Source organism: Candidatus Arsenophonus triatominarum, assembly GCF_001640365.1.
In the GTDB taxonomy this organism is placed as follows: domain Bacteria; phylum Pseudomonadota; class Gammaproteobacteria; order Enterobacterales; family Enterobacteriaceae; genus Arsenophonus; species Arsenophonus triatominarum.
Genome location: NZ_LWMI01000006.1, coordinates 229130 through 286800, shown reverse-complemented (window position 1 = coordinate 286800; position 57671 = coordinate 229130). Strand labels below are relative to the sequence as shown.

Genomic DNA, 57671 nt, shown 5'->3' with positions numbered 1-57671 from the left:
TTTAAGACTTTGCCAAGGATCTGTTTTATGGCCATAAAGCATCCGTTCTGTAAGATAGTAAAGGGGATAGTTTACAGATAATCCTATAATGCTTATATTCATTACTAACGTAATCAAATATAATTCACCAAAAACGAATAACGTAGTAATATTAGCAACTAGCGCACCAATACCAACTGATAAAAAACAAAGTAATAATGATTGAAGAGAACGAAAAACAATCAATATTAGTGCCCCCATTCCTAGTACGGCAATAGTGCCAAAAATAAAAATATCCTGTTCTATCTGCTGGTTCTTATAATCACTATACAGCATAGTACCACGTGATAAAATTTGTACCTGTGGATAATCAACCGTAAATTGTTTCGCTCGGGCTTCTAAATTCGTTACTAACTGATCAATCTTATGCATACTAAAAGATGAATCTATCAGCTCTCCATAAATCAGATACCAATATTGCCCGTGATAATCTTGTATTATAATCCAGCCATTTTGTAGACATAACTGACTAGTATTTTGTGCTAACTTTTGCCACGTATTAGGCATAAGTATTGGGGGATCAATAATAGAATTTTTGTTATTATCAGAAAAAACGTCATAAATTTGAGAAATTATCCACTGAGCATGCGCATTATTATGATTTTTTAATACTGGTTCCCCAGGAAGTTGTTCACCTTCACGACAATCCGAAAGAACGCTTTCTTCTAATTGTTTCCGCCGTTGAATATCAATTGGGCCTTTAACATAACTAATACCGGGTTCAAGGCGCAGCAATGCTAACCAATGTTCTGCAGCAGATGGATCTGGCTGTTTTCCCGGACTTATCAACCACATTAAATGTCGCTCGAACGGCTGCATAAAATCATTGTCAAGCGAGGCTGTCAAATCGTTTAATTTTTTTTGCGGTAACCATGTTAAAATATTGTCGCTAAATCGTACATTAGGTAGCAATGCTAATAATGCTATTAACAACAAACAAATAAAAAGCCATATCACTGCACCACAGTGCAAAAATTTATTAGGCAGAAATGGGTTATTCATCATTAATCAGTGTAAAAAGCATTCATCGATATTACCCAACAGCAGTATTAATCTGATAATTTTGTTTATCATCTAAAAGAAAAGCATTTAGATAAAATAAATTTTCAAAATAATTAACCTGGATGACATTATTTAATAATTTATTTATCAAGAAAAAATATAATAAAAATTTAAGTTCAAATATCGATAAACAAGTTTTCATTACGATGAGAAAACAGCAAAAAACTCTCACAAAATCACTCCCTGACGCTAAAACAAAAATATTCTTGCTATGCTTTCCATTAACCCTACTTTAATTTACCAGCGTAAAGCTACTTGTCCCCGCTTGAGTAAAAAACGTGCAATCATATAACTACTCCATCCTATAGAAGTAAGTAAAATTACCCTATCAAAAATCTATTAATAGTGTAAAGAAATATACACTCCATAAATGAATAGTTGGTTTTTTATTCTGAAATATTGTATTTTTAATATATAAAATAATATTCTATATTTTTATGAGAAAATGTTTTTTATAATTAATTAAATAAAAAGGGATTACTTCTCACTCACCAATAGTAAAAAAGAATTAGCATATCTTTTGTGCTTAATAAAAATTTGTCGTTTATATTTATTAGTTATACTTATGATTTAATAGTGACGACAATGTTGATTACAACAATTACCCTTCAGCTACCTTACTCAGGTTAACGTTGGCGATTATGTTTTAGTAAGGATCACCAAAATCAATAATAAACATTAATCATTTAATACTGTTATATTTACCCAACTTCTAAATACCTCACAATAAATTTTCATAGTAATATTAATTGCTATTTGTTCAGTAACAATCAGGATTTTCTTTCATCTAATACTTGTAAGATTATCTTGCTGCTGCGTATTAAACTAAGGCTGTTGCCGCGAATTAAAAACATAGCGCGTCAGGTATTCTTTTATGCTAAATTTTGACTTACAAGTAATGAACGTGTGGATCATGTTTACTATCATCAAAAAACTAATGAGAAAAAAACTCATAATCATAGCCGTTAGCCTAACTATCGCAACGCCACTACACTATTAACCTTGGCTAAAGAGCCAAAAAACTTCATTTATACCAGTGCAGGTGATTTCGAATCGGTATCAGCTATCTTAACCTGAGTTCGGGATAAGAAATAAAGTGAAAGTCTTGCTATTCAAATACACGAGTTTCGCTCCAATAAAAAAACGCTCTATTTTTAAGTTTAATTCAGCATAATACATAAATAGACAAAATCTTATAAATTAAAAGCAACTTATTGTAAGTTAAACAAATTTATACGTTTTAGTAACTTGCAAATTAACCATTGCTTTTAAGCCATTTCTGGAATTTTATATGCCTGTGCGAAACTCGTGTTGTAATGAATGGCATCGAGCCAGACAAAAAGATAGAGCGCCTCCAGAGTGCGTTGTTTCCAGGCTTTTAATTCAGGGAGTAATTTGTCAGTAATATGCGTAATAGCTCCATCTGATATTTCCAGTCCATATAATTCTGCAACATGTTTTTGAATATCACGATAACTCATGTCCTAATGCAAATAACCATAGGATTTTGTTATAGCTAGGCGACTTAATTTTGATTACAGCATATGTATTAAAAACAGGTCATCGATAGTGCATCCTGTTTCCATCTTTTTACGTTTAGCTTGAGACCATTTATGTTCTATAGGATTTAAATCTGGTGAATACACAGGCAAATATTCTATCTGGTGTCCTGCGTTTATAATTGCCTGTTCAATATTCTTACCTTTGTGAAAGCTAGCGTTGTCCATAAAAATAACAGAATTTTCAGGAAGTTCTGGGAGCAATATTTTTGTGATCCAAACATAAAAAACATCACGGTTAATATTGCAATCAAATAATCCGATAGCAAAAAGGGTTGTTCCCAATAAAGCGCCAATATAGCTAGGCGACTTAATTTTGATTACAAGGTGTGTTATGAGTTATACAATTGATTTTCGACGTAAAGTAATATCTGTAAGGAAAGCCGAAGGTTTAACAATTCGAGAAACTGCGAAACAATTCCGTATTGGAAAAGCGTCTTTAGTACGTTGGCTTAAACGACCAGAGCCAAAAAATTCAACGCCACGTAAGAGGAAGCTCGATAAAAATGCTTTAGCAAAAGATGTGGAACAGTATCCAGATGCTTACCAAAAGGAACGGGCAGAGCGATTCGGTGTTTGTAAAAAGACTATTTGGCAATCCCTTAAAAAGCTGGGATTAACCTATAAAAAAAAACTCTATTCCATCCAAAAACCAACGAAAGCGACAGGCTGGCACATCAGCAAAAAAGACAACAGTATGAAAAAAAAGATAAATCTGTTGTTTTTATTGATGAAAGTGGTTTTTCACATGACACTCCACGAACTCACGGCTATTCCCCAAAAGGTCACCGTTGTTTTGGCCTGAAAAACTGGGGTGCTAAGGGAAGAACAAATGTTATTGGCGCTTTATTGGGAACAACCCTTTTTGCTATCGGATTATTTGATTGCAATATTAACCGTGATGTTTTTTATGTTTGGATCACAAAAATATTGCTCCCAGAACTTCCTGAAAATTCTGTTATTTTTATGGACAACGCTAGCTTTCACAAAGGTAAGAATATTGAACAGGCAATTATAAACGCAGGACACCAGATAGAATATTTGCCTGTGTATTCACCAGATTTAAATCCTATAGAACATAAATGGTCTCAAGCTAAACGTAAAAAGATGGAAACAGGATGCACTATCGATGACCTGTTTTTAATACATATGCTGTAATCAAAATTAAGTCGCCTAGCTATATAGCGATATAAGACCTCACTGGTATAACGGTGGATTAACGCCAAACGAATCAGAGCGACTGTTCCGTGAACAGTCAGGTAGGGTGGCCAATTTTAGTTGACCACTACACAAGTTCCTGGTAGCGATAAAACGTATCTCGGGATACCCCCATAATCTTACAGGCTTTTGAGACGTTATTAAGCTCTTCAGCGAGGTTAAGTAACCCGACTTTATATTTATAGAATTACCTTTTATTTAATTATCTAATGATGTTAATTAAAACCGGTAACGCTCTTTTTTAAATCAGAATTGTCAGATTAAGTTAAGACTAATACATATTATCACCCGCAGAAGAGTTGGTATTATAGGAAAATGATGAACGTCTGGCCGTTACTAACTGATCTTGAAGAAGGTAAAAAGTTGGCCAAAGAGGAAATGGCTTATGTTGATGGTAAATTGGATCGCATTGATACTTTGCTGAAAATAGTTGGTATTGAGCTTGATGACGAAGAAGATGATGATAAACTGGATGCTATTATGCGGCTTTTGAAAGGGAAGTAAGCATTGTTTTTCATGACTATGTAATAGTAAAAATGGGTGTTATTGCCTAATAAAATAGTAATATTTATTACTGATCTTAAATAGTTTGGTTAATTGGATTATTATTCCATTTACATCATCTTAAGATAATCTCTCATAAGTTAAGATAGTAGCAACAAATACAGTAATGTGAGTCTGGCTATAAGATAGCAGATGTTATTATTAAAGGATAAAAATATGTCAGAGCAGGGTATTATTTGGGATCTTTCTCTTATTCAAAAATATAACTATGCTGGGCCCAGATATACATCTTATCCTACTGCGTTAGAATTTAATCAACACTATAGTGATAGTAATTTTGCTATTGCTGCCAGTCGCTATCCTGACAGGCCCCTGTCTCTCTATGTACACATTCCGTTTTGTTATAAGCTGTGTTATTTCTGTGGCTGTAATAAGTTGGTGACTCGGCATAAACATAAAGTAGATAACTATCTGCTGGTTTTAGCAAAAGAGATCATAGAACAAGCGAAATTATTTACTAATCGAACTGTTACCCAAATGCACTGGGGCGGTGGGACACCAACCTATTTGAGTAAATCCCAGATCAGTCAACTATTGGCAATGTTGAAATCACATTTTCATTTTGCCACCGATGCCGAAATATCAATTGAAATTGATCCGCGAGAAATAGAATTGGATGTTATTGATCACTTGCGCTACGAGGGTTTTAACCGCTTGAGTATGGGCGTACAGGATTTTAATAAACAGGTACAGCATTTAGTTAACCGTCAGCAGGATGAAGATTTTATTTTCGCTTTGATTCAACGTGCCAGAGACACGGGGTTTACTACCAGTATCGATTTGATTTATGGTTTACCGAAACAGACAGCGGAAACTTTTGCTTTTACTTTGGAGCGAGTATTAACCCTTTCGCCTGATCGTTTAAGTGTGTTTAATTATGCCCATTTACCGGCTCTCTTTGCTGCACAACGCAAAATAAAACCGCAAGATTTACCGACAGCGGAACAAAAACTGGCTATTTTGCAGCAAACGATTTTTACCTTGACACAAAATGGTTACCAATTTATTGGTATGGATCATTTTGCTAAACCTAACGACGAACTGGCTATTGCACAACGTAATGGGGTTTTACATCGTAATTTTCAGGGCTATACCACTCAGCAAAACTGTGATCTACTCGGACTTGGCGTGTCAGCAATTAGCATGTTAGGAGATCATTATGCACAAAATCAAAAAGATTTAAGCGCCTACTATCAGGCCATTGAAAATCATCAACATGCATTATGGAAAGGTTTATCTTTGACACAAGATGACTGTATTCGGCGTGATGTCATCAAAACTTTAATCTGCAATTTTCATTTAGATTATGGTCAAATTGAAGATTGCTATCAGATTGATTTTAAAAATTATTTTTCTGCAGATTTACAGTTATTACAACCGATGATAGCAGATAGTTTGGTGATTGTTGGTCAAAGACAGCTACAAATTACCCCTAAAGGCCGATTATTAATCCGTAATATATGTATGTGTTTTGATATTTATTTGCGCAACCAAATGCGTCAACGTCAATTTTCACGTGTAATTTAGCTGGTTACAGAGGATAGTCTAGCCGTACATTTCAGCTCTTTTTTACTACTCGATACTGTAGTGGCCAATTTTAGTTGACCACTACAAATCGGCAACCGACAGACCCGTGCACTTTCCCTTAATTGACTCAAACACTGCCGTTAAAGCTAAGCACTGCGCGGAAGTAACTCTACGCAGCGTGAATATGATGGCAAGTTAGGAAATTCCTTTCTGAGAAATAAACGGACATGATAGAGATAAAATACCTTGATGTATAAGAAATTAATACCCGAAATGGTTACTCATTAACCTGCGCCATGATGAAATCCTTTTTATTTTCTTCTAAATTTTGCCAAAATTATGTTGAAGGTTGAGATAAGGAACGGAATAGATGGTTAATTTGCAAGTTACTAAAACGTATAAATTTGTTTAAATTACAATAAGTTGCTTTTAATTTATAAGATTTTGTCTATTTATATATTATGCTGAATTAAACTTAAAAATAGAGCGTTTTTTTATTGGTGCGAAACTCGTTACATAATTAAAGTCTGGCAGCTCCCTACTCTCACATGGGGAGACCCCACACTACCATCGGCGCTACGGCATTTCACTTCTGAGTTCGACATGGGGTCAGGTGGGACCACCGCGCTATTGCCGCCAGACAAATTCTTTTTTATTTATCCCGTCTCATTTCGCTGCCTTTCAGCCTGCTCACCTACCTCAGTACGCGACCAAGTCTCTGCCATCAGCAAAATTCGACCAGATTCAATCTCTGAACAAGCTAAAATTCTCTCTCTCAAAAACACCTTCGGTGTTGTTAGGTTAAGCCTCTCGGGTCATTAGTACTGGTTAGCTCAACGTATCGCTACGCTTACACACCCAGCCTATCTACGTCCTCGTCTCGAACACCCCTTATAGGACATTACTGTCAGGGAAGACTCATCTTGAGGCAAGTTTCCCGCTTAGATGCTTTCAGCGGTTATCTCTTCCACACTTAGCTACCAGGCGATGCCATTGGCATGACAACCTGTACACCAGTGGTGCGTCCACTCCGGTCCTCTCGTACTAGGAGCAGCCCCCCTCAATCTTCCTTCGCCCACGACAGATAGGGACCGAACTGTCTCACGACGTTCTAAACCCAGCTCGCGTACCACTTTAAATGGCGAACAGCCATACCCTTGGGACCTACTTCAGCCCCAGGATGTGATGAGCCGACATCGAGGTGCCAAACACCGCCGTCGATATGAACTCTTGGGCGGTATCAGCCTGTTATCCCCGGAGTACCTTTTATCCGTTGAGCGATGGCCCTTCCATTCAGAACCACCGGATCACTAAGACCTACTTTCGTACCTGCTCGCGCTGTCACGCTCGCAGTCAAGCTGGCTTATGCCTTTGCACTAACCTCACGATGTCCGACCGTGATTAGCCAACCTTCGTGCTCCTCCGTTACGCTTTGGGAGGAGACCGCCCCAGTCAAACTACCCACCAGACACTGTCCTCAGCCCGGGTTACGGGCCTAAGTTAGAACATCAAACATTAAAGGGTGGTATTTCAACGTCGGCTCCATGCAGACTGGCGTCCACACTTCAAAGCCTCCCACCTATCCTACACATCAAGGCTCAATGTTCAGTGTCAAGCTATAGTAAAGGTTCACGGGGTCTTTCCGTCTTGCCGCGGGTACACTGCATCTTCACAGCGAGTTCAATTTCACTGAGTCTCGGGTGGAGACAGCCTGGCCATCATTACGCCATTCGTGCAGGTCGGAACTTACCCGACAAGGAATTTCGCTACCTTAGGACCGTTATAGTTACGGCCGCCGTTTACTGGGGCTTCGATCAAGAGCTTCGCCTTACGGCTTACCCCATCAATTAACCTTCCAGCACCGGGCAGGCGTCACACCGTATACGTCCACTTTCGTGTTTGCACAGTGCTGTGTTTTTAATAAACAGTTGCAGCCAGCTGGTATCTTCGACTGGCTTCCGCTCCGGATGCAAGACCCTTCACCTAATGCCAGCGTGCCTTCTCCCGAAGTTACGGCACCATTTTGCCTAGTTCCTTCACCCGAGTTCTCTCAAGCGCCTGAGTATTCTCTACCTAACCACCTGTGTCGGTTTGGGGTACGATTAATGATTACCTATCGCTTAGAGGCTTTTCCTGGAAGCTGGGCATCAACTACTTCACCACCTTAGTGGCTCGTCATCACGTCTCAGTGTTGTAGCAGTGCGGATTTGCCTGCACTACCCACCTACTCGCTTAAACCGGGACAACCGTCGCCCGGATAGCCTAGCCTTCTCCGTCCCCCCTTCGCAGTAACCCTTAGTACGGGAATATTAACCCGTTTCCCATCGACTACGCTTTTCAGCCTCGCCTTAGGGGTCGACTTACCCTGCCCCGATTAACGTTGGACAGGAACCCTTGGTCTTTCGGCGAGCGGGTTTTTCACCCGCTTTATCGTTACTTATGTCAGCATTCGCACTTCTGATACCTCCAGCAGACCTCTCAGTCCACCTTCTACAGCTTACAGAACGCTCCCCTACCCAACAACACCTAAGTGTCGCTGCCGCAGCTTCGGTGCATGGTTTAGCCCCGTTACATCTTCCGCGCAGGCCGACTCGACCAGTGAGCTATTACGCTTTCTTTAAATGATGGCTGCTTCTAAGCCAACATCCTGGCTGTCTAAGCCTTCCCACTTCGTTTCCCACTTAACCATGACTTTGGGACCTTAGCTGGCGGTCTGGGTTGTTTCCCTCTTCACGACGGACGTTAGCACCCGCCGTGTGTCTCCCGTGATAACATTCTTCGGTATTCGTAGTTTGCATCGGGTTGGTAAGTCGGGATGACCCCCTAGCCGAAACAGTGCTCTACCCCCGAAGATGAATTCACGAGGCGCTACCTAAATAGCTTTCGGGGAGAACCAGCTATCTCCCGGTTTGATTGGCCTTTCACCCCCAGCCACAAGTCATCCGCTAATTTTTCAACATTAGTCGGTTCGGTCCTCCAGTTAGTGTTACCCAACCTTCAACCTGCCCATGGCTAGATCACCGGGTTTCGGGTCTATACCCTGCAACTTAACGCCCAGTTAAGACTCGGTTTCCCTACGGCTCCCCTATGCGGTTAACCTTGCTACAGAATATAAGTCGCTGACCCATTATACAAAAGGTACGCAGTCACACCCTTTCGGATGCTCCTACTGCTTGTACGTACACGGTTTCAGGTTCTATTTCACTCCCCTCACCGGGGTTCTTTTCGCCTTTCCCTCACGGTACTGGTTCACTATCGGTCAGTCAGGAGTATTTAGCCTTGGAGGATGGTCCCCCCATATTCAGACAGGATAACACGTGTCCCGCCCTACTCTTCGAGCTCACAACACTTACCGCTTCAGATACGGGGCTATCACCCTTTATTGCGGGCCTTTCCAGACCCTTCTCCTGCGGTAAATTTTGATGTTGACTCTGGGCTGCTCCCCGTTCGCTCGCCGCTACTGGGGGAATCTCGGTTGATTTCTTTTCCTCGGGGTACTGAGATGTTTCAGTTCCCCCGGTTCGCCTCATTTGACTATGGATTCATCAAACGATAGTGCATCAATGCACTGGGTTTCCCCATTCGGACATCGCCGGCTAGTACGCTTCATATCAGCTTACCGACGCTTTTCGCAGATTAGCACGTCCTTCATCGCCTCTGACTGCCTAGGCATCCACCGTGTACGCTTAATTCGCTTAACCTCACAACCCGAAGGTGTCTTACGCTGCCTTTTTGCTAGGTTATGGGCACCTCTCCACCCATTCTTTATTGGGCAGTGCTCGCTGTGCGCTGGCCGTCTCGAATGGCTGACTGCTCGCTCATAACGCTTTCATCATGACAACAAAAACCCAACTGATTGGAGTTTTGAGAGTTCTCCACACTATTTTTCAATAATGTGTGTTTCAATTTTCAGCTTGTTCCAGATTGTTAAAGAGCATTATTATTCGCAGCATACTGTTGCCAGCCTGCTCTGAATAACTTTTTATCTATATTTTATCTTGCAATATGGTGGAGCTAAGCGGGATCGAACCGCTGACCTCCTGCGTGCAAAGCAGGCGCTCTCCCAGCTGAGCTATAGCCCCATTAAGATTGTCGTATCATTACACCTTCCTGCTAACCTTACCTTTCAGCCACATCCATCAGCAATGTTGGTAGGCCTGAGTGGACTTGAACCACCGACCTCACCCTTATCAGGGGTGCGCTCTAACCACCTGAGCTACAAGCCTAATGATACCTTCTGCTCAATCTTCATCAGACAATCTGTGTGAACACTCACATTCCATCTATCTAGGTAAGGAGGTGATCCAACCGCAGGTTCCCCTACGGTTACCTTGTTACGACTTCACCCCAGTCATGAATCACAAAGTGGTAAGCGCCATCCAAAAGGTTAAGCTACCTACTTCTTTTGCAACCCACTCCCATGGTGTGACGGGCGGTGTGTACAAGGCCCGGGAACGTATTCACCGCGACATGCTGATCCGCGATTACTAGCGATTCCGACTTCATGGAGTCGAGTTGCAGACTCCAATCCGGACTTTGACGTACTTTCTGAGTTCCGCTTCCCCTCGCAGGCTCGCCTCTCTCTGTATACGCCATTGTAGCACGTGTGTAGCCCTACTCGTAAGGGCCATGATGACTTGACGTCATCCCCACCTTCCTCCGGTTTATCACCGGCAGTCTCCTTTGAGTTCCCGACCGAATCGCTGGCAACAAAGGATAAGGGTTGCGCTCGTTGCGGGACTTAACCCAACATTTCACAACACGAGCTGACGACAGCCATGCAGCACCTGTCTCAGCGCTCCCGAAGGCACACCTCTATCTCTAAAGGCTTCGCTGGATGTCAAGAGTAGGTAAGGTTCTTCGCGTTGCATCGAATTAAACCACATGCTCCACCGCTTGTGCGGGCCCCCGTCAATTCATTTGAGTTTTAACCTTGCGGCCGTACTCCCCAGGCGGTCGATTTAACGCGTTAGCTCCGGAGGCCACAGTTCTAGACCACAACCTCCAAATCGACATCGTTTACAGCGTGGACTACCAGGGTATCTAATCCTGTTTGCTCCCCACGCTTTCGCACATGAGCGTCAGTCTTTGTCCAGGGAGCCGCCTTCGCCACCGGTATTCCTCCACATCTCTACGCATTTCACCGCTACACATGGAATTCTACCCCCCTCTACAAGACTCTAGCTAACCAGTCTTGAATGCCATTCCCAGGTTAAGCCCGGGGATTTCACATCCAACTTAATTAACCGCCTGCGTGCCCTTTACGCCCAGTAATTTCGATTAACGCTCGCACCCTCCGTATTACCGCGGCTGCTGGCACGGAGTTAGCCGGTGCTTCTTCTGTCGCTAACGTCAATTGCTAAGGCTATTAACCTTAACACCTTCCTCACGACTGAAAGTACTTTACAACCCGAAGGCCTTCTTCATACACGCGGCATGGCTGCATCAGGCTTGCGCCCATTGTGCAATATTCCCCACTGCTGCCTCCCGTAGGAGTCTGGGCCGTGTCTCAGTCCCAGTGTGGCTGATCATCCTCTCAGACCAGCTAGAGATCGTCGCCTAGGTGAGCCTTTACCCCACCTACTAGCTAATCTCATATGGGTTCATCCGAAGGTGTGAGGCCATAATGGTCCCCCACTTTGCTCCTTAGAGATTATGCGGTATTAGCCACCGTTTCCAGTGGTTATCCCCCGCCTTCGGCCAGATCCCCATACCTTACTCACCCGTCCGCCGCTCGCCGGCAAGGAAGCAAGCTTCCTTCCGCTGCCGCTCGACTTGCATGTGTTAGGCCTGCCGCCAGCGTTCAATCTGAGCCATGATCAAACTCTTCAATTAAAAGCTTGATGCTCAAAGAATGCTTTACTGACCGTAACGCGCTTTTGTTCAACTCGCTTTGCCGATGTTTTACCACCTTCGCCGTTGCCTACCAAAATAACGTTACTGCATATTAGTTCATATATGAATTAACTGTTTTGTCACTCTTCAAGACTTTAAAATCAAATATTTTTTGATGATGTCTTGCGAGTGCCCACACAGATTGTCTGATTAATTGTTAAAGAGCGTGCGACCTAGACCGCGAGGTGGCGTATATTACGCTTTTCACCTGTAAAGTCAAGTACACGAGTTTCGCACCAATAAAAAAACGCTCTATTTTTAAGTTTAATTCAGCATAATATATAAATAGACAAAATCTTATAAATTAAAAGCAACTTATTGTAATTTAAACAAATTTATACGTTTTAGTAACTTGCAAATTAACCATTGCTTTTAAGCCATTTCTGGAATTTTATATGCCTGTGCGAAACTCGTGAAGTAGTTATTTCTACTTTCTTTTCACTTCACTGACTAAAAATCTAATTATTTACTCTCAACCAGTAGGAGCGCATTATAGGCGCTTTTAAGCCGCTGGCAACCGTTATTTAAAAAATTTGTCTAATTGGTTTATATTTCAACAAATCGGCTTAAATAGAAATTTTTTCTAACCGATTAAAACCTTCATTTATCAGTACAAGAATAAGCTTTTCAGCTTCAACATCCATTTTAGTGCAATAGGCGATATTTTTACTTTTTGTCAAAATCAAATTTTGATGGTTATTGATTAACCAAATCGCTCGTCTGGCAATTGCAGCGCCTGAATCAATGAGTCTGGTTCCGTCAAGCAGCACTTCTTTTAGTTCTACCGATAATAACGGAAAGTGTGTACAACCGAGCACAATGATGTCAGGGGGTTCTTTCATTTTTAACCACGGTTTTACAATGCGCACTAACGCATCTTTTGAGATTACCTGGCCATGAAGTTTTTTTTCTGCTAATTCGACTAATTCTGATGAAGCGATCATCTCAACTTTACAATCAACGGCAAATCGGTCGATCAGTTCTCTAGTATAATTTCCATTAACAGTTACCTTAGTTGCTAATAATCCAATAACACCATTACGTGTTAATTTAGTTGCTGGTTTTATTGCGGGAACAACCCCAATAATTGGAAATTGGAAATGCGCTCTTAAAACAGGCAAACTGACCGTACTTGCCGTATTACAAGCAATAATTGCTATTGCTAACGCATGTTTTTGTTGAATTTGATCGATGAAGCGAATAATACGTTCAATAATAAATTCTGCACTTTTCTCTCCATAAGGAAAAGCATCATTATCAAAAGCATAAATACAGTGTAAATCTGGCAATAGCTGTCTGACTTCACGGTAAACAGATAACCCACCAACACCAGAATCAAAAATTAGAATAGTTGGCCGAGCCGTTTTCGACTGAGCAGAGGTTACTTTTTTTATTTCATTTTTCATTCATTTCATCACAATAATGAACAATATGCTGATAAGAGAATTGTTAGTAAAAATAGTCATGAGTAATTATACAGTAATAATAGATTGAATGAATCCTGTGTAGTTGTAATAATTGTCCGCTTGTTTTAAGACAATATTATAACGTATTTTTATTTTTGCATTACCGTCCAATATCGAAGAACTAAAACTTTACGACTCTTACTATCAATATTCAAAAAAGTAGGCTTTAAAAAAACCTTTGTAATTACTATCTATAAATCGTGCACCAAAGCTAGACTTCTCTTTCTTTTTCCCTACAATCTCACGATAGAAAATTTTTTATCAAGATGAATCTGAATACATGCTAAATAATTTGTCAATTACCCAATATAACTTGCAGTTAGCTGAAAAAATCAAATATTTAAACAGTATTATACTGCCGTTTAATTCACCTAAGCCAGAAATTTTTCGTTCTGATTTTTCCCATTATAGAATGCGCGCTGAATTTCGCCTCTGGCATGAAGGACAAGATTTATTTCATATAATGTTTAATCAAACGACTAAACAACATATAAGAATTGATCAATTACCTAGCGCTTGTAAATTAATTAATCAAATGATGCTTACTTTAATTCCATTAATTAAAACTATACCGCTTTTACGTTATAAACTCTTCCAAGTAGATTATCTATCAACATTAAGTAATAAGATTATTGTTTCATTAATTTACCATAAAAAATTGGAAGAAGAATGGATTGAACAAGCTAAACAATTACGTACCGCTCTAATTAATCAAGGTTTTGATATACAACTTATTGGACGAGCGGCAAAAACAAAAATTATATTAGAACAGGATCATATTGATGAGGTATTACCTATTGCAGGTAAGTCAATTATCTATCGCCAAATTGAAAATAGTTTTACCCAGCCCAACGCCAGAATAAATATCAAAATGTTAGAATGGGCGATTAATATTACTAAAAACACAAAAGGCGATTTACTGGAGCTTTATTGTGGAAACGGTAATTTTTCTATCGCACTAGCACAAAATTTTAATCGTGTTCTGGCAACCGAGATTGCAAAACCATCAGTAGCAGCGGCTCAATATAATATTGAAGCTAATAAAATTAATAATGTAAAAATTATTCGAATGTCAGCAGAAGATTTTACCCAAGCAATACGAGGTGAACGTCAGTTTAAACGCCTTGAAGGTGTTAATTTAACAAGTTATAAATGTGAGACTATTTTGATCGATCCGCCTCGCTGTGGTTTAGATGAAAAAACGCTTGAATTAGTACAAAAATATCCACGTATTCTCTATATATCCTGTAATCCTAATACACTCTGTCACAATTTAAATATACTCAATAAAACTCATAAAATTGATCGATTAGCGTTATTCGATCAATTTCCTTATACCCACCATATTGAATGCGGTGTTTTACTTGAGAAAAAACATATTTGACCTGAGTTCGGGATAAGAAATAAAGTGAAAGTCTTGCTATTCAAATAGTTGAATGCGCATATTTCGTTAAAATACTCTAACACACGAGTTTCGCACAGGCATATAAAATTCCAGAAATGGCTTAAAAGCAATGGTTAATTTGCAAGTTACTAAAACGTATAAATTTGTTTAAATTACAATAAGTTGTTTTTAATTTATAAGATTTTGTCTATTTATATATCATGCTGAATTAAACTTAAAAATAGAGCGTTTTTTTATTGGTGCGAAACTCGTGATCAACTCCGATTCAGACAATTCAAGGTATTTTATCTCTATCATGTCCGTTTATATCTCAGGAAGAAATTTCCTAACTTGCCATCATATTCACGCTGCGTAGAGTTACTTCCGCGCAGTGCCTTAGCTTTAACGGCACTGTTTGAGTCAATTAAGGGAAAGTGCACGGATCTGTCGGTTGCCGATTCTACTCCGATAGCTGTGTGTGATAACTTACGGATCCGCCGGCATAAAGTCTTCGATGGGATAGCTGAACGAGGAAAAACCTCAACAGGTTGGTTCTTTGGTTTCAAACTTCATCTAATTATCAATCATTTGGGGGGAAATACTCAGTTTTCGACTTACACCAGGAAACACAGATGATCGGAAACCATTATCTGAGCTGATAAAAAGATCTTTCTAGTTATTTGTATGCGGATAAAGGGTATTTATCGGCTTCACTGAAACAGCAACTGAAAACAATGAGAATTAACCTTATAACGATATCAAGAAGAAAATGAAGCCTGTTGAACAGACTTGTTTCGACAAAGTCATCTTGCGTCATCGTTCTGTCATTGAAACGGTATTTGATGAGTTAAAAAATCTTTGTCAGATAGAGCATACGCGGCACCGCTCTCCTGCTAACTTTGTAGTGAATTTATTAGCAGGGCTGGTTGCATATTGTTTAATTCCATCTAAACCAAAGATACCGGTGGCAGGAACATATCTTCAAGCATAATTGATAATGCTTATCCCGAACTCAGGTTAACTTACGGGTCAATAAAAACAATGAGTTACAGATAACTTATTGTTTTAAAAGCACTAAAAACCCAGCTTGCGCTAGGTTTTTTATTAAGAAGTTATTTAATTTTAGCTTCTTTATAAATCACATGCTTACGAACAAATGGATCGAATTTTTTCATTTCCAATTTTTCAGGCATAGTACGTTTGTTCTTCGTTGTAGTATAGAAGTGACCTGTACCTTCAGAAGAAACCAGTTTAATTTTATTGCGAATACCTTTAGCCATTCTTTAGCGCTCCTTAGTATTTCTCACCACGGGTGCGAAGTTCAGCAAGAACTGCGTCGATCCCTTGTTTATCGATTATACGCATGCCTTTTGCTGACACACGAAGCTTTACGAAACGTTTCTCAGATTCAACCCAGAAACGGTGAGAGTGCAGGTTTGGCAGAAAGCGGTGTTTAGTTGCATTCATTGCGTGTGAGCGTTTGTTACCACTCATCGGGCGCTTACCAGTAACTTGACAGACTCGTGACATGTCTATTTCTCCAAAAATCTAATCAGCTCGAGCTTTATATCGGGAATGACTGCTTCGTCAGACTTGGAAGCCTATCTCAGCAAATTTTCTTAATATAAAAAATAACTTAACTTCAGTAAAACTCACTGAGATAGGCTCTTCTTGTTAAACCCGAGATCCTAAAAGGTGGCGTAGTATACGCCCTCTAGCGCTTTCACTCAAGCCCAGAACTAATAAAGTTGCTATTTATTACACGAGTTTCGCAATCTCCGAAAAAGAAGTATAAAGTTCAAAACAAGAAAAAATTAGGGTATTCATATTTTGTCCGGTTATCCATGCATTAAAAATATCTATAAAACATTCTTACAAGTAAGCAGTGTAAGATACTCTGGTTTGGCGTTATCAGAAGTAAGCCCATCGCCTTTATCTCATGACACTGTTAGCCGATGGCTAAAAAGTAGATGTTTTCGACCTAAAGACCTATGACGATTAGTTCAACCTTCTTAATTTACACGAGTTTCGCACAGACATATAAAATTCCAGAAATGGCTTAAAAACAATGGTTAATTTGCAAGTTACTAAAACGTATAAATTTGTTTAAATTATAATAAGTTGCTTTTAATTTATAAGATTTTGTCTATTTATATATTATGCTGAATTAAACTTAAAAATAGAGCGTTTTTTTATTGGTGCGAAACTCGTGATTTAGACAAAAAAAGCCCTTGCGTACTAATTGCCGATGATACATTGATTGCCAAAACACGTAGTAAAAAAATAGAGATGGTCCATTATCAATATTCAGGTAATGAACATGATGTTATTGCTGACATAGGTTTAGTTAATTTACTTTGGCATAATCTAACAACTGTTGAATCAATTCCTATTGATTATCGTATTTATGATAAAGATTCCGATGGAAAAACAAAAAACACGCACTTTTCCGAAATGCTCGCTCTTGCTAAAAAAAGAGGGATCATACCAGAAGCGGTAGTGATGGATGCCTGGTATTCTAGCCTGGATAATCTGAAATCAATTCGCTCTCATGGTTGGGTCTGGGTAACCACGCTGAGGAAAAACAGGATTGTAACCATAACAAACAACTGAACAAGTTAGACATCTCAGAAGAAGGAACTCCAATACACTTACGAGGCTACGGTTGGGTGACTGTTTTCAAATTTACAGCCAAAAACGGCCGTATTGATTACATAGTAACAAACAAAGACAATCCCACCCGTGAATACGTCAAATCTATCATGGATGCCCGTTGGTCTGTTGAAGTTTATCATCGAGAAATTAAAATTGTGGTATTGAACGCTGCCAGGCTCGCACGAGCCGAGCGCAAAGAAATCATATTTTTCTCGCTATTTCTGCGTGGTTTGAACAACATAAACGTCGTATATCTGAAAAAATAACCCTTTATCAACAAAATTGGGACGTAATCAAAAATGCTATTACTGAGCATATCCGTGTTTTATTAGCGTACCCAAATTAGTTTTGTGCGAAACTCGTGTATTAGTCAAAAATATGGTTCTAGAGTAGGCCAAGTTCGACAAATGAAAGGCATTTTTTATGAGTGACGACAAAATGGTCAAGCAATTTTATATCTATCAAACGGCAAGCATTAGCGATTTTTTCGGTGACAATTTTATCCGCTAAACTGGGCTCTGGCACGAGTTTCGCACAGGCATATAAAATTCCAGAAATGGCTTAAAAGCAATGGTTAATTTGCAAGTTACTAAAACGTATAAATTTGTTTAAATTACAATAAGTTGCTTTTAATTTATAAGATTTTGTCTATTTATATATTATGCTGAATTAAACTTAAAAATAGAGCGTTTTTTTATTGGTGCGAAACTCGTGATTATATCTGAACGCCATGACGGGATCCTGTCAGTTTTTCTAAAGCGTAAATAAAGCCCGTTGCCGTCCGCTTTCCTTTCGAACCTTTCACCTGGCTTTATCCACGCCCTTACCTCTTTATCTGCAAATTTAGGCATTGTGCAATTTGCAATGTAAAGTAGTGGGTGTATCCATAAAAGTGCTTTGGATGCACCCCAACCATGCACTGTTGTGATCCCTTCTGCAATGATAGTAAAAAAGCCCATCAATACAAGGTATCTTCTGGTTTCATAATATGTTGTGAATCACTATAAATTGCTATTCAATATTTTGGATCTGCTCACGCATTTGTTCTATTAATACTTTTAATTCAACAGCAGAATTAGTCACTTGGCTATTAATAGACTTTGAGGCCAAGGTATTTGCTTCACGATTAAATTCCTGCATCATAAAATCTAACCGACGGCCAACAGCTTCTTGTTTTTTAAGAATATTACGTGTTTCTTTGACATGAGCATCCAGCCTATCAAGCTCTTCTGCAACATCAATACGTTGCGCTAATATGATAAGCTCTTGTTCTAATCGATTATTATCTATCTGAATTTCTACCTCCTCTAATTTTGTTTGTAAACGCTCACGTTGCCATTTTAAAATTTCAGGCATTTGACAACGAACAGCTTGAATTTCCCGACAAACAACATCTAGCCGTTGCTCAATTATTATTTTTAGCATTTTCCCTTCGCTTTCCCGATTGAGAATAAAATCATCTAAAGCAAGTTCTAATTCTTTAAGTAAATGCGTACAAATAACATCCAAATCCTGCTCTTGAGCCGACATAACACCAGGCCAGCGAAGAATTTCTAACGGATTAATTTCTCCTTCACCACTACTCTTTTTTACCCAGTTAGCAGTTCTAATCAATTGGTTAGCTAACTCTTCATTCAGCACTAATTCACTCAGTTGGTGTGAGCTAAGTTCAAAACGTAAACTACACTCTACTTTCCCTCGGGTTAATCGGGCACGTAGACGCTCACGAATAATAGGTTCCAGACTTCTAAATTGTTCCGGCAAGCGAATATGAGTTTCAAGATAACGTTGGTTAACGGAACGCAGCTCCCAAGCCGCATTTCCCCATTCACTTTTTATATCTCGTCGTGCGAAAGCGGTCATACTATGGATCATATTTCGTTCCTATAAATAAAAATTAAATTATAACCTTGAGTGAAACCATAGGATAGGCATTCAATGTCGAAGAACGTATAATGCGCCACCAACATTGTTTAAAACACCGTGCGTCCAGAGAATAGATGAAACTAATCAGGCGCGCCCTATAATAAAAATCACCCGCCAATATACTAAACATGCCGAAGGCTCTGTTCTGATTGGATTTGGTGATACCAAAGTATTATGTAACGCCACAATCGAAGAAGACGTTCCCCGCTTTTTAAAAGGCCAATCACAAGGTTGAATAACAGCGGAATATGGTATGCTACCATGGACAACAAATTCTCGTAATATACGCGAAGCAGCAAAAGGCAAACAAACGGGTCGCACCATGGAGATACAACGCCTCATTGCCCGTTCTCTGCGAGCCGCCGTTGATTTAAAACAATTAGGTGAAATACCATTACACTAGATTGTGATGTTATTCAGGCTGATGGGGGAACTCGTACGGCTGCAATTTCTGGTGCCTATGTCGCTTTAACTGACACATTAAATAAAATGGGCGCAGAAGGAAAATTGAAAAAAAGCCCACTTAAATCGATGGTTGCTGCGGTTTCTGTCTGCATAGTGGATGGCAAACCTATTTGTGATCTAGAATATATTGAAGACTCTGCCGCAGAAACAGATATGAATGTTGTCATGATGGATAATGGTAAAATGATCGAAATTCAAGGTACTGCCGAAGGTGAGCCATTTAGTCATGAAGAGCTGCTATCACTGCTTTCTTTAGCAAAAAATGGTTTACAAATTATTTTTACCGCCCAAAAAGAAGCATTTAGAACAATAAATTTTAATCATCTGTTTAACGGTCTTTTTATAGCTATTAATTAAAGTGAGAATAAATTAAAGAGGAAAATTTAATGAAAAGTTATCAGCGCGAATTTATTAAACTCGCCATGAAAAAAAAAGCATTAGAATTTGGTGAATTTACGCTGAAATCTGGTCGTAAGAGCCCCTATTTTTTCAATGCTGGCCTCTTTAATACAGGAAAAGATTTAGCTGCACTCGGTCATTTTTATGCCCAAGCGTTTATGGATCATAATCCTGCTTGTGACATTATTTTTGGTCCGGCCTATAAAGGTATCCCGATCGTAACAACAATAGTAGTTGCGCTATCTGAGCATTATCACTTTAATAAGCCTTACTGTTTTAATCGTAAAGAGGTTAAAAAACATGGGGAAGGTGGAGAATTAGTCGGTAGCCCATTAAAAGGAAATGTTGTGATCGTTGACGACGTTATTACAGCAGGAACTGCAATCAAAGAATCTACAGAAATAATTAAGCGACATAAAGCTAAACTTAGTGCTGTTATATTAAGTCTAGATCGTCAGGAGAAAGGTGAAAAGAATCTATCCGCCGTCCAAGAAACCGAAAAAAAATTCAAATGCAAGGTATTTTCTATTATTACTTTGAATGATTTAATTAATTATCTAAGTGAAAATCCGAATATGTCAACCCATTTAGCTACGATGAAAGCTTATCGTGAGAATTATGGTATCACTCCTTCTTAACAAATAAAAAAATTAGCAATTTTATTAACCTACTAGCATAAAAAAACTCCGCCCAAATATCAGGCGGAGTGAGTAGTACAATTAATTATTGCAACTGCGCCAAGATCATAGGCCAGCGTGCATCAAATTCTTTAGTTGGGCAATACCGAAATTCTGAACGTACAAAACGCGATAGCATACCCTCACAAAACACTAATAATTGAGATGCTAATAAACTCTCATCATAACTAAAACTTTGCTTATCACGTATTTTTCTTTCCTTTAAAACCTGTCTAAATTGCGCTTCGATACGTTCAAACAATTGGCTAATCCTATCTTGTAACTGAACTTGCTCAAACATCAACGCATGTGCCGTCATTATTCGTGTCAATCCAGGATTTTTCTCCGCAAAACCGAGTATCAACATTAAAATCAACCGAATACGCCTAATGGTGTCTTTTTCATCTTGCAGAATCAGATTAATCCGTGAAATTAAAGAATTTTCAATAAATTCAATAAGGCTATCAAACATTTTTCCCTTACTAGGGAAATGCCGATAAAGTGCTGCTTCAGATACACCAACATGACTTGCCAACTTAGCTGTGGTAATGCGTTGACTACCATCACTCGTTTCCAACATTTGCGCAAGCACCTGCAAGATTTCCTCACGCCTGTTTTTCTTCTTTGTTATCTCTTTTCCTACCATGGCGAAACAAGACCCCTGATAAAACAACAAAACAGACCACTCAATCCTTGCCTTTCATCATTTATAAAGCACAAAATTTAACAAATTTATAATATTTTGTAAATAACAAGATTATCATTGACGACCTGAATGACCAAAACCACCACTACCTCGTTTTGTCGTTTCAAAATCTTGTACCAGATCAAACTCAACTTGAACAATTGGTACAAAAACCATTTGTGCTATACGCTCACCTGGTTCAATAGTAAAACTTGTATCACCACGATTCCAGACTGAAACCTTCAATTCACCTTGATAATCAGAATCGATTAAACCGACTAAATTTCCTAATACAACACCATGTTTATGTCCTAAACCTGAACGAGGAAGAATGACTGCAGCTAATTGTTGATCTGCAATATGCACTGCTAATCCTGTAGGTAATAGCTCAGTTTGACCTGGTTCTAATTTAATAGCCTGATCTAAGCAAGCTCGTAGATCTAACCCAGCAGATCCTTCTGTCGCATAAGTTGGCAACGGAAATTTATTTCCTACACGAGGATCAAGAATTTTAATGTCTATTTTTTTCTTCATAACGTTGAAGTATCTCATCGAGTAAACGGTGACCAAGCTCTAATTTATGGCTATGTGGTAAATGTATCTCTTTATCTTCCCAAAATAAATTCAAGGCATTGCTTTCTGAATTAAATCCATGATCAGCTAATGAAACATCATTTGCACAAATAAGATCCAGATTTTTTTGGGTACGCTTATTACGGGCATATTCTTCCACATTTTGTGTCTCTGCTGCAAATCCAACGACATAAGGACGATTTTTAGTCAATTTACCAACACTTGCCACAATATCAGGATTTTTTACCAATGTCAGAGTAATTTCATCTGCCTGCTTTTTAATTTTTTCTTTTGTAAACTCTTTTGGTCGATAATCAGCAACTGCGGCACATCCAATAAAAATTTCTTGCTTATCAATTATATTATGTACTTGACTATACATCTCCAACGCACTGACAACATTAATACGTTTAACGCCTGCTGGTGTTGGTAAATTAACTGGACCGGTAATAAGTGTTACATTAGCCCCTCGTTCTGCAGCAGCTTGTGCTATCGCGAAACCCATTTTTCCCGAACTATGATTAGTCACAAAACGAACGGGATCAATTTCTTCTTGTGTTGGCCCAGCAGTAGTTGCCAAATGCAGGTTTACCATATCTAGCTTATGCTGAAAACTATTCTTAGCTAACTCAACAATAGCTAATGGCTCTAACATTCGACCAGTGCCAACATCACCACAAGCTTGACTACCTTCATCTGGACCCCAAACTAAAACATGGCGTTCTTTAAGTATTGCAATATTTTGCTGAGTAATATTAGCGCGATACATCTGCTGATTCATTGCCGGTACGACAGCTATTTTTGCCTCTGAAGCTAAACAGACCGTTGTTAATAAATCATTCGCCATACCAACGGATAAACGAGCAAGCAAATCTGCAGTTGCAGGCGCTAAAATAATTGAATCTGCCCATTTAGCTAATTCAATATGACCCATTGCAGCCTCTGCGGCAGGATCCAATAAATCATCAGCAACTGGATAGCCCGAAACAGCCTGTAGCGTCAACGGTGTAATGAAAGATTTGGCGGCATTCGTCATTACCACACGTACAATTGCACCATGGTCACGCAAACGACGAACTAATTCTGGTGTTTTATAAGCAGCAATACCACCACTAATGCCAAGTACGATATGTTTACCTGCAAGTTCTGCCATCATATATATCCAAATTCAAATGATGAGTCTACTGATATTACCATAAGCTGAAGTGTTAGGTGAGAATACCATCAATTTTTATCTATAAAAAAAACTTTTTTGCAAAACGCTACGCAACTGCGCTAGAAAATTTTGGCCCATATTTTGGCATGCTGTAACCTGTCAAAGCTACAAGGACATGAGTTTCGCACAGGCATATAAAATTCCAGAAATGGCTTAAAAGCAATGGTTAATTTGCAAGTTACTAAAACGTATAAATTTGTTTAAATTACAATAAGTTGCTTTTAATTTATAAGATTTTGTCTATTTATATATTATGCTGAATTAAACTTAAAAATAGGGCGTTTTTTTATTGGTGCAAAACTCGTGAAGGAAGATAGACAGGAAAAACATATGGACGAAATAAATTATGCACTTCAACTTAGAGAAAAGCTTTTAGCTTATGGGGCATCATCATTAAGTATATTAGTCTTAACTTAATCTGACAATTCTGATTTAAAAAAGAGCGTTACCGGTTTTAATTAACATCATTAAATAATTAAATAAAAGGTAATTCTATGTATCAAACAAATAATCCTATCATCAAACATAAAGTCGGGTTACTTAACCTCGCTGAAGAGCTTAATAACGTCTCAAAGGCCTGTAAGATTATGGGGGTATCCCGAGATACGTTTTATCGCTACCAGGAACTTGTTATAGCTAGGCGACTTAATTTTGATTACAAGGTGTGTTATGAGTTATACAATTGATTTTCGACGTAAAGTAATATCTGTAAGGAAAGCCGAAGGTTTAACAATTCGAGAAACTGCGAAACAATTCCGTATTGGAAAAGCGTCTTTAGTACGTTGGCTTAAACGACCAGAGCCAAAAAATTCAACGCCACGTAAGAGGAAGCTCGATAAAAATGCTTTAGCAAAAGATGTGGAACAGTATCCAGTGTAGTGGTCAACTAAAATTGGCCACCCTACCTGACTGTTCACGGAACAGTCGCTCTGATTCGTTTGGCGTTAATCCACCCTTATACCAGTGAGGTCTTATATCGCTATAGTAGTGGGTTATGTAGCGAATAATGGCTGACTGAGCAGTACTAAAGCTTTGGTAGCCAGTCGTTGGCACCCATTCGGTCTTCAGACTACGGAAGAATCGTTCCATCGGACTATTATCCCAACAATTCCCTCTGCGACTGATACTTTGGGTCATCTGATAACGCCACAATGCCTGCCTATACTGACGACTGGTATAATGACTTCCCTGATCACTATGGAACATCACCTGTTTGGGATGCCCACGCAGTTCCCAAGCCATTTGTAGTGCTTTGGCGGTTAATTCTGAGTCTGGTGCAAATGACATTGCCCAGCCCACCGGTTTTCGGGCAAACAAATCCAATACCACAGCCAGATAGGCCCATCGTGAGCCTGTCCAAATATAGGTTACATCGCCGCACCAAACCTGGTCAGGCTTTGTAACAGCGAACTGCCTATTGAGCAGATTTGGAATATCAATACGTTCATTTCCACCGCTGTTGTATTTATGTTTTCGCTCTTGGCAACTGACGATGATTAATTCTTTCATCAACTTACCCGCTAACCACCGCCCAAGTTTCACGTTAAGCCTGTTGCTCAATAGCAAAATTAATTATGACTTACAAAAAAACCAGCCGATGATGATAAAATCATCAATTTTTGCATTAAAAATAACCTATGTAAGATTAAAAAATAAACTATTTTTGTATTTTTTAGATGTATCTAACTTGTTTTTATTTTAAGCAACTTTATTTCACTATTGAGCAACATGCTTGTTGTGTGTATTGGTAACCATCGTGGCGATAGTCCTTGCGCCAGCAGAGCCGCCACTAACGTTACACGCTTCGCTGACTAGGCTACGTTTTATCGTCCGCTCAATATCTGGCTCCTTAGGCCGACACCAATAGCGATAACTGCTTCGGTGAACATTAAAAATACGACACAAAGTTTTCACCGGATAAAGCACTCTTAGCTTTTCAACTACCGAAAATTTTTCAGTGAGTCGGACATTAAGAGCGCAGTAGCCTTTTTTAAGATGTCATTCTCCATTTCCAGCCGGTGGATTTTTTTCTTCATTTCTCTGAACTCAATTTGTTCAGGTGTTAATGGCAGACCAGGCGATGTTTTCCCTTGACGTTCTAAACGAAGGGCTCTTACCCACCGGCTAATCGCTGAAAGACTGACGTTCATGCCTTTCGCGGCTTCCTGGTATAGCTAGGCGACTTAATTTTGATTACAGCATATGTATTAAAAACAGGTCATCGATAGTGCATCCTGTTTCCATCTTTTTACGTTTAGCTTGAGACCATTTATGTTCTATAGGATTTAAATCTGGTGAATACACAGGCAAATATTCTATCTGGTGTCCTGCGTTTATAATTGCCTGTTCAATATTCTTACCTTTGTGAAAGCTAGCGTTGTCCATAAAAATAACAGAATTTTCAGGAAGTTCTGGGAGCAATATTTTTGTGATCCAAACATAAAAAACATCACGATTAATATTGCAATCAAATAATCCGATAGCAAAAAGGGTTGTTCCCAATAAAGCGCCAATAACATTTGTTCTTCCCTTAGCACCCCAGTTTTTCAGGCCAAAACAACGGTGACCTTTTGGGGAATAGCCGTGAGTTCGTGGAGTGTCATGTGAAAAACCACTTTCATCAATAAAAACAACAGATTTATCTTTTTTTTCATACTGTTGTCTTTTTTGCTGATGTGCCAGCCTGTCGCTTTCGTTGGTTTTTGGATGGAATAGAGTTTTTTTTATAGGTTAATCCCAGCTTTTTAAGGGATTGCCAAATAGTCTTTTTACAAACACCGAATCGCTCTGCCCGTTCCTTTTGGTAAGCATCTGGATACTGTTCCACATCTTTTGCTAAAGCATTTTTATCGAGCTTCCTCTTACGTGGCGTTGAATTTTTTGGCTCTGGTCGTTTAAGCCAACGTACTAAAGACGCTTTTCCAATACGGAATTGTTTCGCAGTTTCTCGAATTGTTAAACCTTCGGCTTTCCTTACAGATATTACTTTACGTCGAAAATCAATTGTATAACTCATAACACACCTTGTAATCAAAATTAAGTCGCCTAGCTATAGCGGCAGGACAAACATATTTTGCGGTTTCAAGCGTGTTGCTTAATAGTGAAATAAGGGTATTTCGGTGATTGAAGTAAATTTTAGGCTGTTCTGAGATGGAAATTCCAAAGACCGGCACTAAGGAGTAAAAAGGTATCATCAATAAAGGGTCTACGATTCCGTAAAATTTGGGTCATACAACCGAGGCGCTTGATACCCGCGATGGCGTGTTCAACCGTAATACGGATGCCCGAGATTATTTTATTTTCTTGTTTTTGTTCAGGCGATAAAGGTCTTTTTCGAGTTCCTTTTTTTGGGATTTGTGTATTAGGATGCTGTTTATCTATACCTTGAAAACCGGTATCGGCCCAGATGGTTACCTCAGGGGGAATATGGCGAATTATATCGACTTTATCGAGTAAGCGTTTATCGTGACGGCGCCCATTTTTGATCATGGGGATAAATCCAATTTTCCTCGTTTCGTCAGTCATAATAAGCCCTTTTCGAGTGGTCTGTCTTTTCTTTCCCGAATACATTTTTTTTCGCCGACGCAGATTCTTAGGCTTTTGGACAGGTCGCTCTGTCCCATCAATAAAGACGTCTTTAACTCCAGGAAAGGCGCGAAAAAATTCCTCAGCAGAGCGAATTTGACGAGCGGGCAAAACACATTCTCGCCCCAAGGTCATCTCTAAAACCGGCAATAATATTTTTACCCAGCGACATACCCGTGTTCTATCTAAACCAAAAAGAAGTCCTTGCAAATCATAGGTCGGATAACATTTTAAATACAATAAAATAAAAAGCAGTTTATCTAATGGGGTTGGGATAAATCCTTTCTGCCCTGCACCCATCTGCCGCTCGTGATCTTTTCGATTCTTTTTCCGATAAATCAAATAACAAGCTGAAAATTCAGCGGCTAAATTTTTCAATTCTTCGACTGATAATCCAATGATTGCTTTACATAAACGATTATCTCGTAACAACCGCTCTTTGTTGATCATTTCAAACCGTTATTTTCTAAGTTAAACCTCTTTTTATTGTCTATAGCGTGACAAAAAATGCAAGTCTCTATTCAGCAACTATTTTTTCGACTAGGCGACAAGAGCTCGCAGATGATGAGGCATTTTAACCACTGAAGAAGATGAAAAAAGACTATTTCTACGTAATGAACTAAAAGAGTATAACAAGCTGTTAGTTGAAACAGTTCAGCGAGTAGGTGGAGAAGTAAATATTGATTTTACTATTTTCCAAAATCACGGTTATCAAGGTTTGTATGGTGGGCTAGAGCAGAAAGCAGTCCATCAGCGAAAGGAATTAAAAAAATCACATCGGATATTAGATCACATGGGGTCAATGGAGTTTACCGTAATTCAATGGCTGGCTATCGCCAGAGGTCACATTTTTAATGATGGCAATAAGCGTACCGCGTTTTTTGTTACCATGACTTTCCTCTACCGCAATGGTATCAATATCCGAGATAACGACAATACTTTGGAAAATTTAACGGTAGAAGCTGCTACCGGAGAAAAAACTGTTGATCAGTTAGCGCAGCAGTTAGGTGAGTTAGTAAATCGTATCGATCCAATTGGTTGAATAATCATTACTTTTCATATAGTTAACCAAAAATTAGCTTAGTAAAAATATAATCAAATAATGTTAGTAGTAAGCCACTATTCAGTACTGAAAATCATACTAGTTTATTAAGTTAAGGTATTTTTTAAAATTGTTAGCGTGGCTAAATAACGCACTTGTGTTGCTATGGTGTTGTTTTTTAAAACAGATATTGTTAATTAGTGACAGAACATTGAAAAATTCAATCATGATAAGCATCTATCGAAAAAATGTTGCTTATTTAGCGCATTTATTTTCATAAAGAATAAACCATTCATAATGTTTTTATATCGTAAAATTCTTAGATAATTTTAATATGTAGGATGTTCAATATATAACTAAATCACGAGTTTCGCACCAATAAAAAAACGCTCTATTTTTAAGTTTAATTCAGCATAATATATAAATAGACAAAATCTTATAAATTAAAAGCAAGTTATTGTAATTTAAATAAATTTATACTTTTTAGTAACTTGCAAATTAACCATTGCTTTTAAGCCATTTCTGGAATTTTATATGCCTGTGCGAAACTCGTGTTATAGAGCAATTGAGATAAGATTAAACTGGTTTTTAGAATGAAATATGGCTAATTAGTCGATATATTGATTTAATTATAAATAAATTTGTAAGCAAAAGTTTATTTCTTTGTTAAGGTTGATATATAAGTAAAAATTAAAGTTTTTCGAAGAAAAAATGAGTTATTAGTGGCAAATTATGATGAAAAAAACTATAAAGCCAGCAGAGACATCTTGCTTCTGCTGACTATATGGCTTTATGATATTGAGAAATAAATTTCCTGGTGTTGGCCAACTTGGCAGCCTGACCTTACATGAGGTCAGGTTTTTTTATTGCTTTTATATAAATCTAATAGCGACTTTACCTTTTTTTATGCTTCGATTGTAGTTAGACAAAAGTCTAGTTTTGTACTATACTTTTGCCCTGACACGGAAGTTATTATGCATTTGGGGGGAATTACTGGATGTTAAAGGCGTTTTTTGATAATGATACGATAAATAATGTAATAAAAAACTACTTAGATAAAGAATTAGCTGTTTTTGGGAAATTTAGGTATGCATATATAATCCTGAATAAAAGAAATCCAGCGGAAATGTATGCGATAACAAATTATCCAGATAAGTGGGTTGATATATATAAGGAAAGGAATTATCAACAAATAGATCCCGTTGTTATCTTTGCTCTTAATAGAGTTTCTCCTTTTGAGTGGGATAAAAGTTTGTCTGTTAATTCTAATATTGATTTCTCCAAAATTTTCAATGTTTCAAAAAATTATAATGTTGTAAATGGCTATACTTTTGTATTACACGATTATAATAATCACCTTGCTATGTTATCAATTGTGATGCTCAGTTCGGAAGTTGTGGAAATAGAAAAAAAGATAAAAGAGCATAAAAATGATTTGCATATGCTTCTTCTTGATGTTCATGAAAAAATCACCTCTCTGTATCGAGAGATGATTATACGAAACTATCAAAACCCAGCAAGAGGAAAAGATTGTTTTTCACCACGCGAAAATGAAATTTTATATTGGGCTAGTATGGGAAAAACTTACTCGGAAATTGCAACCATACTAGGTATAAAATTGGGTACAGTAAAATTTCATATTGGCAGTGTTGTGAAAAAATTAGGCGTTATGAATGCTAAGCATGCAATAAGACTAGGTGTCGAATTACAACTCATTAAGCCTATCTCCGAATGACGGATATATCAATGGCCATTTTTTTAAATTATTATTAACAAGTCTGTCATAATGCCTCCTTATTCTTCCAATTAACTTATTTTGATTTTTAGAATCTATAGGCAAAAGCAGTAGATACACTTTTTCATTTTTCTCTGATAAACCTTGTTCGATGATCGAAACTTCCCAACCGGATCGCTCTACTACTTTTAACATACCATGGCTGATAATAGTTAGAATCCCATCATAATCGCCTTTTTGCGCATAATTAATCATCGCTAAACATAGTATAAAAAAGACAGGATATTTGTCGCAATTTAGTTCTTTTGTTCGGTCTTTGGCCACAAAAAAGCGGCTTGATTCAATATAGTTTCCTTTAGGGAGGTTGAGATGCTTAAAAAAAGGGGCAAATGTGCCTGTGATCATATTAGGAAATTGCATTTCAATAAATCTAACACTACAGATAATGGTGTTACTTCTTACGCCAAATAGATAGTTAGCCTTGTCATTATCATATTCATCAAACTCCATGCCATTAATACAATTAACTGCCCAGTTAAGGCGATCTTTAAATGTTTCTTTTCTTAACGTAAATAATTCTTTTGATTTTTTTTCAGTCAAAAGGTTGTAGTTCACATCGAATATTTCTAACATTTTTTCTCCATTATTTCATTTACTCGCAGATCCTATATTTAAAATTACTAAAATATTTCTATCTAGCGATACTATTTTTCGATTTCCACTATGGGTAATAATGCCTGTTATATTTTGCCTTCTCTATAATTTTTTGTACACTAGTGGTGTTAAGTTTATATATGCGTTTTTCGATGGAACTAACTGACTTATAAGGAATATTTTAGATGAAGTGCAAATCGGAGGTGTAAATTAATCGGATAGTTTTTAATTAAAAGTTAAAATTTTTTATAGATAAAGTTAGGTATGCTAAAAAGACATAAAAAGCGTTTTATTGATAGCGTTAGTTTAAGAAAAGTAATCTATATATTTATAGTATAAAAAAATTAAACTATCTATTAAGATAACTGAATTATCCGCTAAATATATATTTTATTAACATAATGATTAGACATTTTTTTATTTAATTATTTTAATGATAGCATTTGTAATATTTATACTAAATTTTACCTTTATCAAAGAAAGTTAATAATTTAAGCATTCGGTAAAAGTTTTATCGTATAATAACAGTAAGCCGAATCAATTCAGCCAGTTATAGCCATAAGCAAAATGCATGAAATTATGGTTTTTATACTTGTAGCAATATATTAAATCAGAGGTCACCATGAACAAAAAAAAAGGAATAAAAAAAGTTGGCGTTTTAACCAGTGGTGGTGATGCGCCAGGAATGAATGCTGCTATTCGTAGTGTTGTGCGCATGGGACTCTCTGAAGATTTAGAAGTTTATGGTATCTATGACGGCTATATGGGACTTTATGAAAATCGAATAAAAAAACTCAACCGTTTTAGTGTTTCTGATATTATTAATCGCGGGGGTACTTTCTTAGGCTCTGCCCGTTTTCCTGAATTTCGTGATAGTGAGAAGGTAAGAACCCAATCTATTGATAATATGAAAAAACATAATATTGATGCCTTGGTTGTCATTGGTGGAGATGGCTCTTATCGTGGCGCAAAGAAGATCACTGAAGCGGGCTTCCCTTGTATAGGTGTACCCGGAACTATTGATAATGATGTTGCCGGTACTGATTATACGATTGGTTATTTTACCGCTTTGGATACCATTGTTGAAGCAATTGATCGTTTACGTGATACCTCAACTTCCCATAAACGTATTTCGATAGTTGAAATAATGGGGCGTCATTGTGGTGATTTGACTTTATCCGCGGCTATTGCTGGAGGCTGTGAGTTTGTGGTATTACCCGAAATACCTTTTGATAAGGAAGAGTTACTGACAGAAATTAAATCTGGCTTAGCAAGAGGTAAACGTCATGCGATTGTTACCATTACTGAACATATTTATGATGTTAATGAATTGGCAAAATATATTGAAAAAGCAACGGGGCATGAGACACGAGCAACGGTTTTAGGTCATATTCAGCGAGGAGGTAGCCCAGTAGCGAGTGATCGAGTTCTGGCATCCCGTATGGGCGCTTACTCTATTCAGTTACTTTTACAGGGATATGGTGGGCGCTGTGTTGGTATCCAAAATGATAAACTGGTTCATCATGATATTATTGATGCAGTTGAAAATATGCAACGTAAGTTTAAGCAGGATTGGTTAGATACGGCGAAGAAACTTTATTAACTGGTTTGAGCGGGTCGTAGCCGATAAAGTTTCGATATAAGCCTCATAAATTTATGAGGCTTATATGGTTTTATTGCGTGATGGTTGTATTTTTAGTCAGCCATTGCGTTATTCGTTGTTTCTCGTCATCATTGAGCCACATACCTAATTTGGTTCTACGCCAGATGACATCATCTAACTCTGTAACCCATTCATTTTCGACTAAATAACGCAATTCAGCTTCATATAAATTGTGGCCAAAAGCTTCACCTAGATCTGATAACGATTGTGCTTGTTTTAAGATCAAATTGCTATTACTACCGTAAGTGCGGGCATATCGCAATGCAATGCCTTCTGGTAACCATGGGTAGTGTTTGCGTAATAGTTGGGCATAACCGTCACGATCACAGCCTTCGATATCACCACCAGGTAGCGTTGCTTCTTTAGTCCACGCTTTGCCGGCATTAGGATAGTAATGAGCTAATTTATCTATCGCATGTTCTGCAAGTTTACGATATGTGGTTAATTTACCGCCGAAAACAGATAGTAAAGGTGCTTTTCCTTGTTCATCATGGATGTCGAGGGTGTAATCACGTGTAATAGCTTGAGGTGAATCAGATTCATCATCACATAATGGACGTACCCCAGAGTAAGTCCAGACAATATCTTGCTGTGTTAACTGTTTTTTGAAATGATCGTTATAAACTTTTAATAAGTAATTGATTTCATTATTATCTATGTGAACATCTTTTGGATCACCTTGATATTCGACATCGGTAGTACCGATAATAGAAAACTCGTCCATCCAAGGAATAACAAAGACAATACGATGATCTTCATTTTGTAAAATATAAGCTTGTGAGCCATCGTGTACACGGGGTACAACAATATGGCTACCTTTAATTAGCCGGATACCGTAGGGAGATTTTAATTGTAACCCTTCATCAAAGAAAGATTTAACCCAAGGTCCTGTTGCGTTTACTAATCCTTTTGCTTGCCAAGTTTCTTTTTTACCCGTACGTAAGCCTTCTGCTTCTACGACCCAAAGCCCATTCTCACGCCAAGCTCTCGTCGCTTTAGTGCGAGTTCGGACGTCACCTTTATGTCTGAGAATTTCTTGTGCATTGAGGACAACTAAGCGTGCATCATCTACCCAACAATCTGAATATTCAAAACCTTTTGTTAATTCTGATTTTAAGACAGAGTTTTTACCAAATTTTAGCCCTTTACTTCCGGGTAGACTGGTACGTTTACCGAGGTGATCATAAAGGAAAAGGCCAGCACGTATCATCCAAGCAGGACGAAGATGAGGTTGATGAGGTAGGCGAAAACGCATAGGGAAAACGATATGAGGAGCAAGCTTAAGCAAAACTTCACGTTCGGCAAGCGCTTCACTAACTAAACGAAATTCATAATGTTCTAAATAGCGTAATCCGCCATGGATTAGTTTGGAACTAGCAGAAGAAGTTGCGCTAGCAAGATCTTGAGCTTCTAATAGTAATACTGATAATCCTCGACCAGCAGCATCAGCGGCAATACCTGCACCATTTATACCACCACCTAGCACAATTAAATCTTTTGTTTTCATGCGTCCCCCAATGTTCGAGATTGCTCAAATATGTTCGCTTTCGCTCACAATTTTAATCAAATTAGATTCTAAAGCCAACTATTATTAAGTGGAGAAAAACCATTAAATTGATGCTATTTATCATTTATTGGAAAAATAGAGCAAAAATAGCAAACTAATTAAGAAGTATAGCCACAGAATAGAGCAGGAAATAAGAAAATCTCTTGCGACAAGTGAGCATTAGCATATTTCAAGTGTTACATTATGATGCTCAATCATTTTGTAGATGTTTGCAGGAGGTGCTTTGTCAGTAAAAAGATAATCAATCACCTCCATACTACCTAGGTTAACCATTGCATTGCGACCAAATTTTGAGTGATCAGTAACCAGCATAACGCAACGAGAATTTTCAATAATTGCTTTTTTTGTTCGTACTTCATGGTAGTCGAACTCGAGTAATGAACCATCTCCATCGATACCACTGATGCCTAAAATACCATAGTCAAGACGGAATTGAGTTATAAAATCTAAGGTTGCCTCACCAACAATTCCTCCATCACGGCTGCGAACTTCTCCTCCTGCTAAGATCAGACGAAAATCCTCTTTTGCCATAAGTAGGGTTGCAACATTAAGATTATTAGTGACGATCCTTAAATTTTTATGATCCAGCAAAGCATAGGCGACAGCTTCTGGTGTAGTACCAATATCAATAAATAGTGTAGCTCCATTGGGGATTTGACGGGCAACATGTTGAGCAATCCGTTCTTTTTCGCTCGACCACATCATCTTGCGATCGTGGTAAGCAGTATTAACAGAACTTGAAGGAAGCGCGGCACCTCCGTGATGGCGCTGAATTTTATTTTTTTCCGCCAGTTCATTGAGATCACGACGGATAGTTTGTGGGCTGACATTGAAATATTCAACTAACTTTTCAGTACTTACATAGCCTTGAATACGGGCAAGTTCGATAATAGTATCATGGCGTTGAGTTCGCTTCACAAAAACCTCAAGTATCACTATATGTATTGGTCATGTTTGGTATTATTTGGATTATGTCTATTATCTCATAATCCCATTAATAAACCGATAATTAACCCGGCAGTGTGTGCCGTGTTAGCTATTTTCATGCCAAAAATATCAAAGTAACCAAGAAATAACAATAAAACAGCAAATATCATTAACCCTCTTGGAATAGAAATACCTTTTTCTGGGTGACGTTCACCGGTTAACCAAACGTAGCCAATCAGCGAAAAAACTACGCCGGAAAGACCACCAAAAGCAGAGCCACTAAAGAGCGATTGCCCCCAATTACTAAAAAGAGCTGATACAATAACAATGACAAATAGTTTACCTGTACCCAATTGGCGTTCTACCTGACCACCTAAATACCACCACCACATTAAATTAAATAAAATGTGCATCAACGAAAAGTGAAGTAGGGCGGGGGTGAATATTCGCCAGATTTCAGTATACTGAGTACTTGATGGCCAGGCAAGATAAGCCATTACGGCGTCATTACCGGAAATTAACATCCAAATATAAATAAAAATAGATAAAAAGAAAACGATGATGGTTAGTGGCCCAGATTGTTTTTTTAAATAATCGACAGTTAGATAATTACGGTAGCCAAATTTTTTATCAATACGTCCCGTTTGCCAACTTGCTGCCTGATAACGTGAATTAAGAGGATCTTGCATAAACAGCTTCAGTTCTTGCTGCACTTGATCGAACTTATTTTCATCATGTAGCCAGAGATCAAAAAATTTTCCCCGTGGTTCTGCGCGCATTTCGATAACAATGTTTTGCATCGCAATATAATCAATAAATGCTTGTGCTAATCTAGGATTTGCTATAGAAATTAAATGGATCATAACCAGTTATATCGCTTACGAGAGTGAGTTGATGGTGTGTGGGTATTCTCTCAACCACGCATCAAAACCACCATTTATGCTATAAACAGTTTCGAAGCCCATATTAACTAAATATTGTGCTGCGCCTTGGCTACTATGGCCATGGTAACACATTACCATTATTACCGGCGTGTCAAAGTCTGTTTGCTTAATAAAGTTATTTAAGGTCTCATTCGTGAGATGGTAAGCGCCTTTAATATGCGCGGAATGAAAACTTTGTGGGTCACGAATGTCGACCATGATGATGTCACCTGTTTGCCAAAGTTTAAAGGCTTGTTCAACTGTAATTAATTGAAAATTATCCATAGTAATCTGCACAATATTATTTTACATTCAGAAAAACAAGATACTCTCTGTACTTTTAAAGAGTATCCATCATTGGCAAAAATGAGTAATTATTTTAATAATAAGAGTGATCACCACGCTGATGTTCGGTTAAATCTTTTACGCCTTTCAATTCGTCTGGGAACATATTTAGCAACTGTTTTTCAATACCTTCTTTTAAGGTAATATCGACCATTGAACAGCCATTACATCCTCCACCGAATTGTAGAATTGCATATCCATCGTCAGTGATTTCCATCAATGAAACCCGTCCTCCATGGCCTGCTAATTGAGGGTTAATTTGTGATTGAATAACATATTCAACTCGTTCAATCAGTGGAGCATCGTCAGCAACTTTTCGCATTTTCGCATTAGGCGCTTTTAGGGTAAGTTGAGCGCCTAATTGATCCGTTACGAAATCGATTTCGGCCTCTTCCAGAAAAGGTGCACTAATTTCATCAATATAAGCTGAAAGTTTATCAAATTTAAGTTCAATATCCGTCGCTTCGATAGCATCAGGAGGACAATAAGAGACCCCACATTCTGCAGAAGGTGTGCCAGGATTAATGACAAATACTCGAATTTGTGTACCAGGTTCTTGATTTGCCAATAGTTTGGCAAAATGAGCTTGTGCTGCTTCAGTAATATTAATCATAATCGATGCTCAAGTTTATCATCTTAGTATGTTTATCATACGCTCTTTTCCTTACTTTCTACAAGGTTCTGCATATTGCCCAGGCTTGAACTGAATTTGCTCCAGCACTAATCAGCAATTTAGCAACTTCATTCATTGTTGTTCCTGTTGTAATGACATCGTCAAGTACGGCAATATGGCGATCCTGAAACGATTTTTTTACCCTAAAAGCTTTACTAAGATTTTGGGTACGTTTTTTGGCAGAAAGTAGAGTTTGCTGTAGTGTAGCACGAGTGCGAATAATTGAATTAGTTTGAAATTGGCATCCTAACCAATAAGCTAATTGAGTTGCTATTAAACTGGCTTGATTAAATCCATGTTGCCAATGTTTACCATGACGAAGTGGGATCGCTATTATGATATAGCTAGGCGACTTAATTTTGATTACAGCATATGTATTAAAAACAGGTCATCGATAGTGCATCCTGTTTCCATCTTTTTACGTTTAGCTTGAGACCATTTATGTTCTATAGGATTTAAATCTGGTGAATACACAGGCAAATATTCTATCTGGTGTCCTGCGTTTATAATTGCCTGTTCAATATTCTTACCTTTGTGAAAGCTAGCGTTGTCCATAAAAATAACAGAATTTTCAGGAAGTTCTGGGAGCAATATTTTTGTGCTCCAAACATAAAAAACATCACGGTTAATATTGCAATCAAATAATCCGATAGCAAAAAGGGTTGTTCCCAATAAAGCGCCAATAACATTTGTTCTTCCCTTAGCACCCCAGTTTTTCAGGCCAAAACAACGGTGACCTTTTGGGGAATAGCCGTGAGTTCGTGGAGTGTCATGTGAAAAACCACTTTCATCAATAAAAACAACAGATTTATCTTTTTTTTCATACTGTTGTCTTTTTTGCTGATGTGCCAGCCTGTCGCTTTCGTTGGTTTTTGGATGGAATAGAGTTTTTTTTTATAGGTTAATCCCAGCTTTTTAAGGGATTGCCAAATAGTCTTTTTACAAACACCGAATCGCTCTGCCCGTTCCTTTTGGTAAGCATCTGGATACTGTTCCACATCTTTTGCTAAAGCATTTTTATCGAGCTTCCTCTTACGTGGCGTTGAATTTTTTGGCTCTGGTCGTTTAAGCCAACGTACTAAAGACGCTTTTCCAATACGGAATTGTTTCGCAGTTTCTCGAATTGTTAAACCTTCGGCTTTCCTTACAGATATTACTTTACGTCGAAAATCAATTGTATAACTCATAACACACCTTGTAATCAAAATTAAGTCGCCTAGCTATATCTGGTTTGCGCCAGCGTTGTTGGCAATATCCTTGTTGCCAATAGAGTAGAAATAAGCGTGCAAGGATAAAGGCGATTTGCGTTATCTTTTCATATTGTACTGCTGTACTAGCTAATGGTGGTATATAGGGAGTAATGGCGACAAGATTGTGCTAATAGGGCGGAGTTTGTAAGCAGCGACCGCAAGCAAGGGTGAATTGTTCAACGGGTAAAGCGCAGCGATGACAAACTCGTTTTAGATAAGGCAAATGTTTTAAACAGTAGTGACAAATGCCATGAAAGCGATATTTTAGTGTTTGGTGGCATAGCCAACAATACCAAGCCATTGTTAACATAATGATGTCATTTTATACCTATAAAGAGATAATAACTATGACGACACTGTTTTGGCAGCAGTTGGGTAAAGGAAAACAAGATATTGTGCTATTGCACGGATGGGGATTGAATGCAGAAGTTTGGCGTACCATTGAAGTGGAATGTGGTTCTCATTTTCGTCTCCATCTAGTTGACTTACCTGGCTATGGTCGTAGTAATCTTTTTCCACCGATGTCGCTACAACAAATGGCAGAGGTAATTTGGCAGAAAGCGCCTAAGCAGGCTATTTGGTTAGGTTGGTCGTTAGGCGGACTGATTGCTAGTATCATCTCACTTAACCATCAAGCTGAAATAGCAGGTTTAATAACAGTGGCTTCATCGCCCTGTTTTGGACAACAAGAAAATTGGCCAGGCATTAAACCTACGGTACTTAAGGGGTTTGAACAACAATTACAGGTTGATTTTCATCGTACTGTAGAACGTTTCCTTGTATTGCAAACATTGGGCACTAAAACAGCTAATGACGATATACGATTATTAAAATCGGTGATACTAGAGCAGCCGTTACCCTCTGTTGCCGTGTTAAACGCAGGTTTGGAAATTTTGCGAACAACTGATCTACGGCAATCTTTATTAACGTTAAATAAACCTTTTTTGCGTATCTATGGTGACTTTGATAGCTTAGCACCAAAAAAAATAGTACCAATGCTGGATAAATGGTTACCAAATTCGCCTTCGGTGGTAATAAAACATGCCGCCCATGCCCCTTTTATTTCTCATCCTAATCAGTTTATTCAATTGTTAGTCGATTTTTCGGATCAATTATATGGGGAGTCAGAATAAAAGCAAAAACATTATTTATGCTAATAAATTAGACACGAGTTTCGCAGCGATAAAAAAACGCTCTATTTTTAAGTTTAATTCAGCATAATATATAAATAGACAAAATCTTATAAATTAAAAGCAACTTATTGTAATTTAAACAAATTTATACGTTTTAGTAACTTGCAAATTAACCATTGCTTTTAAGCCATTTCTGGAATTTTATATGCCTGTGCGAAACTTGTGTTAGAGAGAAGTAACTTGATAAATTTTTAGGTTACACTTTTTTATTTCGGGACATTGTTTACAACTATGGCCCGTTAAACAGGATAATTGATCAATTTGTTCTAATTTTCCCATGGCCGCTAATTTATCTAACATAGCCTCAATCATAGGTAATGAAGCAGAGAATTTCTGACTAATTTGGTAAGCATCCGTTCTGCCATACAGCGCAACCATATCTCTGACTTGCAATAAACTGATCATCTCATTACCTCTAATGGCATGAACCACTTTGACTGTGGTTACATTTATGGACATTATGATGGAGTTTTAATGTTATGCGTTTACGTGAATGGCGCAACAATGCGATTAACAGTAAGTTAAATACGACGAGCATCCCAATAACCCACGCGCTATATTGTGGATGTTGTGAGAAAGTGGCTATTTGGTAGAACAAGGCAGAAACTGAATAAGCAACATTCAAGCCCCATAGAATAGAAAATGTCATCCAGTTTCGATTCGTTTCACGGGCAATGGCTCCTAATACAGAAATGCAAGGCACATAAAGTAGAACAAAGATTAGATAGCTATAGGCTGCTGATAAAGACGAGCCGAATCGTGCTGCCATAGCGCCCATTGTACTGCTATCCATATCACCATCACCTTTACTTGCTTCAATAGGATTGGATAAGACACTTAAACTGAATGTTTCTTTTAGACTATCCCAAGTTTCATTAACTGCATCCTCTAATTCATCTAACAGATTAAATTGCTCGGCATTAAAAAGTGTTTGAGTAATATTTTCGGCGGTGTACAGTGTATTCAATGTGCCGACAACCACTTCTTTAGCTAATGCGCCCGTAATAAGTCCAACGGTTGCTTGCCAATTATCATCATTGATACCGATAGGTTTCAGTAACGGGGTAACGGTTTTACTTACTGACGCTAATGCTGATTGGTTAATATTATCAACGACTTTACCGGACAAAGAAAAACTATTAAGTGCCCCGATAATCATACTGGCAATAATAATCACTTTTCCCGCTCTTAAGATAAAGCCTTTCAATCTTTGCCAGGTCTGTAATAGTAATGTTTTTAAGTGTGGTACATGGTAAACCGGTAATTCCATAATAAAAGGGGAGGATGCGCCCCGTGCAACAGTATATTTCAATAACAACCCTGTTAGGATAGCAATAACAATACCTAATAAATAAAGAGAAAAAACAATACTTGCGCCATTTTTGCCAAAAAAAGCGGCCGCAAAGACAGCAAAAATAGCCAGCCTGGCGCCACAAGACATAAAAGGCGCCATTAAAACGGTGATTAATCGTTCACGAGGGGTATCTAGTGTTCGTGCGCCCATAATAGCAGGCACATTACAGCCAAAACCGACAATCAAAGGAACAAAAGATTTACCAGGCAGACCTAGTGCTTGCATCAGTCTATCCATGACAAATGCTGCGCGTGCCATATAACCTGAGTCTTCCAATACAGAAAGGAATAAATACATTAAACCAATTTGGGGAACTAATGGCAAAACAGTGTTGATACCACCACCTACCCCTTGGGCAAGGAAAACCGTCAACCATTGTGGAAAGTTAAAAGTATGGCCAATCCATTGAATTCCATGGATGAAAATGGCTTCTGAGCCACCTTTAAAGAGCGGTTGTAATGCACCACCAATATTGATAGCAAGTATGAACATCAAATACATGATAAAAAGAAATATCGGCACCCCAAACCAGCGATTAAGTACTATGTTATCAATAAATTGCGTTAAGGCATTCGGTTTTACCGTTTCAGTATTAATAACTGCTTCGCAAATGGTGGCAATAGTTTGATAGCGTGCATTAGCGATGATGAGCTCAGGCTCTTCTTGTTGTTGATATTGTAAATGGGTTCTAATTTTATCTAATTTATCAGTGGAAATAGCGGTACGTTCCAAGCTATATATATCACCTTCTAAGATTTGTAGTACTAGCCAACGGCGCTGTTGATGATTGAATTTATTATGGTCGATAATTTGAGTTAAATTTTCCACTTCGGTGAGCAAAAAATCGGGATAGCGAATGAGGGTTGAAATAAGATTATTACTATGTTTATCAATCGCTTGTTTTAATTTGCTAATACCTTTTGCGCGAGTTGAGACTAGAGGGATAACAGGGCAACCCAGGCGTGTTTGAAGTTCATCAATATTAATATGAATATTTTGGTTTTCGGCAATATCCGACATATTAAGCGCGACGATACAAGGCACACCTAATTCAATAAGTTGTAATGTTAGATAAAGATTACGCTCGAGGTTAGCGGCATCGATAACATTGATCAACATATCCGCTTCGCCACTTAGGATGAAATGACAGGCAATTTGCTCATCGAGTGAGGTCTGTTCTGAAATAGTGGTTAGTGAATAGGTGCCAGGCAGGTCAACTAATTCAATATCATATTCCGAGGTTGCAAAGCGGCCAACCTTTCGCTCAACAGTGACACCAGACCAGTTGCCAACACGTTGACGAGCGCCTGTTAATTGATTAAAGAGTGTCGTTTTACCGGCGTTAGGGTTGCCAATAAGGCCAATAGTTAATGGTTTCATAGTTTTTGGTGTCAGATGAGTAATATGCAATAGGCTATGTTAGTTATCATAAAAATATTTTTATACCGCTTGGTTGCCGGCATCGTCCAAATTTAATAACGCAAGATCTTTTTTTCTTAAGATCAAATTCATACGGCGAGTTTCGATTTGAATAGGATCACCAAACGGCGCTATACGAATAACGTTAAAAAAAGATCCAGGTAACATGCCTAAAGAAAGTAACTTTTGACGGTAAGCTGGATTTATTTCTGCTGAAAATCCGACAATTTTGTATCGATGATTAGGAAGAATTGACATAGACACTTCCACTCTAGAGCCAAAAAAACAAAGATACCGCAAATGGGCACCAGACGAATAGTAAAATTAATGAAAAATATTATCATTCTTACATCAATAATGAAAATCATCATTACATGCTACTCGAATTAATTTAGCGCTTTTTTTAAATGAAAACAATTGATATTGATCAATAGTTCTCTAGAGAGTGAAGTATTGGCATCAAAATTAGTGTTAATTCATTAGTTTTTATTAAAAAAAACCATTTTCTAAAATTGCATATGCTAATAGTCTGATGTTAGATCAGACTATTAGCTATATATTAACGATTAACGCTTTTTATTGAGTGCTGCCGAAAGTGCATCACCCATTACACTATTAGCGAATAGCGTATTGTTGCATTGGGATGTTTTAGTTGAACTGGCTGAGGAGGCTTTTTTGCCTGTCTGTGGCTTATTACGATGTTGTTGTGGCGTATCTGCTATTTTTTCATCCAGACGCATGGTTAATGCAATTCGTTTACGGTTTAAATCAATATCGATAACTTTAACGGTGATAATATCCCCTGTTTTGACTAGAGAATGAGGATCTTTAATAAATTTATCGGACAGGGAGGAAATGTGTACTAAACCATCCTGATGAACGCCAATATCGACAAACGCACCAAAATTGGTCACATTGGTCACTGAACCTTCTAATATCATACCTACTTTAAGATCTTCCATGGTTTCAATGCCATCGATAAAAGAGGCTGTTTTAAATTCTGGCCGCGGGTCTCGTCCAGGCTTTTCTAATTGTTTTAAAATATCATTTACCGTCGGAATACCAAATTTGTCTGTAGTAAACAATTCTGGTTTGAGATTATTAAGCACGCTAGTGTTACCCATAATCGTTTTTAAGGGTTGCTTAGTGGTTAATAAAATTTTTTCTACGATCTGATAAGCTTCAGGATGAACTGTTGAGGAATCGAGAGGATTATTCCCTGCCATAATGCGTAAAAAGCCCGCGCACTGCTCAAAAGCTTTTGTACCAAGACGTGTAACTTCCAATAGTTGTTTGCGGTCATTAAAGCGCCCGTGTTCGTTACGCCAATTAACGACATTTTGGGCAATCGTTTTACTTAGTCCTGCAATATGTGAAAGAAGAGCAACAGAGGCGGTATTTAGATCAACACCGACTGAGTTTACACAATCTTCAACTACCGCTGTCAATTTTTTAGCTAGTAAAGTTTGGTTAACATCATGTTGGTATTGACCAACACCAATTGATTTGGGATCAATTTTTACTAATTCGGCTAGTGGATCTTGTAAACGGCGGGCAATAGAGACTGCGCCACGTAAAGAGACATCGAGTGCTGGAAATTCTTGAGCCGCTAACTCAGATGCCGAGTAAACTGAAGCGCCAGATTCACTAACGATTACTTTCTGGGCGGTAATTTGAGGGTACTGTTTTTTAACTGCGGCAAAAAAGCGTTCAGTTTCACGTGAGGCAGTACCATTACCAATAGCGACCAAGGCAACTTTATATTTCTCACATAAGGATGCAATAGTCGTTGCAGATTTAGTTGCTTGTCCGGTGTGAGGATAAATCGTGTCTGTAGTAATGAGTTTGCCTGTCGCATCAACAATAGCAACTTTGACGCCAGTGCGTAAACCAGGATCTAATCCCATGGTGGTATGCATACCAGCAGGCGCTGCCATCAAAAGGTCACGTAGATTACGTGCGAAAACATGAATCGCTTCTTCTTCTGCTTTTTCACGTAAGGTGCCCATCAATTCTGTTTCAAAATGTAACAGAATTTTAACTCGCCATGTCCAACTGATAACGGCTTTTCGCCATTTATCTGCTGGTGCATTATTTAAATGTAAGCCAAAGTGTTGGGTAATAATTTCTTCACAATAACTTTCTTTTGGTGGTGATTCAAATTGTGGATCGGCATTAAGTGATAATTGTAAAATACCCTCGTTACGGCCACGAAACATAGCAAGTGCACGGTGGGATGGGATATGCGAAATAAGCTCATGGTGATCAAAATAGTCGCTAAATTTTGCACCTATGGTTTCTTTACCTTCAATAACTTTTGCCGTTAAATGGGCATTTTTCCACAAATAATCACGAATTTTGCTAAGTAAATTTGCATCTTCAGCGAAGCGTTCCATTAAAATATAACGAGCACCATCGAGCGCAGCTTTAGTGTCATTAATATTTTTTTGTGGATCAATAAAGGTTTCGGCTATCTGCTCTGGTATATGTTGGGGCTCATTCCATAACCGCTTTGCGAGTGGCTCTAGGCCAGCTTCAATCGCTATTTGGCCTCGTGTCCTACGTTTGGGTTTATAGGGTAAGTAGAGATCTTCGAGCTCAGTTTTATTAAAAGTGTTATTAATCGCTTGAGCAAGTTCAGCCGTAAGCTTTCCTTGTTCATTAATCGATTTTAGGATAGTTTGGCGGCGCTCGTTTAATTCACGTAAGTAACTTAAACGTGTTTCAAGTTTACGTAGCTGGTTATCATCGAGTCCTCCTGTGACTTCTTTACGATAACGGGCAATAAAAGGAACAGTATTTCCTTCATCGAGTAATGTAATGGCTGAAAGTATTTGCGCTGGCGTTGTATCTAATTCATGTGCAATAATTTTGCTTAAGGATTTATTCATCATTTTAGTTTCTTCAATACTTAAATAGGACGCAATTAACGACTTATGTGCGCATTTATACGTGTTGAAAACAATAATTTCCAGTTAACATTATATTTGGATATTAGAACTTGATGTAGTGAACGAAAACTTTTTTTGAATTATATAGTAATTAGTTTAAATTAAGGTTAATTATACTGAGTTTTTATTGTGAAAAATAATTATATTACGCGTGAAGGGTGGAACAACCTCGAAAAAGAGTTGAAGTTTCTTTGGCGTGAGGAGCGGCCGAAAGTCACTCAAGCTGCATCAGAGGCAGCGGCGCTTGGTGATCGTTCAGAGAATGCGGAGTATATTTATGGTAAAAAGCGATTACGAGAAATTGATCGACGTATTCGATTTTTATCTAAACGTCTTGAAGTATTAAAAATAGTTGATCCCGATCCTCGGCAGGAAGGTAGCGTTTACTTTGGGGCTTGGGTAAAACTACAAGATGAAAATGGTGGTATTAAAGTTTTTCGTTTAGTTGGACTAGATGAATTTAATCCGGCTAAAAAATGGATTTCTATTAATTCACCAGTGGCAAGAGAATTATTAGGTAAACAAATTGATGATGAAATTACGGTGAATACGCCAAATGGTATTATTACTTATTGGATATTAATTATCAAGGAATTGAGTTGTAAATGATATAAAATTAAAAAAAATCAATAAAATGTAAATATTAATCTAAAAAAGCCTAATAGGAATTAGTTATATTATTATTGTCTTATTTGTTATTAAGACACTATATCTAGGGATCTTAAAAATATTTATGGAGTCAAAAAATGCAAGAAAATTATAAAATTCTTGTTGTGGATGATGATATGCGTTTGCGCTCTTCACTGGAGCGTTATTTAACTGAACAGGGTTTTCAAGTTCGTAGTACCGCCAATGCGGAGCAAATGGATCGTATTTTGACGCGTGAATCTATTCATTTGATTGTACTGGATTTGATGTTACCCGGTGAAGATGGCTTATCTATTTGCCGTCGTTTAAGGAGTCAAAATAATCCTATCCCAATTATTATGGTAACAGCAAAAGGTGAAGAAGTAGATCGGATTGTTGGATTAGAAATTGGGGCGGATGATTATATACCTAAACCGTTTAATCCCAGAGAGTTATTGGCTCGTATTCGCGCCGTATTACGACGTCAGGCAAATGAGCTGCCGGGTGCGCCGGCACAGGACGAGGCGGTAATTCGGTTTGGTAAATTCAAATTAAATCTAGGAACAAGGGAAATGTTTCAAGATGATGAGTCTATGCCATTAACCAGCGGTGAGTTTGCGGTTTTAAAAGTGCTGGTCTCTTATCCACGTGAGCCTCTATCTCGTGATAAATTGATGAGTCTTGCTCGAGGGCGTGAATATAGTGCGATGGAGCGTTCGATAGACGTGCAGATTTCACGTCTACGTCGAATGATTGAGGATGATCCTATTCATCCACGTTATATTCAAACGGTTTGGGGGTTGGGTTATGTATTTGTACCAGATGGTAGTAAAGCATGAAACGATTGCGTTTTTCCAGACGTAACACGTTTTCTCGTTCATTATTCGTTATTGTTACTTTACTGTTTGCTAGTTTAGTCACCAGCTATTTAGTTGTGCTTAATTTTGTTGTAATGCCGAGTCTTCAGCAGCTTAATAAAGTCTTAGCCTATGAAGTGCATACGTTATTAACAGAGAAAATTGAATTGCAAGATGGAAATGCAATTTTAATGCCTCCATCATTTGAGAAGAAAATCTATAAAGAACTGGGTATTAATTTTTATACCGAGTCGCGTGCTATGGCAAAAGGCTTACGTTGGGCAAGATATTATGAGGAATTAAGCCAGCAGATGGCGGAATATATGGGTGGCAAGGCGGATGTTCGTCTTGAAATTGCCAAAGAGCATCCTTTTTTATGGTTAAACTCTTATCTTGCCCCAAATGTTTGGATACGACTGCCTTTAACTGAAATAGGACAGAATCAGTTCGCCGTTGTATTTCGTTATACATTAGCTATTTTTTTAACCATTTTTGCTGTTACATGGCTTTATATTCGTTATCAGAGTAGACCATTATTTGTATTAGAAAGCTATGCCAAGCAAATGGGAAAAGGTGTCATGGTTCCAGCAATCAAGGAAGAAGGTTCATTAGAAATACGTTATGTCATCCGCGCTTTTAATCGTATGTCGTCAGGAATAAAAATGCTGGAAAATGATAGAACGATATTAATGGCAGGCGTGAGTCATGATTTGAGAACTCCGTTAACACGGATCCGTTTAGCGACAGAAATGATGAATGAAAAGGATCAATATCTAGCAGAATCAATTAACAAAGATATTGAAGAGTGTAATGCCATCATTGGGCAGTTCATGGACTATATATGTACAGGCAAGGAAATGAACATGGAGTTTTGTGACTTGAACAAAGTCCTACTTGAAACTGTTAATGCTGAGAGTAGTTTCCTGTCTAATATTGAGACGCAGATTAGTTCATCACCTATCATTATTAATGCTAATGTAATTGCCATTAAACGAGCAGTAACCAATATGCTGGTTAACGCCCTCCGCTATGGAAATGGTTGGGTAAAAGTCAGTAGTGGTGTGATAAAAGATCACGCCTGGTTTCAGGTTGAGGATGATGGCGCAGGACTTAAAAAAGAAAGTATTCAACATCTTTTTCAACCTTTTGTGCAAGGTGAAAGGGCAAGAAGTAATGGTGGTACAGGGCTAGGATTAGCAATTATTCGACGAATTATTGATGCTCATGATGGTGAAATTATTATAGATAAAAGTAAACGGGGAGGGTTATCTATACGGGCAACTTTACCATTAATGGAAAAATAAAAATCTATATTTTTATTTAGCCGTAATTTAACGGAAAATTTTATTATATTTTATAAAATCATATAATTCTTTGATTTTTGAAAATTTATTATATCGATATATAAGGCTATATTTTTAAATAAATTGATTATTTATTTAACAGTCATAAATAATACATCTTTCTGTCATCTAACTAACCTATTTTTTCCTCGTATTTTTTAACTCGTTACAATTAACAGAGTAATTTGTTTCTCTTTCATCTCAAACACGAGTTTCGCACAGGCATATAAAATTCCAGAAATGGCTTAAAAGCAATGGCTAATTTGCAAGTTACTAAAACGTATAAATTTGTTTAAATTACAATAAGTTGCTTTTAATTTATAAGATTTTGTCTATTTATATATTATGCTGAATTAAACTTAAAAATAGAGCGTTTTTTTATTGGTGCGAAACTCGTGACTTAGTAACAAACAAAGAGAATCCCACCCGTGAATACGTCAAATCTATCATGGATGCCTGTTGGTCTGTTGAAGTTTATCATCGAGAAGTTAAACAAAATTGGGACGTAATCAAAATTGCTATTACTGAGCACATCCGTGTTTTATTAGCGTACCCAAATTAGTTTTGTGCGAAACTCGTGTAATTAAAATGTAATGTTATGAAAATCAAATTAAACAATGTACGTCTGGCTTTTCCTGATTTATTTGAACCTTCTCAGTTTAGCGGTCAGAGTGAATTCAAATACCGTGCCACTTTCCTTATCGCCAAAAGTCGTATTGACCTGATTGAAGAAATCAAAGCCGTTATCAAACGTGTGATTGGGGAAAAATGGGACGCAAAGGATATCGAAAAAATCTATAACAGCATTTGTAATAATCCTAACCGTTTTTGCCTACGCAATGGCGATAACAAAGAATACGACGGCTACGCCGGAAACCTGTATATCGGCGCCAGCAACAAATCTCGTCCGTTAGTTATTGACCGTAACACTTCACCGTTAACCGCACAGGATGGTCGTCCCTACTCTAGCTGTTACGTTAACGCCACCATTGAGTTTTACGCCTATGACAATAACGGTAAAGGGGTTTCAGCGTCATTAAGAGGCGTTCAGTTTTTCCGTGATGGTGACGCCTTTACAGGGGGGGGGGGGCGGTGTGGCCTCCGTTGAAAAGTTTGATGATCTGAACATGGCTGAGAAGAAGAATTATTAGCCAGCTAACACATGTAGTGGTCAACTAAAATTGGCCACCCTACCTGACTGTTCACGGAACAGTCGCTCTGATTCGTTTGGCGTTAATCCACCATTATACCAGTGAGGTCTTATATCGCTATAGTATAGCTAGGCGACTTAATTTTGATTACAAGGTGTGTTATGAGTTATACAATTGATTTTCGACGTAAAGTAATATCTGTAAGGAAAGCCGAAGGTTTAACAATTCGAGAAACTGCGAAACAATTCCGTATTGGAAAAGCGTCTTTAGTACGTTGGCTTAAACGACCAGAGCCAAAAAATTCAACGCCACGTAAGAGGAAGCTCGATAAAAATGCTTTAGCAAAAGATGTGGAACAGTATCCAGATGCTTACCAAAAGGAACGGGCAGAGCGATTCGGTGTTTGTAAAAAGACTATTTGGCAATCCCTTAAAAAGCTGGGATTAACCTATAAAAAAAACTCTATTCCATCCAAAAACCAACGAAAGCGACAGGCTGGCACATCAGCAAAAAAGACAACAGTATGAAAAAAAAGATAAATCTGTTGTTTTTATTGATGAAAGTGGTTTCTCACATGACACTCCACGAACTCACGGCTATTCCCCAAAAGGTCACCGTTGTTTTGGCCTGAAAAACTGGGGTGCTAAGGGAAGAACAAATGTTATTGGCGCTTTATTGGGAACAACCCTTTTTGCTATCGGATTATTTGATTGCAATATTAATCGTGATGTTTTTTATGTTTGGATCACAAAAATATTGCTCCCAGAACTTCCTGAAAATTCTGTTATTTTTATGGACAACGCTAGCTTTCACAAAGGTAAGAATATTGAACAGGCAATTATAAACGCAGGACACCAGATAGAATATTTGCCTGTGTATTCACCAGATTTAAATCCTATAGAACATAAATGGTCTCAAGCTAAACGTAAAAAGATGGAAACAGGATGCACTATCGATGACCTGTTTTTAATACATATGCTGTAATCAAAATTAAGTCGCCTAGCTATAAAGACGTCTTTATTGATGGGACAGAGCGACCTGTCCAAAAGCCTAAGAATCTGCGTCGGCGAAAAAAAATGTATTCGGGAAAGAAAAGACAGACCACTCGAAAAGGGCTTATTATGACTGACGAAACGAGGAAAATTGGATTTATCCCCATGATCAAAAATGGGCGCCGTCACGATAAACGCTTACTCGATAAAGTCGATATAATTCGCCATATTCCCCCTGAGGTAACCATCTGGGCCGATACCGGTTTTCAAGGTATAGATAAACAGCATCCTAATACACAAATCCCAAAAAAAGGAACTCGAAAAAGACCTTTATCGCCTGAACAAAAACAAGAAAATAAAATAATCTCGGGCATCCGTATTACGGTTGAACACGCCATCGCGGGTATCAAGCGCCTCGGTTGTATGACCCAAATTTTACGGAATCGTAGACCCTTTATTGATGATACCTTTTTACTCCTTAGTGCCGGTCTTTGGAATTTCCATCTCAGAACAGCCTAAAATTTACTTCAATCACCGAAATACCCTTATTTCACTATTAAGCAACACGCTTTTTGGGTCATCTGATAACGCCACAATGCCTGCCTATACTGACGACTGGTATAATGACTTCCCTGATCACTATGGAACATCACCTGTTTGGGATGCCCACGTAGTTCCCAAGCCATTTGTAGTGCTTTGGCGGTTAATTCTGAGTCTGGTGCAAATGACATTGCCCAGCCCACCGGTTTTCGGGCAAACAAATCCAATACCACAGCCAGATAGGCCCATCGTGAGCCTGTCCAAATATAGGTTACATCGCCGCACCAAACCTGGTCAGGCTTTGTAACAGCGAACTGCCTATTGAGCAGATTTGGAATATCAATACGTTCATTTCCACCGCGGTTGTATTTATGTTTTCGCTCTTGGCAACTGACGATGATTAATTCTTTCATCAACTTACCCGCTAACCACCGCCCAAGTTTCACGTTGTGTGTATTGGTAACCATCGTGGCGATAGTCCTTGCGCCAGCAGAGCCGCCACTATAGCTAGGCGACTTAATTTTGATTACAGCATATGTATTAAAAACAGGTCATCGATAGTGCATCCTGTTTCCATCTTTTTACGTTTAGCTTGAGACCATTTATGTTCTATAGGATTTAAATCTGGTGAATACACAGGCAAATATTCTATCTGGTGTCCTGCGTTTATAATTGCCTGTTCAATATTCTTACCTTTGTGAAAGCTAGCGTTGTCCATAAAAATAACAGAATTTTCAGGAAGTTCTGGGAGCAATATTTTTGTGATCCAAACATAAAAAACATCACGATTAATATTGCAATCAAATAATCCGATAGCAAAAAGGGTTGTTCCCAATAAAGCGCCAATAACATTTGTTCTTCCCTTAGCACCCCAGTTTTTCAGGCCAAAACAACGGTGACCTTTTGGGGAATAGCCGTGAGTTCGTGGAGTGTCATGTGAAAAACCACTTTCATCAATAAAAACAACAGATTTATCTTTTTTTTCATACTGTTGTCTTTTTTGCTGATGTGCCAGCCTGTCGCTTTCGTTGGTTTTTGGATGGAATAGAGTTTTTTTTATAGGTTAATCCCAGCTTTTTAAGGGATTGCCAAATAGTCTTTTTACAAACACCGAATCGCTCTGCCCGTTCCTTTTGGTAAGCATCTGGATACTGTTCCACATCTTTTGCTAAAGCATTTTTATCGAGCTTCCTCTTACGTGGCGTTGAATTTTTTGGCTCTGGTCGTTTAAGCCAACGTACTAAAGACGCTTTTCCAATACGGAATTGTTTCGCAGTTTCTCGAATTGTTAAACCTTCGGCTTTCCTTACAGATATTACTTTACGTCGAAAATCAATTGTATAACTCATAACACACCTTGTAATCAAAATTAAGTCGCCTAGCTATACCTTTTTACTCCTTAGTGCCGGTCTTTGGAATTTCCATCTCAGAACAGCCTAAAATTTACTTCCAATCACCGAATACCCTTATTTCACTATTAAGCAACACGCTTACTGATTACACCGATCAGTGAGGGTGAAACATTGAAGAGGTTTAGTGTACAGAAAGGAAGTATCGTCATTGCTGATAGAGGATTCAACCATCGTGCGGGAATAAAGCATATTATTGAGCAGGGAGCAGATGTAGTGGTAAGAATGAATTTACTAGGGCTTCCGTAGCTTGACCTAGAAGGAAATAAGTTTGAACAACTTAAGCACCTTCGCAATCTGGCAAAGGGAGAATATGGCGAATGGCAAGCGATCATGAGCTCAGAGGGCAATATACCGTACGGGTATGCGCTTACCGTAAAACAGAAGCACAACGTATTGAAAGTGAAAGAAAATACCTGAAAAAAATTAGTAAAAATCAGAGAAAACAGAACCCTAAAGTACAAGAAATAACTGGCTATGTAGTGATAATCACCACGCTAAAAGAGCTAAGCAAAGAAGATATTTTAAAGCTTTACAGACTGCGATGGCAGATAGAGCTCGCTTTTAAACGGATGAAATCCTTAATGAAACTAGGGCATCTTAAAAAGAAAAATCCTATAGGGATAAAGGCATGGTTACAAGGAAAGCTGTTCCTTTCTTGTCTGTTAGAGCATCTGCTGGCAATCAGCAGACGTTTTTCCCCTCAAAAACTCCGATAAAGAACTTAATGATTCAGCTAGCAGATGGCAATCTATATCACTGATATTTAACCTGTTAATTCACGTTCTTTATCCCACAGTATCACTCTTTGAATGTATATCAAAGTTGGACAAAATACAGCGAGAGCTTAAAGGCTCTCGAAGTCGAAAGCGACAATATCAGACTTCATCATTGTCTCAATTTAAATTTGGTTAGCACTTATGGTGCTGAGGAATCCCCAGAAAACGAGACAGGCATAGCGTTATGTTGATCTACTGATTTGTGCCAACAATTCCATGAGATCACCGCTATGCCTGTTCGTAAAGTATGTCAGAATTTTTTCAGGGATGCCTTAGCACCTTTTCATCAATACCGACAAAATGCCCTGCTGGATGCCACTGTGGCGTTAATCAATGGAGCATCACTGACGCTGACCAGCCTCGGTCGTTTTTTGCCGGGGAGAGCACAGGTCAAAAATAAGATTAAATGTATTAGTCTTAACTTAATCTGACAATTCTGATTTAAAAAAGAGCGTTACCGGTTTTAATTAACATCATTAAATCACGAGTTTCGCACAGGCATATAAAATTCCAGAAATGGCTTAAAAGCAATGGTTAATTTGCAAGTTACTAAAACGTATAAATTTGTTTAAATTACAATAAGTTGCTTTTAATTTATAAGATTTTGTCTATTTATATATTATGCTGAATTAAACTTAAAAATAGAGCGTTTTTTATTGGTGCGAAACTCGTGGTTAATTTACTTTGGCATAATCTAACAACTGTTGAATCAATTCCTATTGATTATCGTATTTATGATAAAGATTCTGATGGTAAAACAAAAAACACGCACTTTTCCGAAATGCTCGCTCTTGCTAAAAAAAGAGGGATCATACCAGAAGCGGTAGTGATGGATGCTTGGTATTCTAGCCTGGACAATCTGAAATCAATTCGCTCTCATGGTTGGGTCTGGGTAACCACGCTGAGGAAAAACAGGATTGTTAACCATAACAAACAACTGAACAAGTTATAGCTAGGCGACTTAATTTTGATTACAAGGTGTGTTATGAGTTATACAATTGATTTTCGACGTAAAGTAATATCTGTAAGGAAAGCCGAAGGTTTAACAATTCGAGAAACTGCGAAACAATTCCGTATTGGAAAAGCGTCTTTAGTACGTTGGCTTAAACGACCAGAGCCAAAAAATTCAACGCCACGTAAGAGGAAGCTCGATAAAAATGCTTTAGCAAAAGATGTGGAACAGTATCCAGATGCTTACCAAAAGGAACGGGCAGAGCGATTCGGTGTTTGTAAAAAGACTATTTGGCAATCCCTTAAAAAGCTGGGATTAACCTATAAAAAAAACTCTATTCCATCCAAAAACCAACGAAAGCGACAGGCTGGCACATCAGCAAAAAAGACAACAGTATGAAAAAAAAGATAAATCTGTTGTTTTTATTGATGAAAGTGGTTTTTCACATGACACTCCACGAACTCACGGCTATTCCCCAAAAGGTCACCGTTGTTTTGGCCTGAAAAACTGGGGTGCTAAGGGAAGAACAAATGTTATTGGCGCTTTATTGGGAACAACCCTTTTTGCTATCGGATTATTTGATTGCAATATTAATCGTGATGTTTTTTATGTTTGGATCACAAAAATATTGCTCCCAGAACTTCCTGAAAATTCTGTTATTTTTATGGACAACGCTAGCTTTCACAAAGGTAAGAATATTGAACAGGCAATTATAAACGCAGGACACCAGATAGAATATTTGCCTGTGTATTCACCAGATTTAAATCCTATAGAACATAAATGGTCTCAAGCTAAACGTAAAAAGATGGAAACAGGATGCACTATCGATGACCTGTTTTTAATACATATGCTGTAATCAAAATTAAGTCGCCTAGCTATAGACATCTCAGAAGAAGGAACTCCAATACACTTACGAGGCTACGGTTGGGTGACTGTTTTCAAATTTTGAGCCAAAAACGGCCGTATTGATTACAGAGTAACAAACAAAGACAATCCCACCCGTCAATACGTCAAATCTATCATGGATGCCCGTTGGTCTGTTGACGTTTATCATCAGAAGTTAAACAAAATTGTGGTATTGAACGCTGTCAGGCTCGCACGAGTCAGGCGCAAAAATCATATTTTTCTCGCAATTTCTGCGTGGTTTGAACAACATAAACGCTGTATATCTGAAAAAATAACCCTTTATAAACAAAATTGGGACTTAATCAAAAATGCTATTACTGAGCACATCCGTGTTTTATTAGCGTACCCAAATTAGTTTTGTGCGAAACTCGTGATCAACTCCGATTCAGACAATTCAAGGTATTTTATCTCTATTATGTCCGTTTATATCTCAGGAAGGAATTTCCTAACTTGCCATCATATTCACGCTGCGTAGAGTTACTTCCGCGCAGTGCCTTAGCTTTAACGGCACTGTTTGAGTCAATTAAGGGAAAGTGCACGGGTCTGTCGGTTGCCGATTCTACTCCGATAGCTGTGTGTGATAACTTACGGATCCGCCGGCATAAAGTCTTCGATGGGATAGCTGAACGAGGAAAAACCTCAACAGGTTGGTTCTTTGGTTTCAAACTTCATGTAATTATCAATCATTTGGGGGAAATACTCAGTTTTCGACTTACACCAGGAAACACAGATGATCGGAAACCATTACCTGCTGGTTGTTTGTATGCGGATAAAGGGTATTTATCGGCTTCACTGAAACAGCAACTGAAAACAATGGGAATTAACCTTATAACGAATATCAAGAAGAAAATGAAGTCTGTTGAACAGACTTGTTTCAACAAAGCCATCTTGCATCATCGTTCTGTCATTGAAACGGTATTTGATGAGTTAAAAAATCTTTGTCAGATAGCGCATACGCGGCACCGCTCTCCTGCTAACTTTTTAGTGAATTTATTAGCCGGGCTGGTTGCATGTTGTTTAATTCCATCTAAACCAAAGATACCTGTGGCAGGAACATATCTTCAAGCATAATTGATAATGCTTATCCCGAACTCAGGTTATCTAATGATAGCTAATATTATTTTTATTCTAAAAATATATTAAATAATATAGATATAGACAATATTTCTCTAACATTCATAATATTAAAAATCATTTAAAAAACTAATATAAAAAACACCAATAAATAATTGCAATTTTTGGTTTACTGTAAAAAATTATTTATAATTTAATATTATGTTTTTCCTGTTCACGACGATACCAATAATAGGCTCCTCTGGCGATAATTCTAAGCTGTAAAATTAATCGTTCTTCCAAAAGCTGCCTTTTTTCCTGATCAATATCTAATGCTTCTGCCCCCGCACTAAATACTATAGTAACCATGGCTTCTGCTTCAATTTCAGTAAAATACCGAGGCATATTACTTTCCTGTTGCAAGTAGTCGGCCAATTCAGCAATAAAATGCTGAATTTCTCTGGCAACTGCTGCACGAAATTCAGCCGATGTACCTGAACGTTCACGCAGCAATAATCGAAAGGCATTCGGATTATTACCAATAAATTCCATAAAAGTAGCAACAGATGTTCGAATAACACTGCCACCTTTTGCAATACGCTGTCGTGCTTGACGCATTAATTGACGGAGCATAAGACCGCTTTCATCAACCATGGTCAATCCTAATTCATCAACATCACGAAAATGTCGATAAAAAGAAGTCGGTGCAATACCCGCTTCTCGGGCAACTTCACGTAAGCTGAGACTAGTAAAGCTACGCTCAGCACTCAATTGACTAAAAGCCGCTTCTATCAGAGAACGACGCGTTTTTTCTTTCTGTTTTGCTCTGACGCCTGTAATATTACTCACAGTAATTAATATACCTCTTCGATAATAATGTAACTAGGCTACTATACCAAATTTTAACAGATTTGCAGTGTCCTTAAGTTTAACTAGTATATAAGGAATTTCCGTTATTTATTAAAATGTAAAGCCTGAATCTTATATTTAAGCTTGATTAAAGAAGATAATGTTAATCTGAGTTGTCTATTCGTATTTACATAATAATAGGTTATACCGAATGCCACAGATTCAATTTGATACTATCGTTATTGGTTCCGGCCCTGGGGGAGAAGGTGCAGCAATGGGGTTGGTAAAACAAGGGAAAAAAGTCGCAGTCATTGAACGTTATAATAAAATTGGTGGTGGTTGTACCCACCGGGGAACCATTCCTTCTAAAGCGCTTCGGCACGCGGTCAGCCGAATTATCGAGTTTAATCAAAATCCATTATACAGCGATAAATCCCTGCTTTTACGATCTTCTTTCTCCGACATTCTTAAACAAGCCGAGACCGTAATTAATCAACAAACACATATGCGGCAAGGATTTTACGAACGAAATGGTTGCAAAATGTTTGCCGGTGAAGCCTCTTTCATTGACCAACATACTTTAAAAGTTCTTTATAATGATGGTACCTACGATACTCTATATGCTGAAAAAATCATTATCGCAACCGGCTCTCGTCCATATTGTCCACCCGATGTCGATTTTCAGCATTCACGCATTTACAATAGCGATTCAATTTTAACTCTCAATCATGAACCCCACCATGTTATTATTTATGGTGCAGGGGTAATTGGCTGTGAATATGCTTCAATTTTTAGAGGGTTAGGGGTAAAAGTTGATCTTATTAATACCCGTGATCACCTTCTGTCGTTTTTAGACCAAGAAATGTCAGATGCTTTATCATACCATTTTTGGAATAATGGTGTTGTTATTCGTCATAATGAAGAATATGAAAAAATCGAAGGAACAGATGATGGCGTAATTATTCATCTGAAGTCAGGTAAAAAGGTTAAAGCCGATTGTCTATTATATGCTAATGGCCGTACGGGAAATACCGATAATCTAAATTTAGAAGATATCGCTATTCCTATTGATAATCGAGGTCTGATTAAAGTTGATGCTACCTATCGTACTCATAATGAAAATATCTATGCTGTCGGCGATGTTATTGGCTATCCCAGTTTAGCTTCAGCGGCTTATGATCAAGGTCGTCTCGCTGCCCGCGCGATAACAACGGGCCACAGCGATACCCATTTAATTGAGGATATTCCAACCGGGATCTACACCATTCCAGAAATCAGTTCTGTCGGTAAAACAGAACAACAATTGACTGCCATGAAAATCCCTTATGAAGTCGGGCGTGCCCAATTTAAACATTTAGCCAGAGCACAAATTGCAGGAATGAATGTAGGCAGTTTAAAGATCCTATTTCATTGCGAAACATTAAAAATTCTAGGTATTCACTGCTTCGGTGAGCGTGCAGCAGAAATTATTCATATTGGCCAGGCAATTATGGAGCAAAAAGGTGAAGGTAATACTATTGAATATTTTGTTAATACTACCTTCAATTATCCAACTATGGCAGAAGCATTTCGGGTTGCCGCACTAAATGGGTTAAACCGTCTGTTTTAACCCAATGAGTCCA

The 57671-nt window shown here is 38.1% G+C and carries 51 protein-coding genes, 2 tRNA genes, 3 rRNA genes and 19 pseudogenes (1 of these 75 cut by a window edge); 32 read left to right on the top strand and 43 right to left on the bottom strand.

Features of this window, described 5'->3' with window-relative positions:
- The 3 genes and pseudogenes from AYJ55_RS04290 to AYJ55_RS04275 all read right to left on the bottom strand — a co-directional run.
- Positions 1-885, bottom strand: partial view of an MMPL family transporter gene (locus tag AYJ55_RS04290; RefSeq protein WP_187153168.1) — the start only. 1278 nt of this gene lie to the left of the window's left edge; the window shows 885 of its 2163 coding nt (coding positions 1-885); it begins with the start codon at positions 883-885; its stop codon lies off the left edge, out of view.
- Positions 886-2414: 1529 nt separating this feature from the next.
- Positions 2415-2610: pseudogene (locus AYJ55_RS04280) on the bottom strand (transposase); the annotation flags it as partial.
- Between the two features lie 26 nt (positions 2611-2636).
- Positions 2637-2957, bottom strand: coding sequence for a transposase (locus tag AYJ55_RS04275; RefSeq protein WP_063657841.1), 321 nt, complete (start codon positions 2955-2957; stop codon positions 2637-2639).
- A gap of 37 nt (positions 2958-2994) precedes the next feature.
- On the opposite strand from AYJ55_RS04275, the pseudogene AYJ55_RS32625 reads away from it, so the two are divergent.
- Together AYJ55_RS32625 and AYJ55_RS24915 are read left to right on the top strand one after the other, a co-directional pair.
- Positions 2995-3312, top strand: a pseudogene (locus AYJ55_RS32625) (IS630 transposase-related protein); the annotation flags it as partial.
- 17 nt (positions 3313-3329) lie between these two features.
- Complete coding sequence (locus AYJ55_RS24915) at positions 3330-3818, top strand: IS630 family transposase (RefSeq protein ID WP_063653499.1); 489 nt, start codon at positions 3330-3332, stop codon at positions 3816-3818.
- Between the two features lie 130 nt (positions 3819-3948).
- Here the strand turns inward: AYJ55_RS24915 and AYJ55_RS24910 are convergent.
- Positions 3949-4059 (bottom strand): annotated as a pseudogene (locus tag AYJ55_RS24910) (helix-turn-helix domain-containing protein); the annotation flags it as partial.
- Between the two features lie 137 nt (positions 4060-4196).
- Here AYJ55_RS24910 and AYJ55_RS04265 point away from each other — a divergent pair.
- On the top strand, positions 4197-4382 hold the full coding sequence (locus tag AYJ55_RS04265; protein ID WP_063654459.1) for a GTPase-activating protein: 186 nt from the start codon (positions 4197-4199) through the stop codon (positions 4380-4382).
- A gap of 216 nt (positions 4383-4598) precedes the next feature.
- The gene (gene hemN / locus AYJ55_RS04260; RefSeq protein WP_063654457.1) at positions 4599-5969 is read left to right on the top strand and encodes an oxygen-independent coproporphyrinogen III oxidase; all 1371 of its coding nucleotides are present in this window, start codon (positions 4599-4601) and stop codon (positions 5967-5969) included.
- Positions 5970-6056: 87 nt separating this feature from the next.
- Here the strand turns inward: hemN and AYJ55_RS32620 are convergent.
- From AYJ55_RS32620 to murI, 7 genes and pseudogenes are all read right to left on the bottom strand, one after another.
- Positions 6057-6220: pseudogene (locus tag AYJ55_RS32620) on the bottom strand (IS982 family transposase); the annotation flags it as partial.
- 274 nt (positions 6221-6494) lie between these two features.
- Positions 6495-6610 (bottom strand): 5S ribosomal RNA (gene rrf / locus AYJ55_RS04255).
- Between the two features lie 156 nt (positions 6611-6766).
- Positions 6767-9670, bottom strand: a 23S ribosomal RNA gene (locus AYJ55_RS04250).
- A gap of 305 nt (positions 9671-9975) precedes the next feature.
- Positions 9976-10051: transfer RNA gene (locus tag AYJ55_RS04245), tRNA-Ala, on the bottom strand.
- Between the two features lie 67 nt (positions 10052-10118).
- A tRNA-Ile gene (locus tag AYJ55_RS04240) sits at positions 10119-10195 on the bottom strand.
- Between the two features lie 66 nt (positions 10196-10261).
- Positions 10262-11804 (bottom strand): 16S ribosomal RNA (locus tag AYJ55_RS04235).
- Together the 16S, 23S and 5S rRNA genes with 2 tRNA genes alongside form the textbook arrangement of a ribosomal RNA operon.
- A 626-nt stretch (positions 11805-12430) precedes the next feature.
- Entirely contained in the window at positions 12431-13270 is an 840-nt protein-coding gene (gene murI, locus AYJ55_RS04230) for a glutamate racemase (protein WP_063654455.1), read from the bottom strand.
- Between the two features lie 340 nt (positions 13271-13610).
- Between murI and trmA the strand changes: the two genes are divergently transcribed.
- Complete coding sequence (gene trmA / locus AYJ55_RS04225; protein ID WP_063654453.1) at positions 13611-14714, top strand: tRNA (uridine(54)-C5)-methyltransferase TrmA; 1104 nt, start codon at positions 13611-13613, stop codon at positions 14712-14714.
- Between the two features lie 276 nt (positions 14715-14990).
- A pseudogene (locus AYJ55_RS32615) lies at positions 14991-15705 on the top strand (IS982 family transposase); the annotation flags it as partial.
- A gap of 121 nt (positions 15706-15826) precedes the next feature.
- Here the strand turns inward: AYJ55_RS32615 and rpmG are convergent.
- On the bottom strand, positions 15827-15994 hold the full coding sequence (gene rpmG / locus AYJ55_RS04215) for a 50S ribosomal protein L33 (RefSeq protein ID WP_063654450.1): 168 nt from the start codon (positions 15992-15994) through the stop codon (positions 15827-15829).
- Positions 15995-16007: 13 nt separating this feature from the next.
- Complete coding sequence (gene rpmB, locus AYJ55_RS04210) at positions 16008-16244, bottom strand: 50S ribosomal protein L28 (protein ID WP_063654448.1); 237 nt, start codon at positions 16242-16244, stop codon at positions 16008-16010.
- Between the two features lie 300 nt (positions 16245-16544).
- Between rpmB and AYJ55_RS30490 the strand changes: the two genes are divergently transcribed.
- Both AYJ55_RS30490 and AYJ55_RS35535 read left to right on the top strand, forming a co-directional pair.
- Entirely contained in the window at positions 16545-16709 is a 165-nt protein-coding gene (locus tag AYJ55_RS30490; RefSeq protein ID WP_187153167.1) for a hypothetical protein, read from the top strand.
- A 219-nt stretch (positions 16710-16928) separates the two neighbouring features.
- Positions 16929-17715 (top strand): annotated as a pseudogene (locus tag AYJ55_RS35535) (IS701 family transposase); the annotation flags it as partial.
- A 38-nt stretch (positions 17716-17753) separates the two neighbouring features.
- Here AYJ55_RS35535 and AYJ55_RS28025 read toward each other — a convergent pair.
- The 3 genes and pseudogenes from AYJ55_RS28025 to AYJ55_RS04190 all read right to left on the bottom strand — a co-directional run bounded on the left by AYJ55_RS28025 (position 17754) and on the right by AYJ55_RS04190 (position 19244).
- A complete protein-coding gene (locus AYJ55_RS28025) occupies positions 17754-17894 on the bottom strand; it encodes a JAB domain-containing protein (protein ID WP_425393772.1) in 141 nt (46 codons plus the stop codon).
- Positions 17895-18094: 200 nt separating this feature from the next.
- Positions 18095-18220 (bottom strand): annotated as a pseudogene (locus tag AYJ55_RS31585) (tyrosine-type recombinase/integrase); the annotation flags it as partial.
- Positions 18221-18380: 160 nt separating this feature from the next.
- Positions 18381-19244, bottom strand: coding sequence for a YicC/YloC family endoribonuclease (locus AYJ55_RS04190; protein WP_063654440.1), 864 nt, complete (start codon positions 19242-19244; stop codon positions 18381-18383).
- 121 nt (positions 19245-19365) lie between these two features.
- Here AYJ55_RS04190 and rph point away from each other — a divergent pair.
- Positions 19366-20117 (top strand): annotated as a pseudogene (gene rph, locus AYJ55_RS04185) (ribonuclease PH).
- A gap of 29 nt (positions 20118-20146) precedes the next feature.
- Positions 20147-20797 carry an orotate phosphoribosyltransferase gene (gene pyrE / locus AYJ55_RS04180; protein ID WP_063654438.1) on the top strand — a complete coding sequence of 217 codons (651 nt, stop codon included), beginning with the start codon at positions 20147-20149 and terminating at the stop codon, positions 20795-20797.
- Between the two features lie 85 nt (positions 20798-20882).
- Here the strand turns inward: pyrE and slmA are convergent, their stop codons facing one another.
- The 3 genes from slmA to coaBC form a co-directional block, all read right to left on the bottom strand.
- Entirely contained in the window at positions 20883-21482 is a 600-nt protein-coding gene (gene slmA, locus AYJ55_RS04175) for a nucleoid occlusion factor SlmA (RefSeq protein WP_063654436.1), read from the bottom strand.
- Positions 21483-21596: 114 nt separating this feature from the next.
- Positions 21597-22055: a dUTP diphosphatase gene (dut, locus tag AYJ55_RS04170; protein WP_063654435.1), complete on the bottom strand. Its 459-nt coding sequence runs from the start codon at positions 22053-22055 to the stop codon at positions 21597-21599.
- Complete coding sequence (gene coaBC / locus AYJ55_RS04165) at positions 22033-23247, bottom strand: bifunctional phosphopantothenoylcysteine decarboxylase/phosphopantothenate--cysteine ligase CoaBC (protein WP_063654654.1); 1215 nt, start codon at positions 23245-23247, stop codon at positions 22033-22035. The genes dut and coaBC overlap by 23 nt, the downstream gene beginning before the upstream one ends.
- A gap of 557 nt (positions 23248-23804) precedes the next feature.
- On the opposite strand from coaBC, the pseudogene AYJ55_RS04160 reads away from it, so the two are divergent.
- Positions 23805-23942 (top strand): annotated as a pseudogene (locus AYJ55_RS04160) (helix-turn-helix domain-containing protein); the annotation flags it as partial.
- 37 nt (positions 23943-23979) lie between these two features.
- On the top strand, positions 23980-24189 hold the full coding sequence (locus tag AYJ55_RS04155; protein ID WP_063654431.1) for an IS630 transposase-related protein: 210 nt from the start codon (positions 23980-23982) through the stop codon (positions 24187-24189).
- A 3-nt stretch (positions 24190-24192) separates the two neighbouring features.
- Here AYJ55_RS04155 and AYJ55_RS04150 read toward each other — a convergent pair.
- The 6 genes and pseudogenes from AYJ55_RS04150 to AYJ55_RS04125 form a co-directional block, all read right to left on the bottom strand.
- Positions 24193-24873, bottom strand: a pseudogene (locus tag AYJ55_RS04150) (IS3 family transposase); the annotation flags it as partial.
- Positions 24874-25026: 153 nt separating this feature from the next.
- Positions 25027-25236, bottom strand: a complete 210-nt coding sequence (locus AYJ55_RS35530) for a hypothetical protein (RefSeq protein WP_187153166.1) — start codon at positions 25234-25236, stop codon at positions 25027-25029.
- Between the two features lie 14 nt (positions 25237-25250).
- Entirely contained in the window at positions 25251-25460 is a 210-nt protein-coding gene (locus AYJ55_RS35525; RefSeq protein ID WP_162505487.1) for a transposase, read from the bottom strand.
- A gap of 43 nt (positions 25461-25503) precedes the next feature.
- Complete coding sequence (locus AYJ55_RS04135; protein ID WP_063653499.1) at positions 25504-25992, bottom strand: IS630 family transposase; 489 nt, start codon at positions 25990-25992, stop codon at positions 25504-25506.
- Entirely contained in the window at positions 25961-26326 is a 366-nt protein-coding gene (locus tag AYJ55_RS04130) for an IS630 transposase-related protein (RefSeq protein WP_063653415.1), read from the bottom strand. The genes AYJ55_RS04135 and AYJ55_RS04130 overlap by 32 nt, the downstream gene beginning before the upstream one ends.
- 119 nt (positions 26327-26445) lie before the next feature.
- Positions 26446-27345: a transposase family protein gene (locus AYJ55_RS04125; RefSeq protein ID WP_063653812.1), complete on the bottom strand. Its 900-nt coding sequence runs from the start codon at positions 27343-27345 to the stop codon at positions 26446-26448.
- A gap of 89 nt (positions 27346-27434) precedes the next feature.
- Between AYJ55_RS04125 and AYJ55_RS35520 the strand changes: the two are divergent.
- Both AYJ55_RS35520 and AYJ55_RS04115 read left to right on the top strand, forming a co-directional pair.
- Positions 27435-27937, top strand: a pseudogene (locus AYJ55_RS35520) (type II toxin-antitoxin system death-on-curing family toxin); the annotation flags it as partial.
- A 997-nt stretch (positions 27938-28934) separates the two neighbouring features.
- Entirely contained in the window at positions 28935-29672 is a 738-nt protein-coding gene (locus AYJ55_RS04115; RefSeq protein ID WP_063654425.1) for a helix-turn-helix transcriptional regulator, read from the top strand.
- Here the strand turns inward: AYJ55_RS04115 and AYJ55_RS04110 are convergent.
- The gene (locus AYJ55_RS04110; protein ID WP_063654423.1) at positions 29643-30305 is read right to left on the bottom strand and encodes an acyl-homoserine-lactone synthase; all 663 of its coding nucleotides are present in this window, start codon (positions 30303-30305) and stop codon (positions 29643-29645) included. The two genes, AYJ55_RS04115 and AYJ55_RS04110, sit on opposite strands and share 30 nt — an antisense overlap.
- A 643-nt stretch (positions 30306-30948) precedes the next feature.
- Between AYJ55_RS04110 and pfkA the strand changes: the two genes are divergently transcribed.
- Entirely contained in the window at positions 30949-31929 is a 981-nt protein-coding gene (pfkA, locus tag AYJ55_RS04105; RefSeq protein ID WP_063654421.1) for a 6-phosphofructokinase, read from the top strand.
- 70 nt (positions 31930-31999) lie between these two features.
- On the opposite strand, the gene glpD is transcribed toward pfkA, so the two are convergent.
- From glpD to AYJ55_RS35510, 9 genes and pseudogenes are all read right to left on the bottom strand, one after another.
- Positions 32000-33496: a glycerol-3-phosphate dehydrogenase gene (gene glpD / locus AYJ55_RS04100; RefSeq protein ID WP_063654419.1), complete on the bottom strand. Its 1497-nt coding sequence runs from the start codon at positions 33494-33496 to the stop codon at positions 32000-32002.
- Positions 33497-33715: 219 nt separating this feature from the next.
- Positions 33716-34474: a DeoR/GlpR family transcriptional regulator gene (locus tag AYJ55_RS04095; protein WP_063654417.1), complete on the bottom strand. Its 759-nt coding sequence runs from the start codon at positions 34472-34474 to the stop codon at positions 33716-33718.
- A 65-nt stretch (positions 34475-34539) separates the two neighbouring features.
- Positions 34540-35346, bottom strand: a complete 807-nt coding sequence (glpG, locus tag AYJ55_RS04090; protein WP_063654415.1) for a rhomboid family intramembrane serine protease GlpG — start codon at positions 35344-35346, stop codon at positions 34540-34542.
- A gap of 15 nt (positions 35347-35361) precedes the next feature.
- Positions 35362-35691 (bottom strand): thiosulfate sulfurtransferase GlpE, encoded by a 330-nt coding sequence (gene glpE / locus AYJ55_RS04085; protein ID WP_063654413.1) that lies wholly within the window; start codon positions 35689-35691, stop codon positions 35362-35364.
- Positions 35692-35785: 94 nt separating this feature from the next.
- Positions 35786-36364, bottom strand: a complete 579-nt coding sequence (nfuA, locus tag AYJ55_RS04080; protein ID WP_063654411.1) for a Fe-S biogenesis protein NfuA — start codon at positions 36362-36364, stop codon at positions 35786-35788.
- A 58-nt stretch (positions 36365-36422) separates the two neighbouring features.
- The gene (locus AYJ55_RS35515; protein ID WP_425393774.1) at positions 36423-36698 is read right to left on the bottom strand and encodes a phosphoribosyltransferase family protein; all 276 of its coding nucleotides are present in this window, start codon (positions 36696-36698) and stop codon (positions 36423-36425) included.
- Between the two features lie 89 nt (positions 36699-36787).
- Positions 36788-37276 (bottom strand): IS630 family transposase, encoded by a 489-nt coding sequence (locus AYJ55_RS04075; protein WP_162505297.1) that lies wholly within the window; start codon positions 37274-37276, stop codon positions 36788-36790.
- A gap of 17 nt (positions 37277-37293) precedes the next feature.
- Positions 37294-37611: pseudogene (locus tag AYJ55_RS32595) on the bottom strand (IS630 transposase-related protein); the annotation flags it as partial.
- A gap of 190 nt (positions 37612-37801) precedes the next feature.
- The gene (locus AYJ55_RS35510; RefSeq protein WP_425393773.1) at positions 37802-37975 is read right to left on the bottom strand and encodes a double zinc ribbon domain-containing protein; all 174 of its coding nucleotides are present in this window, start codon (positions 37973-37975) and stop codon (positions 37802-37804) included.
- A 46-nt stretch (positions 37976-38021) separates the two neighbouring features.
- Here AYJ55_RS35510 and bioH point away from each other — a divergent pair, with 46 nt between their 5' ends.
- Complete coding sequence (gene bioH, locus AYJ55_RS04065) at positions 38022-38807, top strand: pimeloyl-ACP methyl ester esterase BioH (protein ID WP_063654652.1); 786 nt, start codon at positions 38022-38024, stop codon at positions 38805-38807.
- A gap of 225 nt (positions 38808-39032) precedes the next feature.
- Here the strand turns inward: bioH and AYJ55_RS04060 are convergent, their stop codons facing one another.
- The 4 genes from AYJ55_RS04060 to AYJ55_RS04045 all read right to left on the bottom strand — a co-directional run bounded on the left by AYJ55_RS04060 (position 39033) and on the right by AYJ55_RS04045 (position 44534).
- Positions 39033-39272: a FeoC-like transcriptional regulator gene (locus AYJ55_RS04060; protein WP_063654406.1), complete on the bottom strand. Its 240-nt coding sequence runs from the start codon at positions 39270-39272 to the stop codon at positions 39033-39035.
- A gap of 10 nt (positions 39273-39282) precedes the next feature.
- Positions 39283-41601: a Fe(2+) transporter permease subunit FeoB gene (gene feoB / locus AYJ55_RS04055; RefSeq protein ID WP_063654650.1), complete on the bottom strand. Its 2319-nt coding sequence runs from the start codon at positions 41599-41601 to the stop codon at positions 39283-39285.
- A gap of 60 nt (positions 41602-41661) precedes the next feature.
- Positions 41662-41898 (bottom strand): ferrous iron transporter A, encoded by a 237-nt coding sequence (feoA, locus tag AYJ55_RS04050; protein WP_063654405.1) that lies wholly within the window; start codon positions 41896-41898, stop codon positions 41662-41664.
- A gap of 308 nt (positions 41899-42206) precedes the next feature.
- Complete coding sequence (locus tag AYJ55_RS04045) at positions 42207-44534, bottom strand: Tex family protein (RefSeq protein WP_187153165.1); 2328 nt, start codon at positions 44532-44534, stop codon at positions 42207-42209.
- A 183-nt stretch (positions 44535-44717) separates the two neighbouring features.
- Between AYJ55_RS04045 and greB the strand changes: the two genes are divergently transcribed.
- The 8 genes and pseudogenes from greB to AYJ55_RS04010 all read left to right on the top strand — a co-directional run bounded on the left by greB (position 44718) and on the right by AYJ55_RS04010 (position 50080).
- Positions 44718-45200: a transcription elongation factor GreB gene (gene greB / locus AYJ55_RS04040; RefSeq protein WP_063654404.1), complete on the top strand. Its 483-nt coding sequence runs from the start codon at positions 44718-44720 to the stop codon at positions 45198-45200.
- Between the two features lie 137 nt (positions 45201-45337).
- A complete protein-coding gene (gene ompR, locus AYJ55_RS04035; protein ID WP_063654403.1) occupies positions 45338-46057 on the top strand; it encodes an osmolarity response regulator transcription factor OmpR in 720 nt (239 codons plus the stop codon).
- Entirely contained in the window at positions 46054-47379 is a 1326-nt protein-coding gene (envZ, locus tag AYJ55_RS04030) for a two-component system sensor histidine kinase EnvZ (RefSeq protein ID WP_063654402.1), read from the top strand. Before ompR ends, envZ begins: the two co-directional genes overlap by 4 nt.
- Before the next feature lie 439 nt (positions 47380-47818).
- Positions 47819-47980, top strand: a pseudogene (locus tag AYJ55_RS35505) (IS701 family transposase); the annotation flags it as partial.
- Positions 47981-48016: 36 nt separating this feature from the next.
- A pseudogene (locus tag AYJ55_RS04025) lies at positions 48017-48577 on the top strand (DUF2815 family protein).
- Positions 48578-48730: 153 nt separating this feature from the next.
- Positions 48731-49096, top strand: a complete 366-nt coding sequence (locus tag AYJ55_RS04020) for an IS630 transposase-related protein (protein WP_063653415.1) — start codon at positions 48731-48733, stop codon at positions 49094-49096.
- Positions 49020-49553, top strand: a complete 534-nt coding sequence (locus tag AYJ55_RS04015) for an IS630 family transposase (RefSeq protein WP_162505291.1) — start codon at positions 49020-49022, stop codon at positions 49551-49553. The genes AYJ55_RS04020 and AYJ55_RS04015 overlap by 77 nt, the downstream gene beginning before the upstream one ends.
- On the top strand, positions 49553-50080 hold the full coding sequence (locus AYJ55_RS04010) for a transposase family protein (protein ID WP_162505296.1): 528 nt from the start codon (positions 49553-49555) through the stop codon (positions 50078-50080). The genes AYJ55_RS04015 and AYJ55_RS04010 overlap by 1 nt, the downstream gene beginning before the upstream one ends.
- A 53-nt stretch (positions 50081-50133) precedes the next feature.
- Here the strand turns inward: AYJ55_RS04010 and AYJ55_RS04005 are convergent.
- The 3 genes and pseudogenes from AYJ55_RS04005 to AYJ55_RS03995 all read right to left on the bottom strand — a co-directional run.
- A pseudogene (locus tag AYJ55_RS04005) lies at positions 50134-50604 on the bottom strand (DDE-type integrase/transposase/recombinase); the annotation flags it as partial.
- Positions 50605-50627: 23 nt separating this feature from the next.
- On the bottom strand, positions 50628-51116 hold the full coding sequence (locus AYJ55_RS04000) for an IS630 family transposase (protein ID WP_063653499.1): 489 nt from the start codon (positions 51114-51116) through the stop codon (positions 50628-50630).
- A complete protein-coding gene (locus AYJ55_RS03995; protein WP_063653415.1) occupies positions 51085-51450 on the bottom strand; it encodes an IS630 transposase-related protein in 366 nt (121 codons plus the stop codon). Before AYJ55_RS03995 ends, AYJ55_RS04000 begins: the two co-directional genes overlap by 32 nt.
- 380 nt (positions 51451-51830) lie before the next feature.
- Here AYJ55_RS03995 and AYJ55_RS03990 point away from each other — a divergent pair, with 380 nt between their 5' ends.
- From AYJ55_RS03990 to AYJ55_RS03960, 7 genes and pseudogenes are all read left to right on the top strand, one after another.
- Entirely contained in the window at positions 51831-52229 is a 399-nt protein-coding gene (locus AYJ55_RS03990; protein WP_063654400.1) for a transposase, read from the top strand.
- A 290-nt stretch (positions 52230-52519) separates the two neighbouring features.
- Positions 52520-52702 (top strand): annotated as a pseudogene (locus tag AYJ55_RS03985) (IS4 family transposase); the annotation flags it as partial.
- A 257-nt stretch (positions 52703-52959) separates the two neighbouring features.
- Positions 52960-53238, top strand: a pseudogene (locus AYJ55_RS03980) (transposase); the annotation flags it as partial.
- Positions 53239-53274: 36 nt separating this feature from the next.
- Positions 53275-53640, top strand: a complete 366-nt coding sequence (locus AYJ55_RS03975) for an IS630 transposase-related protein (protein ID WP_063653415.1) — start codon at positions 53275-53277, stop codon at positions 53638-53640.
- Positions 53564-54097, top strand: coding sequence for an IS630 family transposase (locus AYJ55_RS03970; RefSeq protein WP_162505291.1), 534 nt, complete (start codon positions 53564-53566; stop codon positions 54095-54097). The genes AYJ55_RS03975 and AYJ55_RS03970 overlap by 77 nt, the downstream gene beginning before the upstream one ends.
- Positions 54098-54118: 21 nt before the next feature.
- Positions 54119-54502, top strand: a pseudogene (locus AYJ55_RS35500) (IS701 family transposase); the annotation flags it as partial.
- Between the two features lie 20 nt (positions 54503-54522).
- A pseudogene (locus AYJ55_RS03960) lies at positions 54523-55218 on the top strand (IS982 family transposase); the annotation flags it as partial.
- Positions 55219-55407: 189 nt separating this feature from the next.
- Here the strand turns inward: AYJ55_RS03960 and fabR are convergent.
- Complete coding sequence (gene fabR / locus AYJ55_RS03955; protein WP_063654392.1) at positions 55408-56049, bottom strand: HTH-type transcriptional repressor FabR; 642 nt, start codon at positions 56047-56049, stop codon at positions 55408-55410.
- Between the two features lie 211 nt (positions 56050-56260).
- On the opposite strand from fabR, the gene sthA reads away from it, so the two are divergent.
- Positions 56261-57658, top strand: coding sequence for a Si-specific NAD(P)(+) transhydrogenase (gene sthA, locus AYJ55_RS03950; protein ID WP_063654391.1), 1398 nt, complete (start codon positions 56261-56263; stop codon positions 57656-57658).
- The last annotated feature ends 13 nt before the right edge of the window (positions 57659-57671 follow it).

Coding starts and splice junctions, on each gene's coding strand:
- AYJ55_RS04265 (WP_063654459.1), top strand. CDS start 4,197: ATGAACGTCTGGCCGTTACTAACTGATCTTGAAGAAGGTAAAAAGTTG.
- hemN (WP_063654457.1), top strand. CDS start 4,599: ATGTCAGAGCAGGGTATTATTTGGGATCTTTCTCTTATTCAAAAATAT.
- murI (WP_063654455.1), bottom strand. CDS start 13,270: ATGAAAAATGAAATAAAAAAAGTAACCTCTGCTCAGTCGAAAACGGCT.
- trmA (WP_063654453.1), top strand. CDS start 13,611: ATGCTAAATAATTTGTCAATTACCCAATATAACTTGCAGTTAGCTGAA.
- rpmG (WP_063654450.1), bottom strand. CDS start 15,994: ATGGCTAAAGGTATTCGCAATAAAATTAAACTGGTTTCTTCTGAAGGT.
- rpmB (WP_063654448.1), bottom strand. CDS start 16,244: ATGTCACGAGTCTGTCAAGTTACTGGTAAGCGCCCGATGAGTGGTAAC.
- AYJ55_RS04190 (WP_063654440.1), bottom strand. CDS start 19,244: ATGATCCATAGTATGACCGCTTTCGCACGACGAGATATAAAAAGTGAA.
- pyrE (WP_063654438.1), top strand. CDS start 20,147: ATGAAAAGTTATCAGCGCGAATTTATTAAACTCGCCATGAAAAAAAAA.
- slmA (WP_063654436.1), bottom strand. CDS start 21,482: ATGGTAGGAAAAGAGATAACAAAGAAGAAAAACAGGCGTGAGGAAATC.
- dut (WP_063654435.1), bottom strand. CDS start 22,055: ATGAAGAAAAAAATAGACATTAAAATTCTTGATCCTCGTGTAGGAAAT.
- coaBC (WP_063654654.1), bottom strand. CDS start 23,247: ATGGCAGAACTTGCAGGTAAACATATCGTACTTGGCATTAGTGGTGGT.
- AYJ55_RS04155 (WP_063654431.1), top strand. CDS start 23,980: ATGAGTTATACAATTGATTTTCGACGTAAAGTAATATCTGTAAGGAAA.
- AYJ55_RS35525 (WP_162505487.1), bottom strand. CDS start 25,460: ATGAACGTCAGTCTTTCAGCGATTAGCCGGTGGGTAAGAGCCCTTCGT.
- AYJ55_RS04130 (WP_063653415.1), bottom strand. CDS start 26,326: ATGAGTTATACAATTGATTTTCGACGTAAAGTAATATCTGTAAGGAAA.
- AYJ55_RS04125 (WP_063653812.1), bottom strand. CDS start 27,345: ATGATCAACAAAGAGCGGTTGTTACGAGATAATCGTTTATGTAAAGCA.
- AYJ55_RS04115 (WP_063654425.1), top strand. CDS start 28,935: ATGTTAAAGGCGTTTTTTGATAATGATACGATAAATAATGTAATAAAA.
- AYJ55_RS04110 (WP_063654423.1), bottom strand. CDS start 30,305: ATGTTAGAAATATTCGATGTGAACTACAACCTTTTGACTGAAAAAAAA.
- pfkA (WP_063654421.1), top strand. CDS start 30,949: ATGAACAAAAAAAAAGGAATAAAAAAAGTTGGCGTTTTAACCAGTGGT.
- glpD (WP_063654419.1), bottom strand. CDS start 33,496: ATGAAAACAAAAGATTTAATTGTGCTAGGTGGTGGTATAAATGGTGCA.
- glpG (WP_063654415.1), bottom strand. CDS start 35,346: ATGATCCATTTAATTTCTATAGCAAATCCTAGATTAGCACAAGCATTT.
- glpE (WP_063654413.1), bottom strand. CDS start 35,691: ATGGATAATTTTCAATTAATTACAGTTGAACAAGCCTTTAAACTTTGG.
- nfuA (WP_063654411.1), bottom strand. CDS start 36,364: ATGATTAATATTACTGAAGCAGCACAAGCTCATTTTGCCAAACTATTG.
- AYJ55_RS35510 (WP_425393773.1), bottom strand. CDS start 37,975: ATGGCTTGGTATTGTTGGCTATGCCACCAAACACTAAAATATCGCTTT.
- bioH (WP_063654652.1), top strand. CDS start 38,022: ATGACGACACTGTTTTGGCAGCAGTTGGGTAAAGGAAAACAAGATATT.
- AYJ55_RS04060 (WP_063654406.1), bottom strand. CDS start 39,272: ATGATCAGTTTATTGCAAGTCAGAGATATGGTTGCGCTGTATGGCAGA.
- feoB (WP_063654650.1), bottom strand. CDS start 41,601: ATGAAACCATTAACTATTGGCCTTATTGGCAACCCTAACGCCGGTAAA.
- feoA (WP_063654405.1), bottom strand. CDS start 41,898: ATGTCAATTCTTCCTAATCATCGATACAAAATTGTCGGATTTTCAGCA.
- AYJ55_RS04045 (WP_187153165.1), bottom strand. CDS start 44,534: ATGATGAATAAATCCTTAAGCAAAATTATTGCACATGAATTAGATACA.
- ompR (WP_063654403.1), top strand. CDS start 45,338: ATGCAAGAAAATTATAAAATTCTTGTTGTGGATGATGATATGCGTTTG.
- envZ (WP_063654402.1), top strand. CDS start 46,054: ATGAAACGATTGCGTTTTTCCAGACGTAACACGTTTTCTCGTTCATTA.
- AYJ55_RS04020 (WP_063653415.1), top strand. CDS start 48,731: ATGAGTTATACAATTGATTTTCGACGTAAAGTAATATCTGTAAGGAAA.
- AYJ55_RS03995 (WP_063653415.1), bottom strand. CDS start 51,450: ATGAGTTATACAATTGATTTTCGACGTAAAGTAATATCTGTAAGGAAA.
- AYJ55_RS03990 (WP_063654400.1), top strand. CDS start 51,831: ATGGCAAGCGATCATGAGCTCAGAGGGCAATATACCGTACGGGTATGC.
- AYJ55_RS03975 (WP_063653415.1), top strand. CDS start 53,275: ATGAGTTATACAATTGATTTTCGACGTAAAGTAATATCTGTAAGGAAA.
- sthA (WP_063654391.1), top strand. CDS start 56,261: ATGCCACAGATTCAATTTGATACTATCGTTATTGGTTCCGGCCCTGGG.